This window comes from Pseudomonas sp. SBT1-2 (genome assembly GCF_028640875.1).
GTDB classification, from domain to species: Bacteria; Pseudomonadota; Gammaproteobacteria; order Pseudomonadales; family Pseudomonadaceae; genus Aquipseudomonas; species Aquipseudomonas chlororaphis_I.
In genome coordinates, this window is sequence record NZ_JAQZAA010000086.1 from 1 (window position 1) to 56,590 (window position 56,590).

Sequence of the window (56,590 nt, forward strand, 5' to 3'; positions counted from 1 at the left end):
AACCGGCAAAGCTACCTCAATGGCCGGGCAAGGTCCAGCCAGCCAGGGCTGGCACTTTGCCACAACTCAAGGCATGCTAGCCGCCCTTCGTGCCCATGTCTGGCATGCCGCCAGCTGCAGGCTTGTCTTCAGCGATTTCAGCAACAGCCGCTTCGGTGGTCAGGATCAGACCGCCGATGGAGGATGCCGCTTGCAGCGCCGAACGGGTCACCTTGGTTGGGTCCAGGATGCCCATTTCGATCATGTCGCCGTATTCGCTGGTAGCAGCGTTGTAACCGTAGTTACCCGAACCCTGCTTGACCTTGTCGACCACTACGCTTGGCTCGTCGCCGGAGTTGGCAACGATCTGGCGCAGAGGCGCTTCGACAGCGCGACGCAGAACAGCGATACCCACGTCCTGGTCAGCGTTGTCGCCTTTCAGGCCGCTGATCGATTGCAGAGCACGGATCAGGGCTACGCCACCGCCAGGCACCACGCCTTCTTCAACGGCTGCACGGGTAGCGTGCAGGGCGTCTTCAACGCGGGCTTTCTTCTCTTTCATTTCAACTTCGGAACCGGCGCCAACCTTGATCACCGCAACGCCGCCGGACAGCTTGGCCAGACGCTCTTGCAGTTTTTCACGGTCGTAGTCGGACGAAGTGTCGGCCACTTGTTGACGGATCTGGGTCACACGAGCCTGGATATCCGCTTCAACGCCAGCACCGTCGATGATGGTGGTGTTTTCTTTGGACAGGATCACGCGCTTGGCGTTACCCAGGTGCTCCAGGGTGGTGCTTTCCAGGCTCAGGCCGATCTCTTCGGAGATAACGGTACCGCCGGTCAGGACGGCGATGTCCTGCAGCATGGCCTTGCGACGGTCGCCGAAGCCTGGTGCCTTGACGGCAGCGACTTTGACGATGCCACGCATGTTGTTCACAACCAGAGTCGCCAGGGCTTCGCCTTCAACGTCTTCAGCCACGATCAGCAGTGGGCGGCCGGCTTTGGCAACGGCTTCCAGCACTGGCAGCATTTCGCGGATGTTGGAGATCTTCTTGTCCACCAGCAGGATCAGCGGGCCGTCCAGCTCGGCGACCATGGTGTCCGGCTTGTTGATGAAGTAAGGGGACAGGTAGCCACGGTCGAACTGCATGCCTTCAACGACAGACAGTTCGTTTTCCAGGCCCGAGCCTTCTTCAACGGTGATCACGCCTTCTTTACCGACTTTTTCCATGGCTTCGGCAATGATGTCGCCGATGGAGTTGTCGGAGTTGGCGGAGATGGTGCCGACCTGAGCGATCGCCTTGGAATCGGCGCATGGCTTGGACAGACCTTTGAGCTCTTTGACGATGGCGATGGTCGCCTTGTCGATGCCGCGCTTCAGGTCCATCGGGTTCATGCCGGCAGCGACGGCTTTCAGGCCTTCGTTGACGATCGACTGAGCCAGTACGGTAGCGGTGGTGGTACCGTCGCCGGCGTCATCGTTGGCACGGGAAGCAACGTCTTTTACCAGCTGTGCGCCCATGTTTTCGAAGCGATCTTTCAGCTCGATTTCTTTGGCGACGGAAACGCCGTCCTTGGTGATGGTCGGAGCGCCGAAGCTCTTCTCGATGATCACGTTACGGCCTTTCGGGCCCAGGGTCGCTTTTACCGCGTCAGCCAGGACGTTAACGCCAGTGAGCATTTTCTTGCGGGCGGAGTCGCCGAATTTAACTTCTTTAGCAGCCATGATCGATATTCCTTAAATACTTTGTAGTAACGGGAAAATGAGCGGGTAATCAGCCTTCGATAACGGCGAGAATTTCGTTCTCAGCCATTACCAGCAGGTCTTCGCCGTCTACTTTCACAGTGTTGCTGCCGGAGTAAGGGCCGAACACAACCTTGTCACCCACTTTCACGGCCAGCGCACGTACTTCACCGTTGTCGAGGATACGACCGGTACCTACAGCGACGATTTCGCCACGGTTAGGTTTTTCAGCGGCCGAACCTGGCAGAACGATACCGCCAGCGGTTTTCGATTCTTCTTCGCTGCGACGGATGACGACGCGGTCATGCAGAGGACGAAGCTTCATTGTCGATCTCTCCTAATTATGGTTTTCAGCGGCCGGTGTCGTTACCGGCGGGTTAACAAATCCGGCGTGGCCGGTTGCGGCTCGACGAGCGAGACGCGGAAGTCTGTCTGGTGTTGCCACCAGAAACCTTGCGGTGACCGATACATGTGGGCGCATATGCTTATTACAAGGGCTGCCCAGTGAATTTTTTTAGATTTTCAGTCGGGCAAAACGAACACGGCACCCGAAGGTGCCGTGTCGATCATTGAGAGACTCAGGAATCGCGGTGCTCGAACTCGCCTTCGATCACATTCGGCTCGCGGCCCAGAGGGCGCTGCGGCGCGGGTCCGCCACGGGCGGCCTGCATATCGTCGGCAAAGGCACGCTGACGAATGGCCTGTTCTTCGGCACGCTGGCGCATCTTGTTGGCCAGCAGGCGACGGGTGATCGGCAACAGCATGAACAGGCCGAATACGTCACTGATGAAGCCAGGCAGGATCAACAGGCCGCCCGCCAGGGCCAGCATCAGGCCTTCGAGCATGGTCTGGGCCGGCAGCTCGCCGCGGTTCAGGCTTTCACGGGCACGCAATGCCGTGGCCAGCCCCGCGACGCGCAGGACCAGCACACCCAGCATCGAGCCCAGGATGATCAGCAGCAACGCCGGGAAAAACCCGATCGCACCGCTGACTTTGACGAATACGAACAGCTCTAGCACCGGGAACAGCAGAAAGAGCAACAGAAAAGGGCGCATCAAATGGTTTCCTCTACGGAAGAATGCCTTCCAGTAGACCCTAGATGACGTCGGCAATTCGTGAATTCAAGCCTCGGCCCCGGCATTTTTCGGCCATTGCTCGGCGTGAGCCAGAAAAACCAAGGCCTCGCGCACTTGTGTCGGCGTATTACAAGGGCTGGGGAACGGCAGCCAGTACAACCCCTGGCCGATCCGCAGGTGCATGCCTTCGGTATCGATGCCGGCCAGTTGCGCCGCCGCGGTTTTCGGCAACCCGGCCAGGTCGACGTAATGGGCGATGGCCTTGGCGTGATCGCTGTTCATGTGTTCGACCATGCTCAGCTCGGCCTTGCCGGCAAACGGGTTGGCCAGCGTTACCTGGTCGATCCAGTGGATCGCGCCAAAGCCGCCGATGTAGCGATGACGCACCGGCTTGAGCAGCCAGAAATCGAAATCGTGGGCCTTGTGGTAATTCTGCGACTCAGGGAAATACCGGTAGTAGCGTTCGGCGGCCGCCTCGATCGCCGCGGCGTCCTCGAGCTTTTCGGCTTCGGCCAGATAAGTCAGGCGGCCCACCGCCTGGACGTCCTCGGCGTCGCGCTCGCCCACCAGCAGCGAACACTTGGGATCCTTCTGCAGGTTATGGGTGTGCTGGGCAATACGGCTGATCAGGATCAGTGGCCGCCCCTGCTCATCCAGGCAATAAGGAACCACCGAGCCAAAGGGAAAACCCGGCATCGCCTTGGAGTGCGTCGACAGCACGCCACGGTATTCCTTGAGCAGTAATTCTCGTGCATGCTTCGCAGCTTCAACGCTCAATTTATGACTCCTTATATAGAATCCGTCTAAAACGGACGGGCGTCTGGAGCAAAGTTCCAGCGACGCCATCGGGGCAATTCTCAATCTGCAGCCAGGCCATGCCCGACGCACAAGAGAGGCGCCTTAAAGGACACCACTCCAGTTCTGCTTTCGGAGCATGCGAATGCAACTCAATGACAAAGTAATCATTATCACCGGCGGTTGCCAGGGTCTGGGCCGCTCCATGGCGGAGTATTTCGCCAGCAAAGGCACCAGGCTGGCGCTGGTCGACCTGAACCAGGAAAAGCTCGACCAGGCCGTTGCCGCCTGCCAGGCCGCGGGAGTCGAGGCCCGCGCCTACCTGTGCAACGTCGCCAATGAAGAGCAGGTGGAACACATGGTCGCCCAGGTCGCCGCAGACTTCGGCGCCATTCACGGCCTGATCAATAACGCCGGCATCCTGCGCGACGGCCTGCTGCTCAAGGTCAAGGACGGCGAAATGACCAAGATGAGCCTGGCCCAATGGCAGTCGGTGATCGACGTCAACCTCACCGGCGTATTCCTCTGCACCCGCGAAGTCGCGGCGAAGATGATCGAGCTGAAAACCAGCGGCGCGATCATCAATATTTCCTCGATCTCCCGTGCCGGCAATATAGGCCAGACCAACTACTCCGCCGCCAAGGCCGGGGTCGCCGCAGCGACCGTGACCTGGGCCAAGGAGCTGGCGCGCTACGGCATTCGCGTGGCCGGCATCGCACCGGGCTTCATCGAAACCGAAATGACCCTGGGCATGAAACCCGAAGCCCTGGAGAAAATGACCTCCGGCATCCCGCTCAAGCGCATGGGCAAGCCGGAAGAAATCGCTCACTCGGCGGCCTATATCTTCGAGAACGACTATTACACCGGCCGGATCCTCGAGCTGGACGGCGGCCTGCGGATCTGAACCCCGCCCATAAACACCCATAAAAAAGCCCGGTGCACTGCACCGGGCTTTTTTGTTGGCCCAACCGGCTCAGTCGTCGCTGACGGTAATGTTCGGCATTGCCGGCGCCGCTGCTTCCTGCAGCACGATGCGCGCGCCGACATGGCGGGCCAGTTCCTGGTAGACCATGGCGATCTGGCTTTCCGGCTCGGCGATCACGGTCGGCTTGCCGCCATCGGCCTGCTCACGAATCAGCATCGACAGCGGCAGCGAGGCCAGCAGTTCGACGCCGTACTGGGTCGCCAGCTTCTCGCCACCGCCCTCGCCAAACAGGTGCTCGGCATGGCCGCAGTTGGAGCAGATGTGCACCGCCATGTTTTCCACCACGCCCAGCACCGGGATGTTGACCTTGCGGAACATCTCCACGCCCTTGCGCGCGTCCAGCAGCGCCAGGTCCTGCGGGGTGGTGACGATGACCGCGCCGGCCACCGGGACTTTCTGTGCCAGGGTCAGCTGGATATCGCCGGTGCCCGGCGGCATGTCGATCACCAGGTAGTCCAGGTCGCCCCAGGCGGTCTGGGTCACCAGTTGCAGCAGGGCGCCGGAGACCATCGGCCCGCGCCAGACCATCGGCGTGTTGTCATCGGTCAGGAAAGCCATGGACATGACCTCGACCCCGTGGGACTTGATCGGCACGAACCATTTCTGGTCCTTGACCTGCGGCCGGGTGCCCTCGGCGATGCCGAACATGATGCCCTGGCTCGGGCCATAGATGTCGGCATCGAGAATCCCTACCTTGGCGCCTTCGCGGGCCAACGCCAGGGCGAGGTTGGCCGCGGTGGTGGACTTGCCCACGCCACCCTTGCCGGACGCCACCGCCACCACGTTCTTGACGTTGGCCAGGCCCGGAATCTGTGCCTGGGCCTTGTGCGCGGCAATCACGCTGGTGACATTGACGCGAGCGACGACCACGCCGTCCATGTTCTCGATGGCCAGCTTCAGCAACTGGGCCCAGCCGCTCTTGAACAGACCGGCGGCATAACCGATCTCCAGTTCGACACGCACCTCGTCGCCCTGGATGTCGATGGAACGGACACAACCGGCGCTGACCGGGTCCTGGTTCAGGTAAGGGTCGGTGTATTGGCGAAGAACGGCTTCCACCGCTGCGCGATTGACGGCGCTCATGGGCAACTCCGATAACAAGACGGGAAAATCAGGCGGCTATCCTACCTGTTCCGTGGCGTGGGCGGGATGCCAAAGCATCATATAGCACGCTCGCCGATGGCTAGGACGGCCGTGGAAAACCGGGCTCACGGGGTGAAATATATTTCTCGGCGCTTTATAGTGGCCGACCTCCGTTTCATCAAGTAGCCGAGCCCCATGTCCGAGCCACGCAAGATCCTCGTCACCAGCGCCCTGCCCTATGCCAATGGTTCGATCCACCTCGGCCATATGCTGGAATATATCCAGACCGATATGTGGGTGCGCTTCCAGAAGCACCGCGGCAACCAATGCATCTATGTCTGCGCCGACGACGCTCACGGCTCGGCCATCATGCTGCGCGCGGAAAAGGAAGGCATCACCCCGGAACAACTGATCGCCAACGTCCAGGCTGAACACAGCGCCGACTTTGCCGACTTCCTGGTGGACTTCGACAACTTCCACTCGACCCACGCCGAAGAAAACCGTGAGTTGTCGAGCCAGATCTACCTGAAGCTGCGCGACGCCGGGCACATCGCCACGCGCTCGATCACTCAGTATTTCGACCCGGAAAAACAAATGTTCCTGGCCGACCGCTTCATCAAGGGCACCTGCCCGAAATGCGGCACCGAGGACCAGTACGGCGACAACTGCGAAAAATGCGGCGCCACCTACGCGCCGACCGACCTGAAGGATCCGAAGTCGGCGATTTCCGGCGCCACCCCGGTGCTCAAGGATTCCCAGCACTTCTTCTTCAAGCTGCCGGACTTCCAGCAGATGCTGCAGGAGTGGACCCGCAGCGGCACCCTGCAGGACGCCGTGGCGAACAAGATCGCCGAATGGCTGGATGTCGGCCTGCAGCAGTGGGACATCTCCCGCGATGCGCCGTATTTCGGCTTCGAGATTCCTGACGAGCCGGGCAAGTACTTCTACGTCTGGCTGGACGCGCCGATCGGCTACATGGCCAGCTTCAAGAACCTGTGCAATCGCACGCCGGAGCTGGACTTCGACGCGTTCTGGGGCAAGGACTCGACGGCCGAGCTGTACCACTTCATCGGCAAGGACATCGTCAACTTCCACGCGCTGTTCTGGCCAGCCATGCTCGAAGGCGCCGGCTACCGCAAGCCGACCGGCATCAACGTGCACGGCTACCTGACCGTCAACGGCCAGAAGATGTCCAAGTCCCGCGGCACCTTCATCAAGGCCCGGACCTACCTCGACCACCTGTCGCCGGAATACCTGCGCTACTACTACGCGGCCAAGCTGGGCCGTGGCGTCGACGACCTGGACCTGAACCTCGAAGACTTCGTGCAGAAGGTCAACTCCGACCTGGTGGGCAAGGTGGTGAACATCGCCAGCCGTTGCGCCGGCTTCATCCACAAAGGCAACGCCGGTGTGCTGGTGGACCAGAACGCCGCGCCGGAGCTGACCGACGCCTTCCTGGCAGCCGCGCCAAGCATCGCCGACGCCTACGAGGCCCGCGACTTCGCCCGCGCCATGCGTGAAACCATGGCCCTGGCCGACCGCGCCAACGCCTGGATCGCCGACAAGGCGCCATGGTCGTTGAACAAGCAGGAAGGCAAGCAGGACGAGGTCCAGGCCATCTGTGCCACCGGCGTCAATCTGTTCCGCCAGCTGGTGATCTTCCTCAAGCCGGTGCTGCCGCTGCTGGCCGCCGACGCCGAGGCGTTCCTCAACGTCGCCCCGCTGACCTGGAACGACCACCAGAGCCTGCTGAGCAACCATCAGTTGAACGAATTCAAGCCGCTGATGACGCGGATCGACCCAGTGAAAGTACAAGCCATGACCGACGCCTCGAAAGAAGACCTGACCGCCAGCCAGACCGATACCGGTGAAACCAAGCCTGCGGGCAACGGCGAGCTGGCCAAGGATCCGCTGTCGCCGGAAATCGACTTCGACACTTTCGCCGCCGTCGACCTGCGCGTGGCCCTGATCGTCAAGGCCGAGCACGTGGAAGGCGCCGACAAGCTGCTGCGCCTGACCCTGGATATCGGTGACGAGCAACGCAATGTGTTCTCCGGCATCAAGAGCGCCTACCCGGATCCGTCCAAGCTCGACGGGCGCCTGACCATGATGATCGCCAACCTCAAGCCACGGAAAATGAAATTCGGCATTTCCGAAGGCATGGTGATGGCGGCCGGCCCTGGCGGCGAAGAGATCTACCTGCTGAGCCCGGACAGCGGCGCCAAGCCGGGTCAGCGGATCAAGTAAATCCGCCCGCGGGATCGATCCCCCCGTCGCGCAGCTGCGTGGCGGGGGGATTTTCATATCTGGATGGGCCTGCGCCCTTGCCGGATAATTGCCTAGTCTTCAGGTATCCGCCCGCCCTCACCGGCCACGAACATGACCGAGATTGTCCTCACGCTCATCAGCGCTGCCCTGATCAACAACTTCGTGTTGCAGTGGCCGCTGGGCGTCGATCCGCTATTGCAGGCCAGTGCCGAGCCGCAGGTGGCACGGCGGCGGATCCATGCCCTGGGGATCGCCACCAGTTGCCTGATGCTGCTCTGCAGCCTGCTGGGCTATGGGCTCTATCAGGTGCTGCTGGTGCCGCTGGGCCTGACCGCGCTGCAACTGTTCGTGTTCCTGCCGCTAGGCGTGCTGCTGATCGCCCCGCTGCTCAAGCTGCTGACCCGGATGCTGCCCGGGCTGCCGTTCGACGGCCTCTGGCCGCTGCTGCTGGGCAATGCCGGCGTGCTCGGCGCGTTGCTGCTGGCGGTCCAGGCCAATCGGGGAATCGGTCATAGCCTCGCCCTGGGCCTGGGCGCGGGCCTCGGTTTCTGGCTGGTGCTGAGCCTGTTCAGCGACCTGCGCCAGCGCATTCTCAACAACGATGTGCCCCTGCCCTTTCGCGGTCTGCCGATCGACCTGATCAGCGCCGGCCTGATGGCCGTGGCATTTCTCGGTTTCAACGGACTGCTCAACCCATGAGTCTGATTCAACGCATCGACGCCCTGCTGCCGCAGACCCAATGCGGCAAGTGCGGCCATCCCGGATGCAAGCCCTACGCCGAAGGCATCGCCAACGGCGAGGCGATCAACAAGTGCCCGCCCGGTGGCGACGAAACCATCGCCGGCCTGGCCAGGTTGCTGAATGTCCCGGTCGTGGAACTGGACATCAGCCGCGGCCCGGCGCCGGCCCAGGTGGCCTTTATCCGCGAAGCCGAATGTATCGGCTGCACCAAGTGCATCCAGGCCTGCCCGGTGGATGCCATAGTCGGCGCGGCCAAGCAGATGCACACGGTGCTGATCGACGAATGCACCGGCTGCGATCTCTGTGTGGCACCGTGCCCGGTGGACTGCATCGAGATGCACCCGCTGCCGCTGAATGATGTATTGCCGATCGTCGGTGGCCTGGCCACCAGCCTCGAAGAACTGCGCGCCCGGACCGCCAAACGCGATCACGCGCGCCAGCGCTTCGAGCGCCGCAATGCCCGGCTGCAACGCGAAGAACAGCACAAGCAGGCCGAACGTGCCGCCCGCGCGCAACGTGCCGCGCAGCCCAGCGAAACCACCCTCAACCCGGTGCAGGCGGCTATCGAGCGGGTACGCGCGCAAAAGGCGGCCGCCGCCGATGCCGCAGTGAAAAAAGCCAAGATCGATCTGGCGATGAGCCGGGCCCAGCTGAACAAATCGCTGAAAGCCTTCGGCCATCCGCCGACCTTCGAGCAACAGTCGCAACTGATCGTCCTGCAGCGCCAGTTCGAGGCCGCCGAGCAAGCCCTCGCCCAACTCGAAAGCGCTGCCGAAAGCACTGTTGAAACCGTAGCGTCGTCGCCCCCCGCCAAAGACGCCGAACTCAAGCGCGCAAAAATCCAGCTGGCGATGCGCCGCGCCGAACTGAAAAAGGCCCAGGACAACCAGGCGCCTGCCGAACAGCTGGCCAGCCTGGAGCAGGCACTGAAAGACGCAGAACAGGCCTTGCACGCGGCCGAAGAAGCCAGCGGAAAACCGGCCCCCAATCTGGTACGGGTCGAGAAGCGCCCGATCGACGCCCGCCTGCGGCAACTGAAAACCGAACTGGCTTACGCTCGAGCAGAAGTCAGCAAACTGGAACGCCACGGCGACACCCCGCCGCCACTATTGGCCAAGGCCCGCGAGCGGCTGGCCGAAGCCGAGCGCCAGGTACAAGCCCATGACGCCCCTTGAGCAACCGGACGAACGCCTGCAACAAGCCATGAAGCGTGTGCTGGTGGCGACCCTGCCGGGGCTGCTGGCGCTGTTCTGGCTGTTTGGCTGGGGAATTCTGATCAACCTGCTGCTGGCCTGTGCCACCGCCCTTGCCGTCGAAGCCGCGGTACTCCGATTGCGCCAGTGGCCGTTGCGCCCCTTTCTTGGCGACGGTAGCGCCCTGGTCAGTGCCACCCTGCTGGCCCTGGCCTTGCCGCCGTACTGCCCGTGGTGGCTGACGGTCAGTGCGACGGCCTGCGCCCTGCTGTTCGGCAAGCACCTGTATGGCGGCGTCGGCAAGAATCCGTTCAACCCGGCGATGCTCGGTTATGCCCTGGTACTCGTCTCTTTCCCGCAGCAGATGACTCATTGGCCGGCCTCCCATGGCCTGGACCTGCTGGGCGGCCTGCAGCAGGTCTTCGGCATAGCCTCCGACAGCAGCGCACCCGATGCCTGGGCCCAGGCCACGGCACTCGACAGCCTGCGCATCAACAAGAGCCTGACCATCGACGAACTGTTCGCCGGCAACGCCGCCTTCGGCCATTTCGGCGGCAAGGGCGTGGAATGGGTCAACCTGGCCTTTCTCGCCGGTGGCGCCTTTTTACTGCAGCAACGGGTGTTCAGCTGGCACGCACCGGCCGGCATGCTCGGCAGCCTGTTCGTCATCAGCCTGCTGTGCTGGAACGGCTCCGGATCGGACTCCCACGGCTCGCCGTTCTTCCACCTGCTGACCGGCGCGACCATGCTGGGCGCCTTTTTCATCGTCACCGAGCCAGTCTCCGGGCCCAAGAGCGCAAAGGCACGCCTGTTGTTCGGGGTCGGGGTCGGGCTGCTGACCTACCTGATCCGGACCTGGGGCGGTTACCCGGACGGCGTTGCCTTCGCGGTACTGCTGATGAACCTCGCCGTCCCTGCCCTGGAGCGCCTGGCTGCTCCGCCTCCCGAGCCTTCCCTGCCATGAACCGCGCGATGAGTCTGGGGGTGCTGGCATTGCTGGCGGCTGTCGGTGCCGCCGGCACTTTCTTCGTCCATCAGGCCACGGCCCCCCGCATCGAACGCGAACAACGCGCCATCCAGGCACGCAACCTGCTGGATATCCTGCCCGCCGACAGCTACGACAATCAGCCGCTGGATCAGCCCCTGGCCGTCGATAACATCCCACTCAGCCACAGCACCCTGATCGGCGGTTATCGCGCCACTCGCAACAGCCAGCCCAGCGCCGTGCTGCTGCGCAGCCAGGTCAGCGGTTATGGCGGCCCGATCGAGTTGCTGATCGGTATCGCCGCCAACGGCAAACTGCTGGGCAGCAAGGCCCTCAGGCACTCGGAAACGCCCGGGCTGGGCGCGCGTATCGCCGAACGCCCGAATGCCTGGCTGCAGGGTTTTATCGGCAAATCCGTGGGCGACCCGGGCGATGCCGGCTGGGCGCTGAAAAAGGACAATGGCCAATTCGACCAGATGGCCGGAGCCACCATCACCTCACGGGCGGTGGTCGAGGGGATTCACGACAGCCTGCGTTACTTCGACGAGCATCGCGAACAACTGCTGGGAAGTCCCGCCCATGAATAAATCCTCGACCCTGCAGAACGCCCTGATGCTGGCGCCGCTGATCGGTGCCAGCGACTCCCTGGTCAAGGCCCTGGGCCTGGCCCTGGTGTTTCTCTGCGTGAGCGGCGTGTTCGGCCTGTGCATGAATGCCCTGCGCCCACGCCTGGCTGGTCAGGGCGGCCTGGGCGCCAGTATCCTGCTCAGCACCACCCTCACCAGTTGTGCCATGCTGGCCGCGCAGGCCTGGGCATTCGAACTGCAACAACAGTTGGCCCTTTACCTGGGCCTGATTGCCGTGCAATGCGTCGTGCTGGAGTACCAGGATTTTTTCCAGCGCCCCGTGCGCGTGCGCTTTGCCGGCCTGTTCTGCCTGCTGCTGGTTATCCTGGGCGCGCTGCGCGAAGCCTTCGGCAGTGGCACCCTCGGCAATCATCTGCAATGGCTGCTGGGGATGAACGACGTCGACTGGCCAGGCTGGGTTCTGTCCGCCCAGGGCGGCCTGCACCTGCTTACACTCGCACCTGGCGGTTTTATCCTGCTGGGGCTGCTGCTGGCCGCCCGGCAGGCCTGGGCTGCTGCGACCTCACACCGATCGCCTTCAAGGAAATGACTCACCCATGAATGCCGCAAAACGCCTGGAAATTTTCCGCAGGCTGCACGAAGACAATCCGGAACCGAAAACCGAACTGGCCTATTCGTCGCCCTTCGAGCTGCTGATTGCTGTGATCCTCTCGGCCCAGTCCACCGATGTCGGTGTCAACAAGGCGACGGCCAAGCTCTTCCCCGTGGCCAATACGCCGGCCGCCATCTATGCCCTTGGCGTCGAAGGCCTGTCCGAGTACATCAAGACCATCGGCCTGTACAACAGCAAGGCCAAAAACGTGATCGAGACCTGCCGCCTGCTGGTGGAACGGCACAACAGCGAAGTCCCGCAGACCCGGGAGGAGCTCGAAGCCCTGCCAGGCGTCGGCAGGAAGACCGCCAACGTGGTACTCAATACCGCCTTTCGCCAACTGACCATGGCCGTCGATACGCACATCTTCCGGGTCAGCAACCGCACAGGGCTGGCCCCCGGGAAGAATGTCGTGGAAGTCGAGAAAAAGCTGATGAAGTTCGTGCCCAAGGAGTATCTCCTCGACTCCCATCACTGGCTGATCCTCCATGGCCGCTACGTGTGCCTGGCCCGCAAGCCACGCTGTGGCAGCTGCCGGATCGAGGACCTGTGCGAATACAAGCACAAGACCTCTGACGATTGAGCAATCATTGATTTTGATGATAGGTCGATTGAAAAAATCTTTTTTACCAGTCCCGAGAATATCGATATAAGGAGCGCCAATGGCAGTCTTAGCCTGGAGTTAACCTTATGAGTACTGGTAAAGAACAACTGGACGTAGAAGACGATTTCACCCCTGTTGAAACAGAAGATGCGGAGCCTGTGGTAGAGGTGGCCAAGACCAACTTGAGCAAACGCCGGACCATCGACAACCTTCTGGAAGAGCGGCGCTTGCAAAAGCAACTGGCCGATTACGACTTTGATCTTTAGTAACAAAAAGCCTCCTTTTACGGAGGCTTTTTTGTTACACCGCCTAACACTCCAAATCGGTTTCTCAAACCAGGCCATGCGCGGCTGATGGATCCAACATCGTCGACAGACCGGCAAGCCCACAACGCAATGAAGGCTCACATGCCTTGTTGCAGCCCTCAACCTTCATACCAGCTGATGGCGCTTGGCAAACTCGATCAGGTCCACCAGCGAGCGGGCGTTGAGTTTCCCCAACAGCCGCCTCTTGTAGGTACTCACCGTTTTACTGCTCAGGCACAGGCCCTCGGCAATCTCCTTGTTGGTCTGCCCTCCGGCAAGCTGCTTCAGGACCATCAGTTCCCGCCCTGACAGGCTGGACAACATTCCCTCCTCACTGGCGATGCCCAGGCTCGAGCGCAGGGTATGCAAGGCTTCGTTGGGAAAATAACTGTAGCCAGCAAGGACTGCCCTGACGGCGCTGATCAATTCAGTGATGTCTTGCTGCTTGCACACATAACCTGCCGCGCCGGCCTGCATGCAACGCATGGAGAAAGGGCCAGGTACTTGCAGGCTCAATACCAGCACTTTGGTCGACATGGCTTTTGACGAAAGTCTGGCGATAACTTCCAGGCCATCGAGTTTGGGAATACCAATATCAAGAATAAGGATGTCTGGAACATGTTCATAAGACAGTTTCAGGGCATCCATGCCATTGTCCGCCTCGGCAACTACTTCAAAACCGTGCCGCTCCATCAGCATGCGCACAGCCAGCCGAGTAACGGGATGATCATCTACGATCAAAACTTTCTTCATGGGTAAGTCCAGAGTCCGCTATTGGTTTTTCAAGCAAACACCATAACCCAGTCATTTGGCCCGTGGCATGGCCACGCCCCGAGCCAGCATCGCCCCGAGAAGTTCCTTACAAACAATACGGATTTGCCCTACAAGGAAAAATTGAACGTCGCCCGCTATATATAACTACTCCTGACTTTCCTACATTTCGTATTGAAAAGAACAGACTGAAAGATAGTCGAGCCCCATTGAAACAATGGCCAGTGGAAACTTTAGTCATGGTCTTCGGACACCTGCCTGATCGATTAAATCATCAGGCATAAAAAAGCCCCGCTCATGGCGGGGCTCTTTTAAAACGGCTCAAAAAGTATCAGAACAGAGTCCGCCCCTTGTTGGCCGCAATACGCATGCGCAGGGCATTGAGCTTGATGAAGCCAGCCGCATCCGCCTGGTTGTAGGCGCCGCCGTCTTCTTCGAAGGTCGCGATGTTGGCATCGAAAAGCGACTCATCGGACTTGCGACCGGTGACGATCACGTTGCCCTTGTACAGCTTCAGGCGAACCACACCGTTCACATGAACCTGGGAAGCGTCGATCATCTGTTGCAGCATCAGACGCTCAGGGCTCCACCAGTAGCCGGTGTAGATCAAGCTGGCGTACTTGGGCATCAGCTCGTCTTTCAGGTGAGCCACTTCGCGATCCAGGGTGATCGATTCGATCGCCCGGTGAGCGCGCAACATGATGGTGCCGCCAGGGGTTTCGTAGCAGCCGCGGGACTTCATGCCGACATAGCGGTTTTCCACGATGTCCAGACGACCAATGCCGTTTTCGCCGCCGATGCGGTTCAGGGTCGCCAGCACGGTGGCCGGGGTCATCTCGACGCCGTCGATCGCCACGATGTCGCCGTTGCGGTAGGTCAGCTCGATGTAGGTCGGGGTGTTAGGAGCCTTCTCCGGGGAGACGGTCCAGCGCCACATGTCTTCTTCGTGCTCGGTCCAGGTGTCTTCCAGCACGCCGCCTTCATAGGAGATGTGCAGCAGGTTGGCATCCATCGAGTACGGGGACTTCTTCTTGCCGTGACGCTCGATCGGGATCGCGTGCTTCTCGGCATAGTCCATCAGCTTCTCGCGGGACAGCAGGTCCCACTCACGCCAAGGAGCGATCACTTTCACCCCTGGTTTCAAGGCGTAGGCGCCCAGTTCGAAACGAACCTGGTCGTTGCCCTTGCCGGTAGCGCCATGGGAAATGGCGTCGGCGCCGGTTTCATTGGCGATCTCGATCAGGCGCTTGGCGATCAACGGACGAGCGATGGAGGTACCCAGCAGGTACTCACCTTCGTAGACGGTGTTGGCGCGGAACATCGGGAAAACGAAATCGCGGACGAACTCTTCGCGCAGATCGTCGATGTAGATCTCTTTCACGCCCATGGCTTGCGCCTTGGCACGTGCAGGTTCGACCTCTTCGCCCTGACCCAGGTCAGCGGTGAACGTCACCACTTCACAGTTATAAGTATCCTGCAGCCACTTGAGGATCACCGAAGTGTCCAGGCCGCCGGAATACGCCAGAACGACCTTGTTTACGTCCGCCATGCCATCACTCCACGGGGTTCTACGGAAAGCCATCAAGTCTACCGATCAACGCGGATAATTTACAGAGGCGCGACAGCTTATGACGACGAAGCGACAGATTATGTCGAGTGCGCGACGACGACAGCCGTTTCAGGAAGTCGCCGCGGCGTTGGCGGGAGCAGCAGCCTGGGGTGCCGGTTTTTCCGCGACCGGGACGCGTTGCAGCTGTACGTTGACCCGACGGTTCTTCGCCCGGTTCGCCGCGTTGGTGTTGGGTGCCAATGGATAGCGTTCGCCGTGGAAACGCATCTCGATCTGCGATTCGGGAATGCCGTTGGCCTTGAAGAACTCCATCACCGCCAGCGCCCGGCGGCGCGACAGGTCACGGTTGGTCAAGCGGTTGCCGCTATTGTCCGAGTGGCCGTCGAGCTGGATGTGATTGACCGTCGGATCGGCCTTGAGGAATTCCAGCATCACCTGCAACTTGGCCTTGGCCTTGGCATCCAGATCGATGCCGCCCCCTGGGAAGCCGACCTCGGATTGCCTGACCTGGTCGAAGTTCTGCGGCAACAACTTGGCGACACAACGTTGGTAGTCGCCATACGCCTTGCTGAACTTGACCGGCAACAAGCGCACCTCGGACACCCCACCCTCGCGGGAGTAATGGCGAACCACCGGGCTGCGCCCATCCATCAATCCACCGATCAGTCGCCCGGCCTGCAGTTGCGAGCTGTTGAACAAGACATCGCCGCTGCCGAGCCGCACCGAACCCAGGTTGATGTCGCCGCGCCCCGGCTGCCACGGCGCGGCCGCCGCGAGCAGCGTGGCCGAACCGCCAGCGAGCATCGGGTTGTAGGCCTTGAGGCGGAAGGTCGCCTGCTCGCCGGCGCGACGCACGAACTCCCCGGAACCGAAATCGGTGATCGGCTGGCTCAGACGGCACTCGAATTTATCGCCTTCGACCGTCCACTCAATGCTCTCCAGACGGGTCTGGAAAGTCAGCGCCATCGCGGGAAGACTGGCGAACACACTGAGCAAGGCTAGATAACGCTGGCGCACGGGAGGCTCCACTGACTTGTACATCACAAAAATCGAAATGCCTGTTTACGGCATACCTTCGGGATATCGGAAGCTTCACGCAAAACTTGATAGCGAGTGCCTGGAAGAGTCTTTTCCGGTAGCATTCACTGGAGTTTGACCCGCCTGGAATCCCCAATGTCCGACCGCCTGACCCTGCTGCGTCCCGACGACTGGCATATTCATCTTCGCGATGGTGCCGTGTTGACCAATACTGTCGCGGATGTCGCGCGCACCTTTGGCCGCGCCATCATCATGCCTAACCTGGTACCTCCGGTGCGCAACGCCGCTGAAGCCGACGCCTATCGCCAGCGCATTCTCGCTGCGCGGCCGGCCGGCAGCCGCTTCGAGCCGCTGATGGTGCTCTACCTTACCGATCGCACCCAGCCCGAAGAAATTCGCGCGGCCAAGGCCAGTGGTTTCGTCCATGCCGCCAAGCTCTACCCGGCTGGCGCGACCACCAACTCGGACTCGGGCGTCACCAGCATCGACAAGATCTTCCCGGCGCTGGAGGCCATGGCCGAAGTCGGCCTGCCGCTGCTGATCCACGGTGAAGTCACCCGCAGTGAGGTCGACGTGTTCGACCGCGAGAAGCTGTTCATCGACGAGCACATGCGCCGCGTCGTCGAGCGCTTCCCGACGCTCAAGGTGGTGTTCGAACACATCACCACCCGTGACGCCGTGCAGTTCGTCAACGAGGCCTCGGCCAACGTCGGCGCGACCATCACCGCCCATCACCTGCTGTACAACCGCAACCACATGCTGGTTGGCGGGATTCGCCCGCACTTCTATTGCCTGCCGATTCTCAAGCGCAACGTGCACCAGGAAGCGCTGCTCGACGCCGCCACCAGCGGCAGCCAGAAGTTCTTCCTCGGCACCGATTCCGCGCCCCACGCCCAGCACGCCAAAGAAGCGGCCTGCGGCTGTGCCGGCTGCTACACCGCCTATGCCGCGATCGAGCTGTACGCCGAGGCCTTCGAACAGCGCAATGCGCTGGACAAGCTGGAAGCCTTCGCCAGCCTCAACGGCCCGCGCTTCTACGGCCTGCCGGCCAACACCGATCGCATCACCCTGGTTCGTGAAGAATGGACCGCCCCTGCCAGCCTGCCTTTCGGCGAGCTGACCGTCATCCCGCTGCGCGCCGGTGAAAAACTGCGCTGGCGCCTGCTGGAGGAACACGCGTGAGTGAAGACCATTTCGACGACGAGCAGGACGGTCACAACGGTGGTGGCTCGCGTCATCCAATGGCGGCACGCTTTCGCGGTTACCTGCCGGTAGTCGTCGACGTTGAAACCGGTGGTTTCAACTCGGCCACCGACGCCTTGCTGGAAATTGCCGCGACCATCATCGGCATGGACGAAAAAGGCTTCGTGTTCCCCGAGCACACCCTGTTTTTCCGCGTAGAGCCTTTCGAAGGCGCCAACATCGAAGCCGCGGCGCTGGAGTTCACCGGGATCAAGCTCGACCATCCGCTGCGTATGGCCGTCAGTGAAGAAACCGCGCTGAACGATATCTTCCGCAGCGTGCGCAAGGCGCTGAAGGCCAACGGTTGCAAACGCGCGATCCTGGTCGGGCACAACAGCAGCTTCGACCTGGGCTTCCTCAACGCGGCTGTCGCGCGCCTGGACATGAAGCGCAACCCGTTTCATCCGTTCTCCAGCTTCGACACCGCGACGCTTGCCGGCCTGGCTTATGGCCAAACCGTGCTGGCCAAGGCGTGCCAGGCAGCCGACATCGACTTCGACGGCCGCGAGGCGCATTCCGCCCGCTACGACACCGAGAAGACTGCCGACCTGTTCTGCGGCATCGTCAATCGCTGGAAGGAAATGGGCGGCTGGGAAGACTTCAACGACTGATACCGTCGCTGATCGACCGCGCATAAAAAACCGGCCCTGAGGCCGGTTTTTTTATGCGTGAAGCGCGGCTTACAGCTTGCCGGCGTTCTCGCTCAGGTAAGCGGCAACGCCTTCTGGCGAGGCAGTCATACCCTTGTCGCCCTTCTTCCAGTTGGCTGGGCAGACTTCGCCGTGCTCTTCGTGGAACTGCAGAGCGTCGACCAGACGGATCAGCTCTTCCATGTTACGGCCCAGCGGCAGATCGTTGACGATCTGCGAACGAACGACGCCTTTGTCGTCGATCAGGAACGCGCCACGGAAAGCCACGCCGCCTTCGGACTCAACGTCGTAGGCCTTGGCGATGTCGTGCTTCATGTCAGCAGCCATGATGTACTGAACCTGACCGATGCCGCCGGCATTGATCGGGGTGTTGCGCCAGGCGTTGTGGGTGAAGTGCGAGTCGATCGAAACAGCGATCACTTCAACGTTGCGTGCCTTGAAGTCAGCCATGCGGTGGTCCAGAGCGATCAGCTCGGACGGGCAGACGAAGGTGAAGTCCAGCGGGTAGAAGAACACCAGGCCGTATTTGCCTTTGATGGCCGAGGACAGGGTGAAGCTGTCGACGATTTCGCCATTGCCGAGAACGGCGGGAACGGTGAAGTCAGGGGCTTGTTTGCCTACGAGTACGCTCATTGGATATCTCCTGGTGTGATCGAATGAAGAATGGGACCCAGTCTAGTGTGCCGCCGTCAAGCGACAACCCTGTGACTCGATCCCGCTTCGTAAGGACCGCACATCATACACCGCGTTTTTGAGCTGTCCTTAGTGGTTTTTCCATCCCCCGGGTTCAGGCAGCAAAAAAGCCGCCCTGCTGGATAGCTCATCGGCCGTGGTAGAAAAAACCGTTCGTCTGCCAGTCACGCATCTGGCAAAAAGCCCCAGCAAACCACTTTGACAATCATTCTCGTTAACATTAAGATCCGTCGCATTGAGCCATAACCAGCGACGGTTCTCACCTTATGTATGTCTGCCTCTGCACTGGCGTCACCGACGGACAAATCCGCGATGCAATCTACGACGGTTGCTGCAGCTATCGTGAAGTACGCCAAGCAACAGGCGTTGCCGGTCAATGTGGCAAATGCGCCTGCCTCGCCAAGCAGGTAGTACGTGAAACCCTGACCGAACTGCAAAGCAGCCAGCCAGCGATTCCTTACCCAGTAGAATTTAATGTTGCGTAATTAACGCCATAAAAAAGAGCCGGACTTCATGTCCGGCTTTTTTATGCCTGTAATTCAATCGCTTAGCGTCATAACGCGGAACACAAACATTCTTATTCCGATTAATTTTCATATATTATTCAATAACTTAGGTTTGACACTAATCATCGTGCGGCTCAGACTCTGCCTTATATACCGCTAATTACAGGGCAGGCCCCCATCATGAAAGGCGACATCACAGTCATCCAGCATCTCAACAAGATCCTTGCCAATGAACTGGTCGCGATCAATCAGTACTTCCTGCATGCGCGCATGTATGAAGACTGGGGCCTGAACAAGCTGGGCAAGCACGAATACCACGAGTCCATCGACGAGATGAAGCATGCGGACAAGCTGATCAAGCGCATCCTCTTCCTCGAAGGCCTGCCGAACGTCCAGGACCTGGGCAAACTGCACATCGGCGAACACACCAAGGAAATGCTCGAATGCGACCTGCGCATCGAGCGCACCGGCCACGCCGACCTGAAAGCCGCCATCGCCCATTGCGAATCGGTTGGCGACTTCGGTAGCCGCGAACTGCTGGAAGACATCCTGGAATCGGAAGAAGAACATATCGACTGGCTGGAAACCCAACTGGGCCTGATCGATAAAGTCGGCCTGGAAAACTACCTGCAATCGCAGATGGGCGACGAGTAACTTCTCTCAAGGTTCAGCCCATAAAAAGCCCCGCCTCTCTCACGAGGGCGGGGCTTTTTATTGCGTGGACAAATCCACACAACTTGCAGGAGCGAAAGTGTCGCTCCTGCAAGGGGCAAATCAGGCTTCAGTCTTGGCAGCAGCTTTTTCGGCGGCAGCCTTGATCAGGGTCTGCAACTCACCATTGGCGAACATCTCGGCCATGATGTCGCTGCCGCCGACCAGTTCGCCGGCCACCCACAGTTGCGGGAAAGTAGGCCAGTTGGCGTATTTAGGCAGGTTGGCGCGGATTTCCGGGTTCTGCAGGATGTCCACGTAAGCGAACTTCTCACCACAACCCATCACGGCCTGAGCGGCTTTCGCGGAGAAGCCACACTGCGGGGCATTCGGCGAGCCTTTCATGTAAAGCAGAATGGTGTTGTTGGCAATCTGCTCTTTAATAGTTTCGATGATATCCATGGAGCACCTCGGCTGAACTTTCCGACTCTGTTGTCGACACGGTGGCGCATTGTAACGGAAAGCCGAGCGCCATGCTCGGCCTCTCCGACAGACTCCTCAGGCCGCCTCCACCGTCACCGGCACGCCATTGAGCGCCGCATTGCCCGATAGCTCGTCCAGCTGACGCTCATCGGTCAGGTCATTGGCACTCGACCCCGGTTGCGCCATCGCGATGCTCATCTGTACGCCCGGCCGACCGTGCCCCCAGCCATGGGGCAGGCTGACCACCCCGGGCATCATCTCGCTGCTGGCCAGGACTTCCACCTCGATCGCCCCGACCCGCGAACTGACCCGCACACGCTGCCCGTCAGCCAGCCCCCTCCGGGCCAGATCATCGGGATTCATCAGCAACTGGTGCCGAGGCTTGCCCTTCACCAACCGATGGTAGTTGTGCATCCACGAATTATTGCTGCGCACATGGCGCCGGCCGATCATCACCAACTCATCGGCCGCCGGCGCCTGCAACGCGGCAAAGCGCTTGAGGTCCGCCATGATCGCCGCGGGAGCGGCCTGCACCCGGCGGCTCTCGGTTTTCAGGCGCGCCGCCAGATTGGGCTTGAGCGGCCCCAGGTCGATTCCGTGGGGATAGTCGGCCAGCGTCGCCAGCGACAGATTGAACTCGGACGTCTCGCCGTACCGTCCCGCTCGCAGCCCTCTATCGATCATCTGCGCTGGCGGCACGGTCGGCTTGAGCTCCTTGCCTGTCCGCCCGGCGAAGGCCCTGGCCAGGCCAACGAAGATTTCCCAGTCATGCAATGCCCCTTCCGGCTTGGGCAGGATCGCCTGGTTGAAGCGGCTGACATTGCGCACCGCGAACATATTGAACGTGGTGTCGTAGTGATCGTTCTCCAGGGCCGAAGTCGATGGCAGGATCAAGTCCGCGTAACGGGTGGTTTCGTTGATATACAGATCGATGCTGACCATGAACTCCAGGCCATCCAGCGCTTGCTCCAGCTGCCGTCCGTTGGGGGTGGAGAGCACCGGATTGCCCGCCACCGTGATCAGCGCCCGCACCTGCCCCTCCCCTTTGGTCAGTATCTCCTCGGCCAGGGCCGAGACCGGCAACTCGCCGCCATATTCGGGGCGTCCGGAAACCCGGCTCTGCCAGGCATTGAAGTGCCCACCCGAAGTCGCCGCCACCAGATCCACCGCCGGCTCGGTGCACAGGGCGCCGCCGACCCGGTCCAGGTTGCCGGTCACCAGGTTGAGCAGTTGCACCAGCCAATGACAGAGGGTGCCGAACGACTGGGTGGACACGCCCATCCGGCCATAACACACCGCCCTGTCCGCTGCGGCGAAGTCGCGCGCCAACTGGCGGATCTGCTGCGCCGGCACCGAGCACAAAGGGCTCATGGCTTCGGCACTGAAACGGGAAATGGCCTCACGCACCTCGGCCAGGCCATCCACCGGCAGATGGCTGTCGCGCGCCAGTCCTTCCGCGAAGATCGTCTGCAGCATGCCGAACAGCAGCGCCACATCCCCTCCAGGACGGACAAACACATGCTGGTCGGCCATGGCTGCCGTCTCGCTACGCCGCGGGTCGACCACCACCACTTTGCCGCCACGCGCCTGGATCGCCTTCAGGCGCTTCTCCACATCCGGCACGGTCATGATGCTGCCGTTGGACGCCAGCGGATTGCCGCCCAGGATCAGCATGAAGTCGGTGTTATCGATATCCGGGATCGGCAGTAACAGCCCGTGGCCGTACATCAGGTAACTGCTCAAGTGTTGCGGTAATTGGTCCACCGAGGTGGCGGAAAAGCGGTTCTGGGTTTTCAGCAGGCCGAGGAAATAGTTGCTGTGGGTCATCAACCCATAGTTGTGCACGCTGGGATTGCCCTGATAGACCGCCACCGCATTATTGCCGTGCCGCTCCTGGATCGCCGCCAGGCGCTCGGCCACCAGGTTGAAGGCCTCCTTCCACTCGATCGCCTGCCAATCGCTGCCGACCCTGCGCATGGGCTGACGCAGTCGATCCGGGTCGTTCTGGATGTCCTGCAGCGCCACTGCCTTGGGGCAGATATGGCCGCGGCTGAAACTGTCCTGGGCATCGCCCTTGATCGAGGTGATCTGCGGACCGGTGCCGTCGACTTCGGTGGTTTCGATGGTCAAGCCACAGATGGCTTCACACAGGTGGCAGGCACGGTGATGGAGAGTCTTGGTCATGGCCAGTCTCTATTTTATTCGGGGCGGCCAGCGTCAGACCGCGGGAACAAAACTATGGTGCCAGACCGACATCAGCGCCAGGGACGTTCATCTTGTGAATCGGCAAGCATCAAGCCAGCCGATGGTTCAGTTGGAGGGCAGCCTCGGAGGGTCGTCCTGCCGGGCGATCGGCAGCATGCCGTCCAACGGTGCTTCGCTGCCCTGCCCGCTGAATTCGGCGAGCAATCGCCAGTGCTCATCGAGATGGCTGCTGATGGTCATCATGCGATCGATCATCTGTCGCGCGGCGTTGCGCGTCGTGCTGTCTTCGCTGCGCAGCAACTCGAAGGACATCGAGGTGATCGATGCCGTCAGGTCGGTCAGGGTTCGCGTCGTCAACCCCAACAGTGTCTTCAGTTGCTGTTCTTTCGAGTCCATTCCAAGCACTTCCCTGTTGCCGGTGCGCATTTATAACCCCAGCCCTTCACCTTAGGAAATATTTCTGGCCGATATCCCCTGCCGCGAGCCGTTCCATTTCCCGCCACGCTCAAAGTACCCAGGAGCCGAGCAGAGAAAAAACCAGCCCGCGCCAGCCAGATGCCTGATAGCGGCATGGGCCACGCGTCGCGTTGCAAAGCGGTCGAGACGCAGTGTACAAATGCTGCTGCGGACCTACGCAAAGTGGATCGACTCCACATCCGACTGGGCCCACCTGAACACGCTGGAAAACGTCACGAATGGCCCGTTTTTTTGACCCTGGCCACTCGCTGCACGTGGTGAAAGCCTTAGAAACCAAGCCTGCTATTGGTAAGACGCGACATTTAATTATAAGATCGCGCCTTCCCCTATTTCGTCGCCCCGTGCGGCTTTCGCCGCAGGTCTCGCCCGTTTCTCGATAAAACAAGGCTTTGAGTATCTGCGGTCTGTTGCAAAAAGGTAGTTAATGATGAGCGCAAGGCACTTTCTCTCCCTGATGGATTGCACGCCCGAAGAGCTGGTCAGCGTGATTCGTCGAGGCATCGAGCTGAAGGACCTGCGTAATCGCGGCGTACTCTTCGAGCCTCTGAAAAATCGCGTTCTCGGGATGATTTTCGAGAAGTCGTCTACCCGCACCCGCCTGTCCTTCGAAGCCGGCATGATCCAGCTCGGCGGCCAGGCAATCTTCCTGTCCCCGCGCGACACCCAGCTGGGTCGCGGCGAGCCGATCAGCGACTGCGCCATCGTCATGTCGCGCATGCTCGACGCGGTGATGATCCGTACCTTTGCCCACCGCACCCTGACCGAGTTTGCGGCCAACTCCCGCGTACCGGTGATCAACGGCCTGTCCGACGACCTGCACCCGTGCCAGTTGCTGGCCGACATGCAAACCTTCCTCGAACACCGCGGCTCGATCCAGGGCAAGACCGTGGCCTGGATCGGCGACGGCAACAACATGTGCAACAGCTATATAGAAGCGGCGATCCAGTTCGACTTCCAACTGCGCATCGCCTGCCCCGAAGGCTATGACCCCAACCCTGAATTCGTCGCCCGGGCCGGCGACCGGGTGAGCATCGTGCGCGATCCGAAAGACGCGGTGATCGGCGCCCATCTGGTAAGCACCGACGTCTGGACCTCCATGGGCCAGGAAGAAGAAACCGCCGAGCGCCTCAAGTTGTTCGCACCGTTCCAGGTCAATCGCGCGCTGCTCGACCTGGCCGCCGCAGACGTGCTGTTCATGCACTGCCTGCCTGCCCACCGTGGCGAAGAAATCAGCCTCGACCTGCTGGACGATCCACGCTCCGTGGCATGGGACCAGGCAGAAAACCGTCTCCACGCACAAAAGGCCCTGCTCGAGTTTCTGGTCGAGCCGGCGTACCACCACGCATGAGCCAGCCATTACTGCTTAACCTGCGCAATCTCGCCTGCGGCTACCAGGACCAACGGGTCGTGCAGAACCTCAACCTGCACCTCAACGCCGGCGATATCGGTTGCCTGCTCGGCTCCTCCGGCTGCGGCAAGACCACTACCCTGCGCGCGATTGCCGGTTTCGAGCCGGTGCACGAAGGTGAAATCCAGCTGGCCGGCGAAACCATCTCCAGCGCCGGCTTCACCCTGGCGCCGGAGCGCCGCCGGATAGGCATGGTGTTCCAGGACTACGCCCTGTTCCCGCACCTGAGCGTGGCGGACAACATTGCCTTCGGCATCCGCAAGCACCCGCAGAAGAACCGGGTGGTCGAGGAGCTGCTGGAACTGGTCAACCTGAAGAATCTTGGCAAGCGCTTCCCCCACGAGTTGTCCGGTGGCCAGCAGCAGCGCGTCGCACTGGCCCGGGCACTGGCGCCGGAACCGCAGTTGCTACTGCTCGACGAGCCCTTCTCCAACCTCGATGGCGAACTGCGGCGCAAGCTCAGCCACGAAGTGCGCGACATCCTCAAGGCGCGGGGCACCAGTGCGATCCTGGTGACCCACGACCAGGAAGAAGCCTTCGCCGTCAGCGATCACGTCGGGGTGTTCAAGGAAGGCCGCCTGGAGCAATGGGACACGCCGTACAACCTCTATCACGAACCGCTGACGCCGTTCGTGGCGAGCTTTATCGGCCAGGGCTATTTCATCCGTGGCCAGCTGGACAGCCCGGAATCGGTGCAGACCGAACTCGGCGTACTGCGCGGCAACCGTGCCTACACCTGGCCACCCGGCGGCGCGGTGGATGTGCTGCTACGCCCGGACGATATCGTTTATGCACCGGACAGCGCCCTCAAGGCGCGGATCGTCGGCAAGAGCTTCCAGGGCGCCTCGACCCTGTACCGCCTGCAACTGCCGACCGGCAGCCAGCTTGAGTCGATCTTCCCAAGCCACGCCGATCACCAGGTCGGTGCTGATGTGGGAATCCGCGTGGCCGCCGAACACCTGGTGCTGTTCCAGGCCTCCGGCAGCACCGCGGCGCAGCTGCCACAGTCTGAATCGGGCGTTCGTCGCTACAGCGGCGCCCACTGACAATCCCGCAGGAGCCGGTTCGCCGGCTCCTGTGTCGTTATGCCCCTCAACGCTTCCCTTCCCGACCAACACTGAAACCTCAGGCTGCACGCCGAGTCAGTCGCGACCGATATCGGCGAATGTCGCCTGGGTGTGCTCGGCCAGCACGGCGGCCGCGAGTTCGACCTCAAGCCCGCGCCGGCCGGCGCTGACGAAGATGCTGGCAAAGGGTTGTGCACTGTTGTCGATAAAGGTGCGCAGGCGCTTTTTCTGCCCCAGCGGGCTGATCCCGCCCAGCAGGTAACCGGTGGCGCGCTGCGCGGCAGCCGGGTCGGCCATCTCGGTTTTTTTCACCCCGGCGGCGTGTGCCAGGGCCTTGAGATCGAGGCTTCCGACGACCGGCACCACGGCCACCAGCAATTCGCCCTTTTCACTGCTGGCCAACAGCGTCTTGAACACCTGCGCCGGATCGAGGCCGAGCTTTTCCGCCGCCTCCAGACCATAGGAGGCCGCCTTCGGGTCGTGTTCATAACTGTGCACCCGATGTTCGGCGCGAACTTTTTTCAGCAGATCCAGTGCAGGGGTCATGGCAACTCCATAGGCAGGGAAAAGAACAGAAACAGTGCCGGCGATTCTAGGATATCCGCCAGCAAAAGGCTCTATTCCAAGGCCCATCCCCCAACCCAGGCAGCCGCCGGCACCAGGCTGGCCGCACCTTTTGCACAAAACCCGCGCGCTTCCCGCAAGATCATTCACACAACTGATAGTTATAAAATGACCAATGGTTCACTTTCGACCTTTGACAGTAATGTTTCTTGTCTATATTTTTTCGTTTGCGAATATCATGTTGTAGATCCAACAGCCGTAACCAGCAGTAAGCCGCGCCCAGGATGGGGATCCTGCCGACGGTGAAAATCGCGCTCAGCGCTTCACGCCAGCGCCAGACAACAACAAAAACCGAGGTTTTCCATGACAACTGCGTTACAACAACCGTCGCTCTCCGGCCAGTGCATGGCCGAATTCCTGGGTACAGCCTTGTTGATCTTCTTCGGCACCGGTTGCGTCGCCGCGCTCAAGGTCGCGGGTGCCAGCTTTGGCCTGTGGGAAATCAGCATCATCTGGGGGATCGGCGTGAGCATGGCGATCTACCTCACCGCCGGCGTTTCCGGCGCGCACCTCAACCCCGCAGTCAGCATCGCCCTGTGCATCTTTGCCGACTTCGAAAAGCGCAAACTGCCGTTCTACATCTTCTCCCAGATCGCCGGCGCCTTCTGCGCGGCGCTGCTGGTCTACACGCTGTACAGCAACCTGTTCTTCGATTACGAACAAGCCCACCAGATGGTCCGCGGCTCCCAGGCCAGCCTCGAGCTGGCGTCGGTATTCTCCACCTATCCCAACCCGGCGCTGTCCACCGCCCAGGCGTTCCTGGTCGAAGTGGTGATTACCGCGATCCTGATGGGCGTGATCATGTCCCTGACCGATGACAACAACGGCTTGCCACGCGGCCCGATGGCGCCGCTGCTGATCGGCCTGCTGATTGCCGTGATCGGCAGCGCCATGGGTCCGCTGACCGGTTTCGCGATGAACCCGGCGCGGGATTTTGGCCCTAAACTGATGACATTCTTCATGGGTTGGGGCGAGGTTTCCTTCACCGGCGGCCGCGATATTCCGTACTTCCTGGTACCGATCTTCGCGCCGATTATCGGTGCCTGCCTCGGCGCCGTGGCCTACCGCGGGTTGATTGCCCGTCACCTGCCAACCGTCGCCCCTGCTCCAACGGATGCCGAAAAAGCCATTGACGGCAAAGTAAGAACTTCTTGAAACCGGTGGCGCAAGGTCCTGCCCACCCCTGACCTGCGCCTCTTGCCCACTTCCTTATTTTTGTCCAAGGCAATCGACATGACCGACATTCAGAATAAGAACTACATCATTGCCCTCGATCAGGGTACGACCAGCTCCCGCGCGATCATTTTCGATCGCGACGCCAACGTCGTGTGCACCGCCCAACGCGAATTCGTCCAGCATTACCCGCAAGCCGGCTGGGTCGAACACGACCCGATGGAAATCTTCGCCACCCAGAGCGCAGTGATGGTCGAGGCCCTGGCGCAAGCCGGCCTGCACCATGACCAGGTAGCCGCCATCGGCATCACCAACCAGCGCGAAACCACCGTGGTCTGGGACAAGACCACCGGCCGGCCGATCTACAACGCCATCGTCTGGCAGTGCCGTCGCAGTACCGAGATCTGCCAGCAGCTCAAGCGTGACGGCCTGGAAGAGTACATCCGCGATACCACCGGCCTGGTCACCGACCCGTATTTCTCCGGCACCAAGCTGAAGTGGATCCTCGACAACGTCGAAGGCAGCCGCGAACGCGCGCGCAACGGTGAACTGCTGTTCGGCACCGTCGACAGTTGGCTGATCTGGAAATTCACCGGCGGCAAGACCCACGTCACCGACTACACCAACGCCTCGCGCACCATGCTCTTCAACATCCACACCCTGGAGTGGGATGCGAAGATGCTGGAAGTGCTGGATATCCCGCGGGAAATGCTGCCGGAAGTGAAGTCGTCCTCGGAAATCTACGGCCGTACCAAAAGCGGCATCGCCATCGGCGGGATCGCCGGCGACCAGCAGGCCGCGCTGTTCGGCCAGATGTGCGTCGAGCCGGGCCAGGCGAAGAACACCTATGGCACTGGCTGCTTCCTGCTGATGAACACCGGCGACAAGGCGGTCAAGTCCAAGCACGGCATGCTCACCACCATCGCCTGCGGCCCCCGCGGCGAAGTGGCTTACGCCCTGGAAGGCGCGGTGTTCAACGGCGGCTCCACCGTGCAGTGGCTGCGCGACGAGCTGAAGATCATCAACGATGCCCACGACACCGAATACTTCGCCAGCAAGGTCAAGGACAGCAACGGCGTGTACCTGGTCCCGGCCTTCACCGGCCTGGGTGCTCCGTACTGGGACCCCTACGCCCGTGGCGCGCTGTTCGGCCTGACCCGCGGCGTGCGTGTGGACCACATCATCCGCGCCGCGCTGGAGTCGATCGCCTACCAGACCCGCGACGTCCTCGACGCCATGCAGCAGGACTCCGGCGAACGCCTCAAGGCCCTGCGCGTGGATGGTGGCGCAGTGGCCAACAACTTCCTCATGCAGTTCCAGGCCGACATCCTCGGCACCCAGGTCGAGCGCCCGCAAATGCGCGAAACCACGGCCCTGGGCGCGGCCTACCTGGCTGGCCTGGCCTGCGGTTTCTGGGGCAGCCTGGAAGAGCTGCGCGGCAAGGCAGTGATCGAGCGCGAGTTCGAACCACAGCTGGCCGAAACCGAGAAGGAAAAGCTCTACGCCGGCTGGAAAAAAGCCGTCAGCCGTACCCGCGACTGGGAACCGCACGAAGGCGCTGAATAAGCCAAGTCGCGGATTCGTATCGGGTTGTAACTGGTCGGGAGCGGATTCCTGCGGCATCATGGGCAAATTTTGCACGGCAGCCCAAAGGAAGCCCCATGAATCTGCCTCCCCGTCAGCAGCAAATCCTCGAGCTGGTCCGCGAACGCGGCTATGTCAGCATCGAGGAAATGGCCCAGCTGTTCGTCGTTACACCGCAAACCATCCGCCGCGATATCAACCAGTTGGCGGAAGTGAACCTGTTGCGCCGCTACCATGGCGGCGCAGCCTACGACTCCAGTGTCGAAAACACCGCCTACGCCATGCGCGCCGATCAGATGCGCGATGAGAAACAACGCATCGGCGAAGCCATCGCCGCGCAGATCCCCGATCACGCCTCGCTGTTCATCAACATCGGTACCACCACCGAATCCATTGCCCGGGCGCTGCTCAATCACAACCATCTGAAGATCATCACCAACAACCTGCACGTGGCTTCCATGCTCAGCGCCAAGGACGATTTCGACGTGCTGCTGACCGGTGGCAATGTGCGTCGCGATGGCGGCGTGGTCGGCCAGGCCAGCGTCGATTTCATCAACCAGTTCAAGGTCGATTTCGCCCTGGTCGGCATCAGCGGTATCGACGAAGACGGCAGCCTGCTGGACTTCGACTACCAGGAAGTACGGGTGTCCCAGGCGATCATCGCCAATGCCCGCCAGGTGATCCTGGCCGCCGACTCCAGCAAGTTCGGGCGCAATGCCATGATCCGCCTCGGCCCCATCAGCCTGATCGATTGCCTGGTCACCGACCAGCAGCCGGTTCCGGCGCTGACCCAATTGCTGCAGCAACACAAGATTCGCCTGGAAGTCGTCTGACCCCTCTCCCGTAGCCGCTGCCGAGCCCTGGCGAGGCTGCGATCGGGGCGCAGCCCCGTAAAACCAGGCGACGCGATATGTCTGAGCGATGGTGTCGTCCGGTTTGGCGCCCGCTGCGTCGGAGTGCCGCCCAGATCGAGCGCAACCTCGTTGGTGCTCGACCGCGGCTACACCTGCCGGAACCTATTCCCTGTAGCCGCAGCCTCGTCGGGGCTCGGCAGCGACTACATATCGCGCTCCCCGGCCTCACCTGCCTTGCGTCCGACAATGTTCGTAAATTTTCCTTTGCCCGCCTTTCGATGAGTTTTTTCAATCGAAGTCCACTGGCTGTCGACGTGTTTCTGCGCTAGTATTTTCGCAAATGAACATTAATGTTCGATTTCAAATATCAGAAGAACACGAGGCCAGCCGATGCCCACTTCCACCTTGCCCGCGCCCCCTCTCGCCGAGATTTATGACATTGCCGTGATCGGCGGTGGGATCAATGGCGTCGGTATCGCCGCCGATGCCGCCGGGCGTGGCTTGTCCGTGTTCCTTTGCGAAAAAGACGACCTCGCCAGCCATACCTCCTCGGCCAGCAGCAAGCTGATCCACGGCGGCCTGCGCTACCTCGAACATTATGAATTCCGTCTGGTGCGCGAAGCCCTGGCCGAACGCGAAGTGCTGCTGGCCAAGGCCCCGCATATCGTCAAGCCGATGCGTTTCGTCCTGCCGCACCGCCCGCACCTGCGTCCGGCCTGGATGATCCGTGCCGGCCTGTTCCTTTATGACCACCTGGGCAAGCGGGAAAAACTCGCCGGTTCCAAGAGCCTCAAGTTCGGTCCCGACAGCCCGTTGAAAGCCGAGATCACCAAAGGCTTCGAATACTCCGACTGCTGGGTAGACGACGCGCGCCTGGTGGTATTGAACGCCATGGCCGCCCGCGAAAAAGGCGCCCACGTGCACACCCAGACCCGTTGCATCAGCGCCCGCCGCGGCAAGGGCATGTGGCACCTGCACCTGGAGCGCGCCGACGGCAGCCTGTTCTCGATTCAAGCCAAGGCCCTGGTGAACGCCGCCGGCCCATGGGTCGCCAAGTTCATCAAGGACGACCTGAAACTGGATTCGCCGTACGGCATCCGCCTGATCCAGGGCAGCCACCTGATCGTGCCGAAGCTGTACGAAGGCGAACATGCGCACATCCTGCAGAATGAAGACCAGCGCATCGTCTTCACCATTCCGTACCTGAACCACTTCACCCTGATCGGCACCACCGACCGCGAGTACACCGGCGATCCGGCGAAAGTGGCGATTACCGAAGGCGAAACCGACTACATCCTGAAAGTGGTCAATGCCCACTTCAAGAAGCAGCTGAGCCGCCAGGACATCGTGCACACCTACTCCGGCGTGCGCCCGCTGTGCAACGACGAGTCCGACAACCCGTCGGCCGTGACCCGCGACTACACCCTGGCGCTGTCCGGCAATGCCGACGAAGCGCCACTGCTGTCGGTGTTCGGCGGCAAGCTGACCACCTACCGCAAGCTGGCCGAATCGGCCATGGCCCAGCTGACGCCGTTCTTCAAGCACATCAAGCCGAGCTGGACCGCCCACTCGACCCTGCCCGGCGGCGAAGACATGACCACGCCGCAGGCGCTGGCCGAAGCAATTCGCCAGAAGTTCGACTGGGTGCCCAGCGAAATCGCCCGCCGCTGGGCCACCAGCTACGGCAGCCGCACCTGGCGCCTGCTGGAAGGCGTGCACAGCCTGAACGACCTGGGCGAACACCTGGGCGGCGGCCTGTACACCCGTGAAGTCGATTACCTGTGCAGCGAAGAATGGGCGGTCAATGCCCAGGACATCCTCTGGCGCCGCAGCAAGCTGGGCCTGTTCACCACACCGGCCGAGCAGGAAAAACTGCAGCACTACCTGCAGAAGGTCGAGCAGAACCGGGCAAAGATCGAAGCCGCCTGATCGCCCTTTCTATAAAGAAGCCCCCGCGTCGCACGGCCCGGGGGCTTTTTCATGCCCACCGCTTTATGTAGGAGCGAGCTTGCTCGCGATGACTGCGTGACATTCGACATAGGTGTCGACAGTCGGATCGCTATCGCGAGCAAGCTCGCTCCTACAGGGGGTAGGCCCGGCTTTCCTGGGCATTCGGTTTTCCGAACGCGACTTTCGGGTCGATTCGGATAACCGGATAAAGACCGCCGACAATATTCGCCATAAATATTTAATAGCCTTTCAAATCAAGGCCTTGATACGGATCAGCTGGCCTGGCACGACTCATGCTCTACACTCTCCGACGAATGCCTGATGCGCCAACACACATCAGGAGCCGTCAAGGCATTCGCTGTATAAGAGAGCCGTCGAACTGGCTTCATAAAAAAAACAAATGTCGAGGAAATATTGATGCGCATCGTTCCCCATCTGTTGGGCGCAGCCATTGCTGCTGCTCTGATTAGCACTCCAGTGGTCGCCGCCGAACTCACCGGCACGCTGAAGAAAATCAAAGACTCCGGCACCATCACCCTCGGACATCGCGACGCTTCCATTCCGTTCTCCTACATCGCGGATGCATCCGGCGTTCCAGTCGGCTACTCCCACGACATCCAGCTGAAAATCGTCGAAGCCCTGAAAAAAGACCTCGACATGCCGGATCTCAAGGTCAAATACAACCTGGTTACCTCGCAGACCCGTATCCCGCTGGTGCAGAACGGCACCGTGGACGTCGAGTGCGGTTCCACCACCAACAACGTCGAGCGCCAGCAGCAGGTAGACTTCTCCGTCGGCATCTTCGAGATCGGCACCCGTCTGCTGTCCAAGAAGGATTCGCCTTACAAGGACTTCGCCGACCTGAAGGGCAAGAACGTCGTGACCACCGCCGGCACCACGTCCGAGCGCATCCTCAAGGCGATGAACGCCGACAAACAGATGGGCATGAACGTGATTTCCGCCAAGGACCACGGCGAGTCCTTCAACATGCTCGAAGGCGGCCGCGCCGTCGCCTTCATGATGGACGACGCACTGCTGGCCGGTGAAATGGCCAAGGCCCGCAAACCGACCGACTGGGCCGTGACCGGTACCGCGCAATCCTACGAAATCTACGGCTGCATGGTCCGCAAGGGCGACGCACCGTTCAAGAAGGCCGTGGACGACGCCATCATCGCGACCTACAAGTCGGGCGAGATCAACAAGATCTACGACAAATGGTTCCAGTCGCCGATTCCACCAAAAGGCCTGAACCTGATGTTCCCGATGAGCGACGAGCTCAAGGCCCTGATCGCCAACCCGACCGACAAAGCGGCTGACGATAAAAAGTCCTGATTCCTGACTAACCTTGTCTCCTGAAAGGGCCCGGCCCTTTCAGGAGCCTGTCACTACCTGCTGGCTTTTTTTGGAAACACTCGAACCGGTGGTTGTCGAGCCGATCGCGTGTGCCTGGGCGTCATCCAGGCGGGAACGGATTTCCCCAAGCGGGTGCTTGTACATCGATCGATCAGAGGGGAGACCCTAATGAATTACAACTGGGACTGGGGCGTGTTCTTCAAGTCCACCGGCGTGGGCAGCGAGACCTATCTCGACTGGTTCATCGCGGGCCTGGGCTGGACCATCGCCATTGCCGTGGTGGCCTGGATCGTCGCGCTGCTGCTGGGCTCGATCCTGGGCGTCATGCGGACCGTGCCGAACCGCCTGGTGTCGGGCATCGCCACCGTCTACGTGGAGATCTTCCGTAACGTACCGCTGCTGGTTCAGCTGTTCATCTGGTACTTCCTGGTACCGGACCTGCTGCCGCAAAACCTGCAGGACTGGTACAAGCAGGACCTCAACCCGACCACCTCGGCCTACCTGAGCGTCGTCGTGTGCCTGGGCCTGTTCACCGCCGCCCGCGTCTGCGAACAGGTGCGCACCGGCATCCAGGCGCTGCCACGCGGCCAGGAATCCGCGGCCCGCGCCATGGGCTTTTCGCTGCCGCAGATCTACTGGAACGTGCTGCTGCCCCAGGCCTACCGGATCATCATTCCGCCGCTTACCTCGGAATTTCTCAACGTCTTCAAGAACTCCTCCGTGGCCTCGCTGATCGGCCTGATGGAGTTGCTGGCGCAGACCAAGCAGACCGCCGAGTTCTCGGCCAACCTGTTTGAAGCCTTCACCCTGGCCACGCTGATCTACTTCACCCTGAACATGAGCCTGATGCTGCTGATGCGCATGGTCGAGAAGAAAGTCGCAGTGCCCGGCCTGATCTCCGTGGGGGGCAAATAATGGAATTCGATTTCACTGGCGTCGTCCCGGCCATTCCCGGCCTGTGGAACGGCATGCTGATGACCCTCAAGCTGATGGCCCTGGGCGTCGTCGGCGGGATCATCCTCGGCACCATCCTGGCGTTGATGCGTCTGTCCCACAGCAAGCTGCTGTCGAACATCGCCGGCGTCTACGTCAACTACTTCCGCTCCATCCCACTGCTGCTGGTGATCACCTGGTTCTACCTGGCGGTGCCCTTCGTGCTGCGCTGGATCACCGGCGAAGACACCCCGATCGGTGCGTTCGGCTCGTGCATCGTGGCCTTCATGATGTTCGAAGCGGCGTACTTCTGCGAAATCGTCCGCGCCGGCGTGCAGTCGATTCCCAAGGGCCAGATGGGCGCTGCCCAGGCACTGGGCATGAGCTATGGCCAGATGATGCGCCTGATCATCCTGCCCCAGGCGTTCCGCAAGATGACCCCGCTGCTGCTGCAGCAGAGCATCATCCTGTTCCAGGACACCTCGCTGGTATACACCGTGGGCCTGGTGGACTTCCTCAATGCTTCGCGCTCCAGCGGCGACATCATCGGCCGCTCCAATGAGTTCCTGATCGTTGCCGGTCTGGTGTACTTCACAATCAGCTTTGCCGCCTCGGTGCTGGTCAAGCGTCTGCAAAAAAGGTTTGCCGTATGATCTCTATCAAGAACATCAACAAGTGGTATGGGGACTTCCAGGTGCTGACCGATTGCAGCACCGAGGTCAAGAAAGGCGAAGTGATCGTGGTGTGCGGACCGTCCGGCTCCGGCAAATCCACCCTGATCAAATGCGTCAACGCCCTGGAGCCGTTCCAGAAAGGTGACATCGTGGTCGACGGCACGTCCATCGCCGACCCGAAGACCAACCTGCCGAAACTGCGCTCTCGCGTGGGCATGGTGTTCCAGCACTTCGAGCTGTTCCCGCACCTGACCATCACCGAAAACCTGACCATCGCGCAGATCAAGGTGCTGGGCCGCAGCAAGGAAGAGGCCACCAAGAAAGGCCTGCAACTGCTCGACCGGGTCGGCCTGGCCGCCCACGCCCACAAGCACCCGGGCCAGTTGTCCGGCGGCCAGCAACAACGTGTGGCGATCGCCCGCGCGCTGGCGATGGACCCGATCGTCATGCTGTTCGACGAACCGACTTCCGCGCTCGACCCGGAAATGGTCAACGAAGTGCTGGACGTGATGGTGCAGCTGGCTCACGAAGGCATGACCATGATGTGCGTGACCCACGAAATGGGCTTCGCCCGCAAGGTCGCGGACCGGGTGATCTTCATGGACGCCGGCAAAATCATCGAAGACTGCCCGAAAGAGGAGTTCTTCGGCGACATCAACGCCCGCTCCGAGCGTGCGCAGCATTTCCTCGAGAAAATCCTGCAGCACTAAAAACCATGCAATCCCTGTAGCCGCTGCCGCAGGCTGCGACAAGGCCGAAGGCCTTCAGCGATCTCAAGATCAGGCGCCCACCTTGTGGGCGATCGCAGCCTTCGGCAGCGGCTACAGCTCGCAATACCACGGGGACGTCACCATGGACGGACAACTGGTACACCCGGGACCACTGTGATGAAATGCGACCCCACTCTCTATCGCGCCGCGCCGCCATCACTCGCCGTGAAACCCCGTCTGATCCGCCACCTGTTCCTGCCGCCCCTGGTCATCCTGCTGATGATCGGCCTGGGTTACGTCGGCTTCTGGGTCAGCGAACATTACGGCATCCGCAGCCTCAGCGAGAACGGCGAACGCCAGCTGGAACTGCACGCCCGCGCGGTCGAAAGCGAGATCAGCAAATACACCTACCTGCCCAGCCTGCTGGAACTCGAATCCAGCGTTTCGCTGCTGCTCAATGACCCGACGCCGGAGCACCGGCAGACTGTCAACAATTACCTCGAAGGCCTGAACCGGCGCAGCCGCAGTCGGGCCATTTACGTGATGGACACCACCGGCCGCGTGCTGGCCACCAGCAACTGGCGCGACGTCGACAGCTACCTGGGTGAAGACCTGTCGTTCCGGGCCTATTTCCAGAACGCCGTGCGCGGCCAGCCCGGGCGCTTCTACGGCATCGGCAGTACCAACGGCGAACCCGGCTACTACCTGGCCCACGGCCTGGAAGAACAGGGCAAGATCATCGGCGTGGCGGTGGTCAAGGTGCGCCTGGAAGCCCTGGAAGAACGCTGGCAACGCGCCCGCCTGGAAGGCTTCGTCAGCGACGAGAACGGCATCATCATCCTCTCCAGCGACCCGGCCCGGCGCCTGCGGTCGGTACGCCCGCTGAGCGACGACACCAAGGAGCGCCTGGCGCGCAGCCTGCAATATTACTGGTTCACCCTCAACGAACTGGAGCCCCTGGCCCGCGAACGCCTGGCCGAAGGCGTGGAGAAACTGACCTTCCCGGCCAACACCGAGCTGGTGTCCGACGACAAGGAAATCAGCTACCTGTCCCAGACCCGGCCCCTGAGCGATACGCCCTGGAACTTCACCCTGCTGACCCCGCTCAAGGACCTGCGCCGCGAAGCCATCAACCAGGGCATCCTGGTGGCCGTGGCCTTCGCCCTGGTGGCTTTCCTGCTGATCGCCTGGAACGAGCGGCGCAAGGTCATCGCCACCCGCCTCGCCGCCCGCGAAGCCCTGCAGGAAGCCAACAACCAGCTGGAACGGCGGATCGCCGAACGCACCAGCGACCTGCGTGCCAGCAACGAGCGGCTCAAGGGCCAGATCCGCGAGCGCCGCCAGGCCGAGGAAACCCTGCGCCGCGCCCAGGACGAACTGGTCCAGGCCGGCAAGCTCGCCGCCATCGGCCAGATGTCCACCAGCATCGCCCATGAACTGAACCAGCCGCTGGCCGCCCTGCGCACCCTGTCCGGCAACACCGTGCGTTTCCTCGAGCGCGGCGCCCTGGACACCGCCAGCACCAACCTCAAGACCATCAACGAACTGATCGACCGCATGGGCCGCATCACCGCCAGCCTGCGTTCCTTCGCCCGTCGTGGCGAGGACCAGGGCGAAGCCAGCCTCGGCAAGGCCGTGGACGCTGCCCTGCAACTGCTCAACGCACGCCTGGAAAACCTGCCGCTGCAATTGCACCGCGACTTCAGCGAGGTCCAGGTCAAGATCGACCAGACCCGCCTGGAGCAGATCCTGGTCAACCTGATCGGCAACGCCCTGGACGCCATGCAGGCGCAACCGCGGCCGGAGCTGTGGCTGGAAGGCGAAAGCGTCGAGGGCAAATACCGCCTGCGGGTGCGCGACAACGGCCACGGCATCGACGCCGAAGCGCGCAAGCATCTGTTCGAACCCTTCTTCACCACCAAACCCGGCGAACAGGGCCTGGGCCTCGGCCTGACCCTGTCCGCCAGCCTGGCCGCCGCCACGGGTGGCAACCTGGGCGTCGAGCACCCGGCCGACGGCGGCACCGCCTTCGTCCTCAGCCTGCCCCTGGTCAGCCCTACACAAGCCGAGCCGCTATGAACAACGACCTTACCGTCCTGATCGTCGAAGACGACCCCCATGTCCTGCTCGGCTGCCAGCAGGCCCTGGCCCTGGAAGACATTCCCTGCGTCGGCGTCGGCAGCGCCGAAGAAGCCCTGGAGCGGGTCGGCGACAACTTCGCCGGGATCGTCATCAGCGATATCCGCCTGCCGGGCATCGACGGCCTGGAACTGCTGACCCGCCTCAAGGCCCGCGACCGCAGCCTGCCGGTGGTGCTGATCACCGGTCACGGCGATATCTCCATGGCCGTCGGCGCCATGCAGAAAGGCGCCTATGACTTCATGGAAAAGCCCTTCTCCCCCGAACGCCTGGTGGAGGTCGCCCGGCGCGCCCTGGAGCAGCGCGGGCTGGCCCGGGAAGTGTCGTCGCTGCGCCGCCAGCTGGCCGAGCGCGACTCCCTCGAAGGACGGATCATCGGTCGCTCGCCGGCCATGCAGCACCTGCGGGAACTGATCGCCAACGTCGCCGACACTTCGGCCAACGTGCTGATCGAAGGCGAGACCGGCACCGGCAAGGAACTGGTCGCCCGTTGCCTGCATGATTTCAGCCGCCGCCATACCCACCAGTTCGTCGCCCTCAACTGCGGCGGCCTGCCGGAAAACCTGTTCGAAAGCGAGATTTTCGGCCACGAGGCCAACGCCTTCACCGGCGCCGGCAAGCGGCGCATCGGCAAGATCGAGCACGCCCACGAAGGCACGCTGTTCCTCGACGAAGTGGAAAGCATGCCAATGAACCTGCAGATCAAACTGCTGCGGGTGTTGCAGGAGCGCACCCTGGAGCGCCTGGGCTCGAACCAGAGCGTGGCGGTGGATTGCCGGGTGATCGCGGCGACCAAGTCCGACCTCGACGAGCTGGGGCGCGCGAATCAGTTCCGCAGCGACCTGTATTACCGCCTGAACGTGGTGACCCTGGAGCTGCCGCCGCTGCGCGAACGGCGCGAGGACATCCTGCAGTTGTTCGAGCACTTCCTGCAGCAGTCGTCCCTGCGTTTCGACCGCGCCGCGCCGGAGCTGGACAACCAGACCCTGTCGAACCTGATGAGCCACGACTGGCCGGGCAACGTGCGCGAGCTGCGCAACGTCGCCGAACGTTTTGCCCTGGGCCTGCCGGCGTTCAAGAAGTCCAGCGGCAACGCTGCGCAAGGCCTGGGCTTTGCCGAAGCGGTCGAGGCCTTCGAGCGCAACCTGCTCAACGACGCCCTGCAGCGCAGCGGCGGCAACCTGACCCAGGCCAGCCAGGAACTGGGCATGGCCAAGACCACGCTGTTCGACAAGGTCAAGAAATACGGCCTGAGCCACTAACCGACATCTGCGAGAAGTACCGTGGATTTATTGCTGAAAGCCTGCCTGGGCGCCGCCGTGGTGGTGATCCTCGCCGCCCTAGCCAAGACCAGGAACTACTACATCGCCGGCCTGGTGCCGCTGTTCCCGACCTTCGCCCTGATCGCCCACTACATCGTCGGCAAGGGCCGTTCCATCGACGACCTGAAGACCACCATCGTCTTCGGCATGTGGTCGATCATTCCCTACTTCGTGTACCTGGCGACCCTCTACGTAATGGTCGACCGCCTGCGCCTGGAAGCCTCCCTGGCGGTGGCCGCGGTGGCCTGGCTGATGGCCGCCACCGTGCTGGTCAGCGTCTGGGTCCGCGTCCACGCCTGAAGCCTGCGGTGCCCATGCGTTTTTTTCGCGAGCAAGCTCGCTCCTACAGGTGACGCTGGGTCCATGTAGGAGCGAGCTTGCTCGCGATGACGTCCGACCTGCCTCGCCGAGGTGCTGGCCCGTCCCTTGCATTTACCCTGTAAAGCCCGCTCTGCCTGCGTTTGCGACCTGTGACGCCGGCTTTTTCGAGGGGCGCTGCCATGGGTAAATCCTGCTTTGAACATTCTCGATCTCGACCACAGCCTGACCGCCCAGGAGCCTGTCCAGCGCCGGCTGCGCAGCGGCCAGGCACGACACCTGGACCTGCTGGACCTGGGCCCGAAACTGCGGCTCTGGTCCACCGAACGCACCTACCGCCACTTCACCGAGCGCCTGCGGCAAAGGCCCGCGCACAGTGGGCCGCAGCCGGAAATCTTCTTTGTCGGCTCCGGTGACTACCACCACCTGACCCCGGCCTTCCTGGCCGACCTGCAACAGCCGGTCAGCCTGATCCACTTCGACAACCACCCCGACTGGGTGCGCTTCGCGCCGCGCCGGCACTGCGGTTCCTGGGTCAACCGGGCCCTGCAGCTGCCGCATATCCAGCGCATCGTCACCCTCGGGCCGTGCAGCGACGACCTGCACAACCCGCAGCTGCGCGGCGGCAACCTCAAGGCGCTGCGGCGCGGCAAGTTGCAGCTGTTTCCCTGGCAGCACGCGCCCTCCAAGGTCTGGGGCCGGGTCGGCGACGGCGCCGGGCACCAGCAGCAGGAAAACCACCTGCACTGGCGCAACCTGGCCGGGCTCGACTGGCCTGCCTTCCTCGAGCAGATGATCGACAGCCTGCCGACCCAGGCGATCTGGATCACCATCGACAAGGACGTGCTGGCCAGCGCCGACGCCGCGACCAACTGGGACCAGGGCGGCATGCGCCTGAGCCACCTGCTGCAAGCCCTGCGCAGCCTGGCGGCGCGCAAGCGCATCCTCGGTATCGACGTCTGTGGCGAGTTCGCCGCGCCGGCCTTCAGCAACGCCTTCAAGCGCTGGGAAGCGCGCTCCGACCAGCCGCCGGCCGAACGCTGGAGCGAGGCCGACCTGCTGCGCAATGCGACCACCAACGAAGCCCTGATGGCGCTGTTCGAGGAGCTGTTCCCGTGACCCTGACCGTTATCTTGCTGGTGGCTTTTTCCATCGTCCTCGACGTGATCGGCCAGCTCTGTTTCAAGCTCGGCCTGGACCGCCTGCCGGAACTGGAAGGCGGTTTTCGCCTGAACGCCTTCTGGGGCCAGGTGTTCAACGCACCACTGTTGTGGTGCGGCATCGGCGCCTATGTGATCGAGTTTTTCGTCTGGCTCGAAGCCTTGTCCCGGGCGCCGCTGAGCCTGCTGTTCCCGGCCGCGGCCCTGGCCTATTGCGGCGTGGTCCTGGCCGGCAAGCTGATCCTCGGTGAGAACGTCAGCCGCCGGCGCTGGCTGGGCACCCTGGTCATCACCCTCGGCGTGATGCTGGTGTGCGTCGCCAGCACCTGAGCCCCCTTCAACGCTTCACAAGGAAAGACGGTATGACTGCACAGACTCACGGCTGGCTCCACGGGCGCCTCGGCACCCTGGTGCTCTGGGCCCTGCTGATCGGCTTCGAAAGCGCCGGCCAGATCGCTACCAAGGTCGGTGGCGACCAGCTGGGCCAGATGGATTTCAACCTGCAATGGCTGGCCGCGGTGGCGGTCAACCCGGGAGTGCTGCTGGCGATCGCCTGCTACATCGGCGCGTTCTTCGTGTGGATGCTGATCCTGCGGCGCAGCAGCCTGTCCCTGGCCTTCCCCCTGAGTTCGCTGGTGTTCGTGGTGGTGTTGCTCGGCTCCTGGCTGGGCCTGGGCGAGCAGATCAGCCTGCTGCACTGGGTCGGGGTGCTGGTGATCATCGGCGGGATCGCCCTGCTGGCCGAGGGCGAGGAAGCCTGAAGGGCTTTATGTAGCCGCTGCCGCAGGCTGCGATAAGGCCGAAGGCCTTCAGCGATCTCAAGATCCTGCGCCCGCTTCGCTGTCGATCGCAGCCTCGCAGGCTCGGCAGCGGCTACAGGTGCGCGGGTGTCAGGGCTTCGGGTGTTTCAGCAAGAAACCCAGGCCATGGGCCACGGGAATTACCTTCACCCCCGCCGCCCGCTGCTGTTCGCGGATCTCGCGGTGGAAGGCCTTGACCCGGGTCCAGTGCATCTTCGGCCGGTAGTGGTGTTCGGCGTGGTAGCCGTTGTTCATCCAGATCAGGTTGTAGAGCCGGCTGTAGGAACTCACGCCCCAGGCGATCGGCAGGTCCGGGTTGCCGCCCAGGTGCTCGTAGTAGCCGTTGAGCGAAGACAGCGACTGTCCCAGGTACCAGAACGGCAGCAGCACCAGCAGCGCATGCCAGTCGTATAGCGCCAGCGCCACATAGGCCAGCACTGTCACGCCGATTTCCACCTTGACCCAACGCGCGTCCGCCGGGCGCTTGCGCTGCATTTCCTGGTAGATGGCCTTGGGGTCGTCGCGGAAAAAACTCAGGAAGGTGTAAGCCCAGACATTGTCTGGCTGGCCATTGCGGCCATGCAGGTAGATCGACAGCGGGTCGACCGTGGTGCCGTCCGTCCCGGGCCGATCCGAGTTGCCACGGTGATGGCGGTTATGGATATCGCGGTACAGGGTCTGGGAAAAACCGATGGTCACCGACAGCAGCAGGTCGAAGGCGCGGTTCAGCCAGGGCAGGCTGAAATAGGCGTTGTGGATCTGGTTATGGGAGATGCTGTTGATGCTCCACGACAGGCTGACCGCATACAGCAGCGCCGCCGGCAGGATCACCCACCAGGACAGACTGTGAAAGGCCAGCACCAGCCAGAGCACGAAGGAAAAATGCGCCAGGGCCATCAGGATCGGGACGATGTCCCACAGCGAATGGGCGAGCAGGCGATAAGCGGGACGAGCCATGAAGAACTTCCTGAAAAGTGGGTTCATGGCTGCCAGTGCAAAGGGTGGACCAATTCCTCCGATGTAGGAGCGAAGCTTGCTCGCGATGAATGCTGACGCGGTGCTTCAGGCACTGCGCAGCGCCTGGATCGCGGGCAAGCCTCGCTCCTACAGAAACAGCGCATGCCGGCAGAGGTATTCCGCCGCGCTTTTGTAGGAGCGAAGCTTGCTCGCGATGAATGCTGACGCGGTGCTTCAGGCACTACGCGGCGCCTGGATCGCGGGCAAGCCTCGCTCCTACAGAAACAGCGCATGCCGGTAGAGGTATTCCGCCCCGTTTTTGTAGGAGCGAGGCTTGCCCGCGATGACGACCTGGAGCACGCCCCGCAAGCCCGGCGATAAGGCCTTGGCGGGCCTCAGAACTGGTAGCTGAGGGCGGTCTGGACCTGGCCCTGATTCACTTCGCCGCGCTCGCGCACCAGGGTGCTGTCGGCCGCCGAACCCGTCAGGTGAATCCAGCTGGCGCTGGTCATCCACGACCAGTTGCCGCCCAGGGGCACCTGCAGGTTCTGGGTCAGGGTCAGGTTCTGCAAACCGCCGCCGGCGCTGTAGCGGCCGATGCCCGTGGCCTGGGCCTCGGCGTCGCTGATGCCAAAGAAGGTCTGGGTCTGCCGGGCATCGGCGAAATGCGCGGTGAGGTTGTTGCTGCCAATGATCCCCAAGCCCAGGGGATAACCGATTTCACCGCCGACCTTGCCCAGCAGGCCACCCTGGCCCTCGCCCGCAGCCACCGCGCTGCCGAGGGAGGCGAACAGACGCCAGAAGTCGTCCGGCGCGTACTGGATGTAGCCGCCGACATCGGCCATGTTCGGCACGTCCCGCAGGCCGCGCAGCGAGCCGTTGGCGTTACGTCCCGGCAAATAGTTGATATAGGGCCCGGCGCTGAAACCATTGCCCTTGAAGGCATCCCAGGTCAGGCCGTCGTCGGTGTCGAGGCTGACATCGCCCCACTCCAGATCGACATAGGGCAAGGGCACGGTGTCATGCCGGCTGCCGCTGGGGTCATGGGGTTGGTAGCCGATGCCCAGGCCCAGCGAACCGCCCAATCCATCCTGGCCCCCGTCCTCGGCGAAAGCCCCGCAGGCAGCCCCTAGCGACAGCAGGACGGCAAGCAGGGCGGAGCGTGTGAAGCTGAACATGGCGCGGGTTTCCTGGAGTGAAGATGCGCGCATCAATCACCACCCCGCCCCCTCCCTGCAAGCACTGATGTTGTTTGTAGCGAGCTACAAAATTTGTAGCTCCAGCCACCCCACCAAACGCCTTTTCCCCGTGCAGAGCCCGGCCCGCCTGGGCCGAAGGCAGTTGGCACAGTCCCTGCTCCAGTGCCTGGCATGCGCAAAGTGCGCTCCTCTCCAACAGGTAACTGCAGATGATGCACTGGCATATCGTGTGTGACTTCGACGGGACCATCACCCGCACCGACGTGATCGACAACGTCCTCCAACGCTTCGCCGACCCGAGCTGGGAAGACATCGAGCAACAATGGCTGGACGGCCATATCGGCTCCCGGGAATGCCTCAGCCGCCAACTGGCGCTGGTCAAGGCCTCGCCCGCCGAACTGCTGGCCTGTTTCGACAGCGTCGAGATCGATCCCGACTTTCCCGACTTCGTCGATCACGTGATCGGCCTGGGCGCTTCCCTGGAAGTGGTCAGCGACGGCATCGAGCAAGGCATCGCGCGGATCCTCGCGCGCCACTACGTGAGCCTGCTGCCGATCCTCGCCAACCGCCTGCGCCAGGTCGACCAGAACAGCTGGCGCATCGACTTCCCGCACGCCAGCGACGCCTGCCGCGCCGCATCCGGCAACTGCAAATGCAAATCCACGCCCAAGGGCAAGCGGGTGCTGGTGATCGGCGACGGCCAGTCCGACATGTGCGTGGCCGCCAGCGCCGACTTCGTGTTCGCCAAGGGCCGCCTGGCCGAGTACTGCCAACGCAACGCCATCCCCCACGCGACCTTCGATTCCTTCGCCGAACTGCCGGCACTGCTGGCCCTGTTGCCCAACGAAGCGGCCAATGCCGGCGCCTTCGCCCTCGACAACACCACCGAACATTGCGTCCCCACTCAGGAACTCTTCCACCATGTCTGACATTCGTATCGCAACCGCAGAAGACCAGGTGCTTCTGGAAAAAGAAGCCAAGTACTGCTCCTACGGCGACACCGTCCACTACATCGAGCCGCCACGGATTTTCAGCCGCTGCGAAGGCTCCTACGTCTGGGACACCAGCGACCAGGCCTACCTCGACCTGCAGATGTGGTACTCGGCGGTGAACTTCGGTTATGCCAACCCGCGCCTGAACAATGCCCTCAAGCAACAGATCGACACCCTGCCGCAGATCGCCAGCCAGTACCTGCACAAGGGCAAGATCGAGCTCTCGGAAATGATCGCGGTGGATGCCAAGAAGAAATTCGGCCTCGACGGCCGCGTGCACTTCAACGTCGGCGGCTCGCAGTCCATCGAGGACTCGCTGAAAGTCGTGCGCAACGCCACCCATGGCAAGAGCCTGATGTTCGCCTTCGAAGGCGGCTACCACGGCCGTACCCTCGGCGCTTCGTCGATCACCTCCAGCTACCGCTACCGTCGCCGCTACGGCCACTTCGGCGAGCGCGCCAACTTCATTCCCTTCCCCTACCACTTCCGCGGCCCCAAGGGCATGACCAAGGAAGAGTACGGCAGCCACTGCGTGCAGCAGTTCGCCCGGCTGTTCGAGACTGAATACAACGGAGTGTGGGACCCGAAAGTCGGCCAGAGCGAATACGCCGCCTTCTACGTCGAGCCGATCCAGGGCACCGGCGGCTACGTGATCCCGCCGATGAACTTCTACAGCGAGCTCAAGCACGTGCTCGACCAGCACGGCATCCTGATGGTGGTCGACGAGATCCAGATGGGCTTCTACCGCACCGGCAAGCTGTGGTCGATCGAGCACTTCGACGTCAAGCCGGACGTGATCGTCTTCGGCAAGGCCCTGACCAACGGCCTCAACCCCCTGGGCGGCATCTGGGCCCGCGAAGAGCTGATCAACCCCAAGGTGTTCCCGCCGGGTTCGACCCACTCCACCTTCGCCTCCAACCCGCTGGGCACCGCGGTGGGCCTGGAAATGTTCAAGATGACCAGCGAGATCGACTACGGCGCGATGGTCATGGAGAAGGGCAAGTACTTCCTGGCCGGCCTGCAGGACCTGCAAAAGCGCTACCCGATCATCGGCGACGTCGACGGCCTGGGCCTGGCGCTGCGCTGCGAGATCTGCACCAGCGACGGCTTCACCCCGGACAAGGCGACCCTGGACTACATGGTCGAGGAAGGCATGAAGGGCGACATCGAGATCAATGGCCAGCGCCTGGGGCTGATTCTCGATGTCGGCGGCTACTACAAGAACGTCATCACCCTGGCCCCCTCGCTGGAAATCAGCTACGCGGAGATCGACCTCGGCATCGCCCTGCTCGACCGTCTGCTGGACCGGGCCATGAAACGATGACAGTGCAGATCGATCCGGGTGCCGGCATCGACCTGGGCCAGGGCGACGCCGGCTTCATCCTCGGCAATGGCGAGGTCGCGGTGTTGTTGATCCACGGCCTCACCGGCACCCCGACGGAACTGCGTCGGGTGGCCGTCGGCCTGGCCCAGGCCGGGTGCACGGTGTACGTGCCGACCCTGGCCGGGCATTGCGGCAACAACGCCGACCTGCAGGCCACCGGCTGGCAGGACTGGTACGAGGGCGTGCGCCGGACCTTCGTCGGCATCCGTCAGCGTCACCGGCAGGTGTTCGTCGGCGGCCTATCGATGGGCGCCGTCATGTCCATGTACCTGGCCTCGGAACACCCGGGGCAGGTCAGCGGCCTGCTGATGTATTCGACCACCCTCAAGTACGACGGCTGGAGCATCAACAAGCTGGCGTTCCTCACCCCGCTGCTGATGAAGATTCCGTTCGGCGTGCACATCTGCAGCTTCGAGGAGAAGCCGCCGTACGGCATCAAGAACAAGCGCCTGCGGGCGGTGGTCGAGCGACAGATGAAGGCCGGCGAAAGCAGCAGTGCCGGCCTGCTGACCATGGAAGGGGTGACCGTGCGCGAGTTGCACCGGATGAACGCTGTGGTGAAAAAACGCATGCCGTCGATCACCACCCCGGCCCTGGTGTTGCACTCCATCGAGGACGATATCACCAGCCGCTGGAACGCCGACTATGTCGAGCGCAAGCTCGGCGGCCCGGTGGTCAAGGTGCTGCTCGACAACTGCTACCACATGATCACCGTCGACCTGCAGTACCGCCGGGTGGTGGAGTTGAGCGCGGACTTCATCGAACGCCAGGCGGGCCCGCGGCCCGCGGTGTATGACGACCAGCGCCAGTTCGCCTGATTCAAGGACCGCACGTGATCACCAGCCAAGTCTTTTCGAGCATCCAGGCCATCGACCGCAGCGCCTGGAACGATTGTTTTCCCGGTGCCCTGGAGAATTGGGACTATTACCTGGCAGTACAGGACGCCGGCATCGAGGACTTCACCTGGCGCTACCTGGCGGTGTTCGAAGACGAGAAGCTGGTGGCCGCCGCCCCGGCCTTCATCACCCGTTATCGCCTGGACACCACCGTCTCGGGCCCGGCCAAGCGCCTGAGCGAACGCCTGCAACGCTGGTGGCCGGGGTTGCTGCAACTGCCGCTGTACGCCATCGGTTCGCCGGTGGCCGAACAGTGCCACGCCGGCACCGCCAGCCATATCCCCGCGGTGCGCCGCCAGGCCCTGCTCGGGCAACTGCTGCACCTGGCCCGGCGCGACGCCGACGCCCAGGGCATCGGCCTGCTGGCGGTCAAGGATGCCGCCAGCCAGGACCGGCAATGGGCCGCCAGCTGCCAGGCATTCGGCCTGCAAGCCATGCCCAGCCTGCCCAGCGCCCTGCTGCCGGTGCCCTTCGGCTCGCAGGATGCCTACCTCGGCACCCTGGGCAAATCCACGCGCAAGGACCTGCGCCGCAAGTTGCGTGCGCCCGGGCCGCGGATCGAATGGCGACGCAACATCGACGACGTCCTGCCCCAGGTCATGCGCCTGTATGAAGCCACCCTGCGGCGCAGCGACCTGCAATTCGAACGCTTACCCGCGCCCTACTTCACCGGTATCCTCCAGCACTTGGGAGAGCGTGCCGCCTGCGTGCTGTACTGGGTCGACCAACAACTGGTGGCCTTCAACCTGGTGCTGCTGGACGAGCACCGGTTGATCGACAAATTCTTCGCCCACGACCTGGAGATCAGCCGTGAGCACAACCTGTATTTGCGCAGTTGGATGGCCAATGTCGACTACTGTATCCAGCACCGGATCGCGCTCTACGAATGCGGCCAGGCCGGTTATGCCAGCAAGCTGCGCCTGGGTTGCAGCTTCAGCGGCAACAGCCTGTTCTTCCAGCATCGCAACCCGCTGCTCGACACCCTGCTCAAAGGGCTGAAATATGTTCTCCGGCCGGATCGCACCGACCCCGCCATGGCCGCTGCACTAAGCGAAAGTTCATGACCAGAAAAGACCGCCGCACCCCTCGCCCTTTCGCCATCTCCCGCTGGAGCCTGCAGCGCAAGCTGGTGCTGGCGTTCTGGATGGTCAGCGTGATCCCCACGATGATCGCCGCCGAGCTGGCGGCCACCACCCTGTCGCAGATCTTCGACAGCAACGTGCGCATCTGGCTGCAGGAATCGACCAAGATCGTCGAGGACGAAATCACCGAGACCCTGCGCGACAACGCGCGCATCGCCCAGCTGTTCCTGCGTTATGCCAGGCCGCCCACCGACCGCAACGCGGCCAGGCACGACAAGCTCACCGCCGACATCGCCGACTCCATGGGCATCGATGTGGTGGCGCTGATCCGCAAGCGCGACCACCAGGTGGTGTTCAGCACCGCCGCCGACGATATCGTCGGGCAGATCAGCCTGGCCCATAACGCCGTGCTGCAGACCCTGCAGGTCGGCGGCGTGGCCACCGGCGCGGTGGTCTCGACCTTCCAGACCACCCTCGACGACATCGACTACCAGTTGCTGATCGCCACCTACCTGGACGCCAGCTTCCTCACCAGCGTGGCCGACGTGCACTCCCTCGACCTGCGCCTGTACCTGGCCAAGGCCAACGACTTCGCCGAGATCTTCGCCACCCAGCGTTTCGAGGACCACCCGACCCAGGTGCCGGAAAAGATCGAGAACATCCTGCGCGATACCCGCCAGCCCACGGAGCAGTTCACCAGCCGCTACAGTGGGCTGTACCGGCCGATCTTCAACGACAGCGGCGAACTGGTGGGGGTGATTTTCAGCGGCCTGCTGCGCCACAGCAGCCTGGTGGGGCTGGTCAACCAGAGCAACCTGTTCATCCTGATCTTCCTGCTCAGCTCGGCGGCGTCGCTGGCCGTCGGCTGGCTGGTGTCGAAACGACTGACCATGCCCCTGCGCGGTTTGTCCAAGGGGGTCCAGGCGGTGATCGCCGGTGACTACCGGCAACGGGTGCCGGTGATTGGCGGCGACGAGCTGGCGGAGTTGAGCAGCACCTTCAACCACATGAGCGAACGCCTGGGCGAACTGCAGCACCTGGAAGCCCAGTTGCGCCGTCGCGACCGCCTGCACGCCCTGGGCGAAGTGGCCATGGGCCTGGCCCACGAGATCCGCAACCCCCTGGGCATCATCAAGACCGCCACCCAACTGCTGCACCGCCGTGCGGATCTGCCCGAAGGCGACAAGCGTCACCTGGAATACGTGATCAGCGAAGTCAGCCGGATCAACGACCTGATCACCGACTTCCTCGACTTCGCCAAGCCCAGCGCGCCGATCCGCTCGACCCTGCTGGCGCGGCCGCTGGTGGAGGAGCTGATCGGCTTCTGCGAGCCGGAACTGGCCAGCCACAAGATCGACGCGCAGATCGACGACCAGGCGCCGGGCGCGACCCTCTACGCCGACGCGCGCCAGCTCAAGCAGGCCTGCCTGAACCTGATCCTCAACGCCATCGACGCCATGCCCGCGGGCGGGCGCCTGACCCTGGGCATCGCCCAGGACGCCGAGCACACCATCCTGCGGGTCACCGACACCGGCCAGGGCATCGAGCCGGACATGCTCGAACGCATCTTCACCCCCTTCGTCACCACCAAGGCCTCGGGCACCGGGCTGGGCCTGGCCAAGGTGTTCTCGATCATGGAAAACCATGACGGGCACATCGAATGCAGCAGCGAAATAGATGCCGGCGCCACCTTCAGCCTGTACATTCCGGCCAAGGGTGAGGATGACGAAGAGGATGATGAAAATGAGCAAAAGGCCCAGCCATGACGCATAACCTGCTGGTGGTCGACGACGAGCCCAAACTCTGCGACCTGCTGTCCTCGGCGCTGAGCCAGGACGGTATCCAGGTGTTCACCGCCGGCAATGGCCTGCACGCGCTCAAGGTGCTGGAACAGGAAGAGATCGACCTGGTGATCAGCGACTGGCGCATGCCCGGCATGGACGGCCCGCAGCTGCTGGCCGAGGTCAAGCAGCGCTACCCGCAGATCCCGGTGATCGTCATGACCGCCTACAGCACGGTGAAAAACGCCGTGCAGTCGATGCGCAACGGCGCCTACGACTACATCGCCAAGCCCTTCGACATCGACGAGCTGGACATCACCGTCAGCAAGGCCCTGCAGTTTCGCGACATCCTCAAGGACAACCAGCGCATGCGCGCCGAGCTCGACGAGCACCGGCAGATCGACAGCCTGGTGGGCGACAGCCCGACCTTCCGCCGGGTCCTGCAAGCGGTGGACTCGGTGCGCGAAAGCAACGCCACCATCCTGCTGACCGGCGAAAGCGGCACCGGCAAGGAGATGGTCGCCCGGGCCATCCACCAGCACGGCAACCGCGCCAACAAACCCTTTGTCGCGGTCAACTGCGCGGCGATCCCCGAAGGCCTGCTGGAAAGCGAAATGTTCGGCCATCGCAAGGGCGCCTTCACCGGCGCCGTGGCGGACCGGGTTGGGCGCTTTCAGCAGGCGGACAAGGGCACGCTGTTTCTCGATGAGGTCGGCGACATGCCGCTGGCCCTGCAGGCGAAGATCCTGCGCGCCTTGCAGGAGCGGGTGATCGAACCGGTGGGCGACCCGCGCGAGCGCAAGGTCGACGTGCGGGTGATCGCCGCCACCAACAAGAACCTGCTGGAGGCGGTGGCCAACAAGGAGTTTCGCGAAGACCTGTATTACCGCCTCAATGTCTTTCCGATCCCGCTGCCCGCCCTGCGCGAGCGGGTCGAGGATATCGCGCCCCTGGCCCGGCACTTCGCCCACACCCTGGGCGCCACCGCCGGCAAACGCATCACCGGCTTCAGCCCCCAGGCCTTGCAGGCCATGGCCAATTACGCCTGGCCGGGGAATATCCGCGAACTGCAGAACTGCGTCGAACGCGCGACCATCGTCGCCGCGGGCGCGGTGATCGAGGAAAGCGACCTGCCGGGTTATCTGTTCAGCTCACCGCCGCTGAACGCCGGGGCCAGCGCCCTGCCCGGCGACAGCCTCAGCGTGCCCAGCGACCTGGACGCGGCCCTGGCCGAAGTGGAGAAAGCCTACATCCTCGCCGCCCTGCAACAGAGCAACGGCGTGCAGGCCGCCGCCGCGCAGTTGATCGGCATTTCCGAACGCAGCTTCTGGTACCGCCTGAAAAAACTCGGGATCCAGGTCGACAAGATCGTCCGCTGATACACGCCCATCCCCTAGAGCCAAGGCCACCACGGACCTGTAGGAGCGAGGCTTGCCCGCGATAGCGGTACCTCAGACACACCACATTGCCCCAATCGCCGGCAAGCCTGGCTCCTACAGAAGCCAAGGCCACCACGGACCTGTAGGAGCGAGGCTTGCCCGCGATAGCGGTACCTCAGACACACCGCATAGCCCCAATCGCCGGCAAGCCGGGCTCCTACAGAAGAAGGCCGCCACGGACTTGTAGGAGCGAGGCTTGCCCGCGATAGCGGTGCATCAGACACACCGCGTTGCCCCAATCGCCGGCAAGCCTGGCTCCTACGCAAGCCTAGGTCAGAGCAGGTTCGGCGCGGGCAGCGGATCGATCTGCGCCCAGTGCGAGGTGTCTTCGCGATGGCTTTGCAGGTAGGGCAGCACCGCCGCCAGCAACGGCGCCTTGAAGGCTTCCTGGAAACGATGGGCCAGGCCCGGGATCAGCTTCAATTGGCTGCCCTGGATATGCGCGGCCAAGTGTACGCCGTGCATCACCGGCAGCAGCGGATCGGCGGTGCCATGCACCACCAGGGTCGGCACGCGCAGCTGGTTGAGCAGGGCCACCCGGCTCGGTTCGGCGAGGATCGCCATGATCTGGCGCTTCACCCCTTCCGGGTTGAAGGCACGGTCATAGGCTTCCGCCGCCTGGTGCAGCAGCGCTTGCCGATCGTCGGTGACCTGCGGGCTGCCAAGGGCGGCCAGCAGGTCGGCCTGCTGCTCCAGCGCCACCTCACGGTTCGGCGCGCCGCGCCGCGACAACAGTTGCACCAGCGCCGCGTTGGGCGCCGGCAGGCCTTCGGCGCCGGAGCTGGTCATGATCAGGGTCAGGCTCTCGACCCGTTGCGGCGCCATGGCCGCCAGGTGCTGGGCGATCATCCCGCCCATGCTCGCGCCCAGGACATGGAACTGCTCGACCTGCAGGGCATTCATCAGGCCCAGGGCGTCGTCGGCCATGTCGGTCAGGCTATAGGGCGCGGCCACCGGCAGGCCGAGCTTGTAGCGCAGCACCTCGAACGTCAGGTTGGCGTTGGCCGGCGCCTGGCGCCAGGTGGACAGGCCGACGTCGCGGTTGTCGTAACGGATCACCCGGAACCCCTGCTGGCACAGGGCAACGACCACTTCGTCCGGCCAGTGGATCAACTGCCCGCCCAGGCCCATCACCAGCAGCAGCGCCGGATCGGAGGCACGGCCGATGCTCTGGTAGGCCAGGCTCACCTGCTCCAGTTCGACCCTTTGGGTCGGTACGTTGACATCACAGCGAGACGCCGCCTGAGACGGCAGGCCGAGCAGCAGCGCGGCCAGGAAAACAGTCGTTGAAAAAAATCTTGCCCACATGAAGAAACACCGAAACGCAGAAGCCCAGTAGAGCGCGAGTCTGATGAACTTTGATCGAGCGCGCTGCCACAGTTACGTGACAGTTTGATGAAGATTGCCCAGCGGTCATAAAACCCTGTAGCCGCTGCCGAAGGCTGCGATCGGCCCGAAGGGACGCAGCGATCTTGAACCCGCTGAAGGCCTTCGGCCTTATCGCAGCCTGCGGCAGCGGCTACAAAAGCCCTCAGCATCGTGCCCCGGCCCACTGTAGGAGCGAAGCTTGCTCGCGATGGTCGTGAACGATGACGCGGTGTTCCTGAAGCAGCGCGGCGCCTGTCGGCTCATCGCGCGCAAGCTGCGCTCCTACAGGGATTGGCGTTGGCCGGGATCAGGCCTGCTGGTTACGCAACTGACGGGCGGCGGCGACCATGTTGACCAGGGCGGCTTCGGTTTCCGGCCAGGCGCGGGTCTTCAGGCCGCAGTCGGGGTTGACCCACAAACGTTCGGCGGGGATGCGCCGGGCCGCCTTGCTCATCAGTTTGACCATCTCGGCGGTGTCCGGCACCCGCGGCGAGTGGATGTCGTACACCCCCGGGCCGATGTCGTTCGGGTAGTCGAAGGCCTCGAACGCCTCCAGCAGCTCCATGTCCGAACGCGACGTCTCGATGGTGATCACGTCGGCATCCATGGCCGCGATGGCCTGGATCACGTCGTTGAACTCGCTGTAGCACATGTGGGTGTGGATCTGGGTGTCGTCGCGCACCCCAGAGGCGGTCAGGCGGAAGGCTTCCACCGCCCAGTCCAGGTACGGCTGCCAGTCCGCCCGGCGCAGCGGCAGGCCCTCGCGGAATGCCGCTTCGTCGATCTGCACGATCTTGATCCCGGCCTTCTCCAGGTCCACCACCTCATCGCGCAGCGCCAGCGCCAGTTGCCGGGCCTGCACCTCGCGGGACACGTCCTCGCGGGGGAAGGACCACATCAGCATGGTCACCGGTCCGGTGAGCATGCCCTTCATCACCTTGTCGGTCAGGCTCTGGGCGTAGCTGATCCAGTCCACCGTCATGGCCTGCGGGCGGCTCAGGTCGCCGTAGATCACCGCCGGTTTCACGCAGCGCGAACCGTAGCTCTGGACCCAGCCGAAGCGGGTGAACAGGTAGCCGTCCAGTTGCTCGGCGAAGTACTCGACCATGTCGTTGCGCTCGGCCTCGCCATGCACCAGCACGTCCAGCCCCAGGCGTTCCTGGACCTGCACCGCGTGGCGGATTTCGCAGCGCATGGCGTCGGTGTAATCGTTGTTCGACAGCTTGCCCTGCTTGAATGCCTGGCGCGCCAGGCGGATCGACGCGGTCTGCGGGAACGAACCGATGGTGGTGGTCGGGAACACCGGCAGCTTCAAGCGGGCGTGCTGCTGGGCAATGCGTTGGGCAAAGGGCGAGTGACGCTGGCTGTCGGCGGCGCTGACCGCCTTGAGCCGCGCCTGGACCTCGGCCTTGTGAATGCGCGGCGATTGCGCGCGGCTGGCCTGCACCTGGCGGCTTGCGGCCAGGGCCGCCTGCACCGCCGGGGCCTGGGGATCGTTCAGGGCGTCACGCAGCACCGAGATTTCGCCGCATTTCTGCACGGCGAAGGCCAGCCAGCTTTTCAACTCGGCATCCAGCTGGTCTTCCCGGGCCAGGTCCACCGGGCTGTGCAGCAGCGAGCAGGAACTGCTGACCCACAGGTTGTCGCCAAAACGCTCCTGCGCCGCTTGCAGCTGCTGCAGCGCCTGCTCCAGCTCGCAACGCCAGACGTTACGGCCGTTGACCAGGCCCACGGAAAGAATCTTGTAGGTCGGCAGGCGATCGAGCACCTGGGTCAGTTGTTCCGGTGCCCGCACGGCGTCGATGTGCAGGCCGTCCACCGGCAGGCCGACGGCCAGCCCGAGGTTGTCCTGCAGGCCGCTGAAATAGGTGGCCACCAGCTTTTTCAGCGGCGAGTACTGGAGGATGTGGTAGGCCCGCTCGAAGGCGCCCTTCCATGCCTGCGGCAGGTCGAGGGTCAGGATCGGTTCGTCGATCTGCACCCACTCCACGCCCTGGGCCTTGAGGCGGTTGAGGATTTCACCGTAGACCGGCAGCAGGCGCTCCAGCAGCTCGAGCTTGTCGAAGTCATTGCCCTTGGCCTTGCCCAGCCACAGGTAGGTCAGCGGACCGATGATCACCGGCTTGGCCCGATGACCCAGGGCGTGGGCTTCGTCGACCTCGTCGAACAGCTGCTCCCAGCTCAGCTTGAACGACTGGTCGGCGCTGAATTCCGGGACCAGGTAGTGGTAGTTGGTGTCGAACCACTTGGTCAGTTCCTGGGCGTACTGGGTCTTGGCCTGATCGCCGCCACAGCAGCCAGCCGAGGCACCGCGGGCCATGGCGAACAGGGTGTCGAGGGTCGGCCGGCCCTGGGCGTCCTTGCTGCTGTCGAAGCGCTCGGGAACCACGCCGAAGGCCAGCGAGTGAGTCAGCACCTGGTCGTACCAGGCGAAGTCGCCCACCGGCAGCAGGTCGATGCCGGCGTCCTTTTGCAGCTGCCAGTGCCTGGCCCGCAGCTGGCGTCCGACGTCTTGCAGCGCCTGCCGGTCGAGGTCGCCCTTCCAGTAGGCTTCGAGGGCTTTTTTCAGTTCGCGGTCGGCGCCGATGCGCGGAAAACCAAGGGTGTGGGCCAAGGCCATGGGTGGGTTCCTCCCGGTAAAAGATGGCGCTATTGTCGACAGCCAAGCCAACATGAGACAAACTCAACCTTTTCGTGTTGATCACAAAATTTACTCATGGAGACCCTGGTGCTCGAAATCCGTCACCTGAAGACCCTGCACGCCCTGCGCGAAGCCGACAGCCTGGTCGAAGCCGCCGAACGCCTGCACCTGACCCAGTCCGCCCTGTCCCACCAGTTCAAGGAACTGGAAGAGCGCATGGGCATGCCGCTGTTCGTGCGCAAGACCAAGCCGGTGCGCTTCACCAGCGCCGGCCTGCGCCTGCTGCAACTGGCGGACGCCACCCTGCCGTTGCTGCGCGCCGCCGAGCGGGACATTTCCCGCCTGGCCGGCGGCACCGCGGGCCGCCTGCACATGGCCATCGAATGCCACAGCTGCTTCCAGTGGCTGATGCCGACCATCGACCAGTTCCGCGATGCCTGGCCGGAAGTCGAGCTGGACCTGGCCTCGGGTTTCTCCTTCGCCCCGCTGCCGGCCCTGGCCCGCGGCGACCTGGACCTGGTGGTGACCTCCGACCCGGTGGAACTGGCGGGCATCACCTACGTGCCGCTGTTCACCTACGAAGCCATGCTGGCGGTGGCCAACCAGCACCGCCTGGCCAGCAAGCCCTACATCGTTCCGGAAGACCTGCTCAGCGAAACCCTGATCACCTACCCGGTGGAGCGCGACCGCCTGGATATCTTCACCCGCTTCCTGGAACCGGCCGACATCGAGCCTGCCCAGGTCCGTACCTCGGAACTGACGGTGATGATGATGCAGCTGGTGGCCAGCGGCCGTGGTGTGTGCGGCATGCCTCACTGGGCGCTGCATGAATACAGCTCACGGGGTTATGTGAAGGCCAAGCGCCTGGGGGAAAAAGGCCTGTTCGCCACGCTGTACGCGGCGATCCGTGCCGACATGCTGGATGCGCCCTATATGCGCGACTTCCTGCTGACCGCCAAGGACACTTCGTTCTCGACCCTGGACGGGGTCAGCGCGGTACGTTGAAAAGCCGCATCAGCCTGGAGGAGTGGGGGAAATTCAGAGAGGGGAGACGACTTCACGCCACAGGTGAAGCTTGTCGAAGTACTCGACGCCCACCCGCACCGCCAGTGGCTCCAGGCCGAACTGGACGAAACCGCAGCGCTGGTACAGCGCCAGGGCTGCGTCGTTGCCAGCGGTGACGGTCAGTTGCACCAGCCGCACCCCGGGGCGTTGGCGTGCCTCCCGCAGCAGCGCCTGGACCAGCCGGTAGCCCAGGCCGCCGTGGCGATAAGGCTGCGCCACATACAGGCCGAACAGCGTGGCCTTGTGCCGGGCTTTTTCCCGGACCTCGAACGCCAGCCCGACAATGCCCACCAGCTCGCCCCCCTCAAAGGCCCCCAGCAGCAGGTCCAGTGGGCTGCTCAGCCGCGACTCCCACCAACTCAGGGGCATCGCCGCGCGTTCGGCGACGCTGGAGGTAAAAGCCTGCGGGTGCCGTTCATAGGCTTCGAGCATCA

Annotated in this window: 54 protein-coding genes (1 of these 54 cut by a window edge); 36 read left to right on the forward strand and 18 right to left on the reverse strand. The window is 62.7% G+C overall.

The window, feature by feature from the left end:
• Window positions 1-76: 76 nt before the first annotated feature.
• From groL to PVZ78_RS17810, 4 genes are all read right to left on the reverse strand, one after another.
• Window positions 77-1,705 (reverse strand): chaperonin GroEL, encoded by a 1,629-nt coding sequence (groL, locus tag PVZ78_RS17795; protein ID WP_273829014.1) that lies wholly within the window; start codon window positions 1,703-1,705, stop codon window positions 77-79.
• Between the two features lie 49 nt (window positions 1,706-1,754).
• Window positions 1,755-2,048, reverse strand: a complete 294-nt coding sequence (locus PVZ78_RS17800) for a co-chaperone GroES (RefSeq protein WP_009050540.1) — start codon at window positions 2,046-2,048, stop codon at window positions 1,755-1,757.
• A 253-nt stretch (window positions 2,049-2,301) separates the two neighbouring features.
• On the reverse strand, window positions 2,302-2,778 hold the full coding sequence (locus PVZ78_RS17805) for an FxsA family protein (RefSeq protein WP_007932702.1): 477 nt from the start codon (window positions 2,776-2,778) through the stop codon (window positions 2,302-2,304).
• 66 nt (window positions 2,779-2,844) lie between these two features.
• Window positions 2,845-3,576 carry a HugZ family pyridoxamine 5'-phosphate oxidase gene (locus tag PVZ78_RS17810; protein ID WP_016703426.1) on the reverse strand — a complete coding sequence of 244 codons (732 nt, stop codon included), beginning with the start codon at window positions 3,574-3,576 and terminating at the stop codon, window positions 2,845-2,847.
• Window positions 3,577-3,739: 163 nt separating this feature from the next.
• On the opposite strand from PVZ78_RS17810, the gene PVZ78_RS17815 reads away from it, so the two are divergent.
• Window positions 3,740-4,498 carry an SDR family oxidoreductase gene (locus PVZ78_RS17815; RefSeq protein WP_016703427.1) on the forward strand — a complete coding sequence of 253 codons (759 nt, stop codon included), beginning with the start codon at window positions 3,740-3,742 and terminating at the stop codon, window positions 4,496-4,498.
• Between the two features lie 69 nt (window positions 4,499-4,567).
• Here the strand turns inward: PVZ78_RS17815 and apbC are convergent, their stop codons facing one another.
• Window positions 4,568-5,662: an iron-sulfur cluster carrier protein ApbC gene (apbC, locus tag PVZ78_RS17820; RefSeq protein WP_009050543.1), complete on the reverse strand. Its 1,095-nt coding sequence runs from the start codon at window positions 5,660-5,662 to the stop codon at window positions 4,568-4,570.
• Window positions 5,663-5,857: 195 nt separating this feature from the next.
• Between apbC and metG the strand changes: the two genes are divergently transcribed.
• From metG to PVZ78_RS17860, 8 genes are all read left to right on the forward strand, one after another.
• On the forward strand, window positions 5,858-7,909 hold the full coding sequence (metG, locus tag PVZ78_RS17825) for a methionine--tRNA ligase (protein ID WP_009050544.1): 2,052 nt from the start codon (window positions 5,858-5,860) through the stop codon (window positions 7,907-7,909).
• Window positions 7,910-8,041: 132 nt separating this feature from the next.
• Window positions 8,042-8,629 carry an Rnf-Nqr domain containing protein gene (locus tag PVZ78_RS17830; protein WP_053269804.1) on the forward strand — a complete coding sequence of 196 codons (588 nt, stop codon included), beginning with the start codon at window positions 8,042-8,044 and terminating at the stop codon, window positions 8,627-8,629.
• Complete coding sequence (rsxB, locus tag PVZ78_RS17835) at window positions 8,626-9,846, forward strand: electron transport complex subunit RsxB (protein WP_028683274.1); 1,221 nt, start codon at window positions 8,626-8,628, stop codon at window positions 9,844-9,846. Before PVZ78_RS17830 ends, rsxB begins: the two co-directional genes overlap by 4 nt.
• The gene (locus PVZ78_RS17840; RefSeq protein WP_028683275.1) at window positions 9,833-10,828 is read left to right on the forward strand and encodes an RnfABCDGE type electron transport complex subunit D; all 996 of its coding nucleotides are present in this window, start codon (window positions 9,833-9,835) and stop codon (window positions 10,826-10,828) included. Before rsxB ends, PVZ78_RS17840 begins: the two co-directional genes overlap by 14 nt.
• Window positions 10,825-11,436, forward strand: coding sequence for an RnfABCDGE type electron transport complex subunit G (locus PVZ78_RS17845; protein ID WP_009050548.1), 612 nt, complete (start codon window positions 10,825-10,827; stop codon window positions 11,434-11,436). The genes PVZ78_RS17840 and PVZ78_RS17845 overlap by 4 nt, the downstream gene beginning before the upstream one ends.
• Entirely contained in the window at window positions 11,429-12,025 is a 597-nt protein-coding gene (locus PVZ78_RS17850) for an Rnf-Nqr domain containing protein (protein ID WP_110175354.1), read from the forward strand. The genes PVZ78_RS17845 and PVZ78_RS17850 overlap by 8 nt, the downstream gene beginning before the upstream one ends.
• A gap of 7 nt (window positions 12,026-12,032) precedes the next feature.
• A complete protein-coding gene (gene nth / locus PVZ78_RS17855) occupies window positions 12,033-12,671 on the forward strand; it encodes an endonuclease III (protein WP_007922445.1) in 639 nt (212 codons plus the stop codon).
• Between the two features lie 107 nt (window positions 12,672-12,778).
• A complete protein-coding gene (locus PVZ78_RS17860) occupies window positions 12,779-12,958 on the forward strand; it encodes a PA3496 family putative envelope integrity protein (RefSeq protein ID WP_007922443.1) in 180 nt (59 codons plus the stop codon).
• Between the two features lie 165 nt (window positions 12,959-13,123).
• On the opposite strand, the gene PVZ78_RS17865 is transcribed toward PVZ78_RS17860, so the two are convergent.
• From PVZ78_RS17865 to PVZ78_RS17875, 3 genes are all read right to left on the reverse strand, one after another.
• On the reverse strand, window positions 13,124-13,750 hold the full coding sequence (locus PVZ78_RS17865; RefSeq protein ID WP_007922442.1) for a response regulator transcription factor: 627 nt from the start codon (window positions 13,748-13,750) through the stop codon (window positions 13,124-13,126).
• A gap of 349 nt (window positions 13,751-14,099) precedes the next feature.
• Window positions 14,100-15,317: an argininosuccinate synthase gene (locus PVZ78_RS17870; protein WP_009050550.1), complete on the reverse strand. Its 1,218-nt coding sequence runs from the start codon at window positions 15,315-15,317 to the stop codon at window positions 14,100-14,102.
• A gap of 129 nt (window positions 15,318-15,446) precedes the next feature.
• On the reverse strand, window positions 15,447-16,355 hold the full coding sequence (locus PVZ78_RS17875) for a flagellar protein MotY (protein ID WP_009050551.1): 909 nt from the start codon (window positions 16,353-16,355) through the stop codon (window positions 15,447-15,449).
• A gap of 156 nt (window positions 16,356-16,511) precedes the next feature.
• Between PVZ78_RS17875 and pyrC the strand changes: the two genes are divergently transcribed.
• A complete protein-coding gene (gene pyrC, locus PVZ78_RS17880) occupies window positions 16,512-17,558 on the forward strand; it encodes a dihydroorotase (protein WP_038576260.1) in 1,047 nt (348 codons plus the stop codon).
• The gene (rnt, locus tag PVZ78_RS17885) at window positions 17,555-18,229 is read left to right on the forward strand and encodes a ribonuclease T (RefSeq protein ID WP_009050553.1); all 675 of its coding nucleotides are present in this window, start codon (window positions 17,555-17,557) and stop codon (window positions 18,227-18,229) included. Before pyrC ends, rnt begins: the two co-directional genes overlap by 4 nt.
• 69 nt (window positions 18,230-18,298) lie before the next feature.
• On the opposite strand, the gene PVZ78_RS17890 is transcribed toward rnt, so the two are convergent.
• Window positions 18,299-18,901: a peroxiredoxin gene (locus tag PVZ78_RS17890; protein WP_007922432.1), complete on the reverse strand. Its 603-nt coding sequence runs from the start codon at window positions 18,899-18,901 to the stop codon at window positions 18,299-18,301.
• Between the two features lie 326 nt (window positions 18,902-19,227).
• Here PVZ78_RS17890 and PVZ78_RS17895 point away from each other — a divergent pair, with 326 nt between their 5' ends.
• The gene (locus PVZ78_RS17895) at window positions 19,228-19,446 is read left to right on the forward strand and encodes a bacterioferritin-associated ferredoxin (RefSeq protein ID WP_016703434.1); all 219 of its coding nucleotides are present in this window, start codon (window positions 19,228-19,230) and stop codon (window positions 19,444-19,446) included.
• A gap of 201 nt (window positions 19,447-19,647) precedes the next feature.
• Window positions 19,648-20,121, forward strand: a complete 474-nt coding sequence (bfr, locus tag PVZ78_RS17900) for a bacterioferritin (RefSeq protein ID WP_009050554.1) — start codon at window positions 19,648-19,650, stop codon at window positions 20,119-20,121.
• 120 nt (window positions 20,122-20,241) lie between these two features.
• Here bfr and grxD read toward each other — a convergent pair whose 3' ends face one another.
• The 3 genes from grxD to PVZ78_RS17915 form a co-directional block, all read right to left on the reverse strand.
• Entirely contained in the window at window positions 20,242-20,580 is a 339-nt protein-coding gene (gene grxD / locus PVZ78_RS17905; RefSeq protein ID WP_007922425.1) for a Grx4 family monothiol glutaredoxin, read from the reverse strand.
• Window positions 20,581-20,676: 96 nt separating this feature from the next.
• Complete coding sequence (locus PVZ78_RS17910) at window positions 20,677-22,785, reverse strand: molybdopterin oxidoreductase family protein (protein WP_273829015.1); 2,109 nt, start codon at window positions 22,783-22,785, stop codon at window positions 20,677-20,679.
• A gap of 126 nt (window positions 22,786-22,911) precedes the next feature.
• Window positions 22,912-23,202 (reverse strand): hypothetical protein, encoded by a 291-nt coding sequence (locus PVZ78_RS17915; protein WP_016703436.1) that lies wholly within the window; start codon window positions 23,200-23,202, stop codon window positions 22,912-22,914.
• A 508-nt stretch (window positions 23,203-23,710) separates the two neighbouring features.
• Here PVZ78_RS17915 and argF point away from each other — a divergent pair.
• Window positions 23,711-24,631 carry an ornithine carbamoyltransferase gene (gene argF / locus PVZ78_RS17920; protein ID WP_009050558.1) on the forward strand — a complete coding sequence of 307 codons (921 nt, stop codon included), beginning with the start codon at window positions 23,711-23,713 and terminating at the stop codon, window positions 24,629-24,631.
• Entirely contained in the window at window positions 24,628-25,737 is a 1,110-nt protein-coding gene (locus PVZ78_RS17925) for an ABC transporter ATP-binding protein (protein WP_009050559.1), read from the forward strand. Before argF ends, PVZ78_RS17925 begins: the two co-directional genes overlap by 4 nt.
• Before the next feature lie 96 nt (window positions 25,738-25,833).
• Here PVZ78_RS17925 and ybaK read toward each other — a convergent pair whose 3' ends face one another.
• Entirely contained in the window at window positions 25,834-26,304 is a 471-nt protein-coding gene (gene ybaK, locus PVZ78_RS17930) for a Cys-tRNA(Pro) deacylase (RefSeq protein ID WP_028683278.1), read from the reverse strand.
• Between the two features lie 381 nt (window positions 26,305-26,685).
• Here ybaK and PVZ78_RS17935 point away from each other — a divergent pair, with 381 nt between their 5' ends.
• The 14 genes from PVZ78_RS17935 (at window position 26,686) to PVZ78_RS18000 (ending at window position 41,313) form a co-directional block, all read left to right on the forward strand.
• Window positions 26,686-27,537, forward strand: a complete 852-nt coding sequence (locus PVZ78_RS17935; protein WP_009050561.1) for an MIP/aquaporin family protein — start codon at window positions 26,686-26,688, stop codon at window positions 27,535-27,537.
• 78 nt (window positions 27,538-27,615) lie between these two features.
• Entirely contained in the window at window positions 27,616-29,121 is a 1,506-nt protein-coding gene (gene glpK / locus PVZ78_RS17940; RefSeq protein WP_009050562.1) for a glycerol kinase GlpK, read from the forward strand.
• A gap of 95 nt (window positions 29,122-29,216) precedes the next feature.
• On the forward strand, window positions 29,217-29,972 hold the full coding sequence (locus PVZ78_RS17945; protein WP_009050563.1) for a DeoR/GlpR family transcriptional regulator: 756 nt from the start codon (window positions 29,217-29,219) through the stop codon (window positions 29,970-29,972).
• A gap of 411 nt (window positions 29,973-30,383) precedes the next feature.
• Window positions 30,384-31,922 carry a glycerol-3-phosphate dehydrogenase gene (gene glpD, locus PVZ78_RS17950; RefSeq protein ID WP_016703438.1) on the forward strand — a complete coding sequence of 513 codons (1,539 nt, stop codon included), beginning with the start codon at window positions 30,384-30,386 and terminating at the stop codon, window positions 31,920-31,922.
• A gap of 438 nt (window positions 31,923-32,360) precedes the next feature.
• Window positions 32,361-33,275 carry a glutamate/aspartate ABC transporter substrate-binding protein gene (locus PVZ78_RS17955; RefSeq protein ID WP_025806014.1) on the forward strand — a complete coding sequence of 305 codons (915 nt, stop codon included), beginning with the start codon at window positions 32,361-32,363 and terminating at the stop codon, window positions 33,273-33,275.
• 189 nt (window positions 33,276-33,464) lie between these two features.
• Window positions 33,465-34,211, forward strand: a complete 747-nt coding sequence (locus PVZ78_RS17960) for an amino acid ABC transporter permease (protein WP_009050566.1) — start codon at window positions 33,465-33,467, stop codon at window positions 34,209-34,211.
• On the forward strand, window positions 34,211-34,882 hold the full coding sequence (locus PVZ78_RS17965; RefSeq protein ID WP_009050567.1) for an amino acid ABC transporter permease: 672 nt from the start codon (window positions 34,211-34,213) through the stop codon (window positions 34,880-34,882). The genes PVZ78_RS17960 and PVZ78_RS17965 overlap by 1 nt, the downstream gene beginning before the upstream one ends.
• Window positions 34,879-35,613, forward strand: a complete 735-nt coding sequence (locus tag PVZ78_RS17970) for an amino acid ABC transporter ATP-binding protein (RefSeq protein WP_009050568.1) — start codon at window positions 34,879-34,881, stop codon at window positions 35,611-35,613. The genes PVZ78_RS17965 and PVZ78_RS17970 overlap by 4 nt, the downstream gene beginning before the upstream one ends.
• Window positions 35,614-35,790: 177 nt before the next feature.
• Window positions 35,791-37,692, forward strand: a complete 1,902-nt coding sequence (locus tag PVZ78_RS17975) for a sensor histidine kinase (RefSeq protein ID WP_025806016.1) — start codon at window positions 35,791-35,793, stop codon at window positions 37,690-37,692.
• On the forward strand, window positions 37,689-39,014 hold the full coding sequence (locus tag PVZ78_RS17980) for a sigma-54-dependent transcriptional regulator (RefSeq protein WP_009050570.1): 1,326 nt from the start codon (window positions 37,689-37,691) through the stop codon (window positions 39,012-39,014). The genes PVZ78_RS17975 and PVZ78_RS17980 overlap by 4 nt, the downstream gene beginning before the upstream one ends.
• Before the next feature lie 30 nt (window positions 39,015-39,044).
• Window positions 39,045-39,374, forward strand: a complete 330-nt coding sequence (locus PVZ78_RS17985) for a GlpM family protein (protein ID WP_162096444.1) — start codon at window positions 39,045-39,047, stop codon at window positions 39,372-39,374.
• Between the two features lie 216 nt (window positions 39,375-39,590).
• Window positions 39,591-40,511, forward strand: a complete 921-nt coding sequence (locus PVZ78_RS17990; protein WP_273829016.1) for an arginase — start codon at window positions 39,591-39,593, stop codon at window positions 40,509-40,511.
• Window positions 40,508-40,882, forward strand: a complete 375-nt coding sequence (locus PVZ78_RS17995) for an EamA family transporter (protein WP_009050572.1) — start codon at window positions 40,508-40,510, stop codon at window positions 40,880-40,882. Before PVZ78_RS17990 ends, PVZ78_RS17995 begins: the two co-directional genes overlap by 4 nt.
• 32 nt (window positions 40,883-40,914) lie before the next feature.
• Complete coding sequence (locus tag PVZ78_RS18000) at window positions 40,915-41,313, forward strand: EamA family transporter (RefSeq protein ID WP_009050573.1); 399 nt, start codon at window positions 40,915-40,917, stop codon at window positions 41,311-41,313.
• Between the two features lie 129 nt (window positions 41,314-41,442).
• Here the strand turns inward: PVZ78_RS18000 and PVZ78_RS18005 are convergent, their stop codons facing one another.
• Together PVZ78_RS18005 and PVZ78_RS18010 are read right to left on the reverse strand one after the other, a co-directional pair.
• Entirely contained in the window at window positions 41,443-42,309 is an 867-nt protein-coding gene (locus PVZ78_RS18005; protein ID WP_273829017.1) for a fatty acid desaturase family protein, read from the reverse strand.
• Between the two features lie 395 nt (window positions 42,310-42,704).
• Entirely contained in the window at window positions 42,705-43,487 is a 783-nt protein-coding gene (locus tag PVZ78_RS18010) for a MipA/OmpV family protein (protein WP_016703443.1), read from the reverse strand.
• Window positions 43,488-43,717: 230 nt separating this feature from the next.
• Here PVZ78_RS18010 and PVZ78_RS18015 point away from each other — a divergent pair, with 230 nt between their 5' ends.
• From PVZ78_RS18015 to PVZ78_RS18040, 6 genes are read left to right on the forward strand one after another with little or no spacing between them, the layout of a single operon-like run.
• On the forward strand, window positions 43,718-44,437 hold the full coding sequence (locus PVZ78_RS18015; RefSeq protein WP_009050576.1) for an MtnX-like HAD-IB family phosphatase: 720 nt from the start codon (window positions 43,718-43,720) through the stop codon (window positions 44,435-44,437).
• Window positions 44,430-45,824: an aspartate aminotransferase family protein gene (locus PVZ78_RS18020; RefSeq protein ID WP_038634819.1), complete on the forward strand. Its 1,395-nt coding sequence runs from the start codon at window positions 44,430-44,432 to the stop codon at window positions 45,822-45,824. The genes PVZ78_RS18015 and PVZ78_RS18020 overlap by 8 nt, the downstream gene beginning before the upstream one ends.
• Entirely contained in the window at window positions 45,821-46,702 is an 882-nt protein-coding gene (locus PVZ78_RS18025) for an alpha/beta hydrolase (protein ID WP_038634822.1), read from the forward strand. The genes PVZ78_RS18020 and PVZ78_RS18025 overlap by 4 nt, the downstream gene beginning before the upstream one ends.
• A gap of 14 nt (window positions 46,703-46,716) precedes the next feature.
• Window positions 46,717-47,844, forward strand: a complete 1,128-nt coding sequence (locus tag PVZ78_RS18030; protein ID WP_103331147.1) for a GNAT family N-acetyltransferase — start codon at window positions 46,717-46,719, stop codon at window positions 47,842-47,844.
• Window positions 47,841-49,628, forward strand: coding sequence for a sensor histidine kinase (locus PVZ78_RS18035; RefSeq protein ID WP_273829018.1), 1,788 nt, complete (start codon window positions 47,841-47,843; stop codon window positions 49,626-49,628). Before PVZ78_RS18030 ends, PVZ78_RS18035 begins: the two co-directional genes overlap by 4 nt.
• Window positions 49,625-51,022, forward strand: coding sequence for a sigma-54-dependent transcriptional regulator (locus PVZ78_RS18040; protein ID WP_009050581.1), 1,398 nt, complete (start codon window positions 49,625-49,627; stop codon window positions 51,020-51,022). Before PVZ78_RS18035 ends, PVZ78_RS18040 begins: the two co-directional genes overlap by 4 nt.
• 333 nt (window positions 51,023-51,355) lie before the next feature.
• On the opposite strand, the gene PVZ78_RS18045 is transcribed toward PVZ78_RS18040, so the two are convergent.
• Together PVZ78_RS18045 and metE are read right to left on the reverse strand one after the other, a co-directional pair.
• A complete protein-coding gene (locus PVZ78_RS18045) occupies window positions 51,356-52,390 on the reverse strand; it encodes an alpha/beta fold hydrolase (RefSeq protein ID WP_009050582.1) in 1,035 nt (344 codons plus the stop codon).
• 367 nt (window positions 52,391-52,757) lie between these two features.
• Window positions 52,758-55,070: a 5-methyltetrahydropteroyltriglutamate--homocysteine S-methyltransferase gene (gene metE / locus PVZ78_RS18050; RefSeq protein WP_273829019.1), complete on the reverse strand. Its 2,313-nt coding sequence runs from the start codon at window positions 55,068-55,070 to the stop codon at window positions 52,758-52,760.
• Between the two features lie 108 nt (window positions 55,071-55,178).
• Between metE and metR the strand changes: the two genes are divergently transcribed.
• Complete coding sequence (metR, locus tag PVZ78_RS18055; protein ID WP_009050584.1) at window positions 55,179-56,096, forward strand: transcriptional regulator MetR; 918 nt, start codon at window positions 55,179-55,181, stop codon at window positions 56,094-56,096.
• A gap of 33 nt (window positions 56,097-56,129) precedes the next feature.
• On the opposite strand, the gene PVZ78_RS18060 is transcribed toward metR, so the two are convergent.
• Window positions 56,130-56,590 carry the 3' portion of a GNAT family N-acetyltransferase gene (locus PVZ78_RS18060; RefSeq protein WP_016703451.1) on the reverse strand. 49 nt of this gene lie beyond the right edge of the window, so the window shows 461 of its 510 coding nt (coding positions 50-510); its start codon lies beyond the right edge, outside the window; the stop codon is at window positions 56,130-56,132.

Coding starts and splice junctions, on each gene's coding strand:
- bfr (WP_009050554.1), top strand. CDS start 19,648: ATGAAAGGCGACATCACAGTCATCCAGCATCTCAACAAGATCCTTGCC.
- PVZ78_RS17925 (WP_009050559.1), top strand. CDS start 24,628: ATGAGCCAGCCATTACTGCTTAACCTGCGCAATCTCGCCTGCGGCTAC.
- PVZ78_RS17805 (WP_007932702.1), bottom strand. CDS start 2,778: ATGCGCCCTTTTCTGTTGCTCTTTCTGCTGTTCCCGGTGCTAGAGCTG.
- metE (WP_273829019.1), bottom strand. CDS start 55,070: ATGGCCTTGGCCCACACCCTTGGTTTTCCGCGCATCGGCGCCGACCGC.
- PVZ78_RS17910 (WP_273829015.1), bottom strand. CDS start 22,785: ATGACCAAGACTCTCCATCACCGTGCCTGCCACCTGTGTGAAGCCATC.
- PVZ78_RS17960 (WP_009050566.1), top strand. CDS start 33,465: ATGAATTACAACTGGGACTGGGGCGTGTTCTTCAAGTCCACCGGCGTG.
- PVZ78_RS18040 (WP_009050581.1), top strand. CDS start 49,625: ATGACGCATAACCTGCTGGTGGTCGACGACGAGCCCAAACTCTGCGAC.
- PVZ78_RS17830 (WP_053269804.1), top strand. CDS start 8,042: ATGACCGAGATTGTCCTCACGCTCATCAGCGCTGCCCTGATCAACAAC.
- nth (WP_007922445.1), top strand. CDS start 12,033: ATGAATGCCGCAAAACGCCTGGAAATTTTCCGCAGGCTGCACGAAGAC.
- PVZ78_RS17800 (WP_009050540.1), bottom strand. CDS start 2,048: ATGAAGCTTCGTCCTCTGCATGACCGCGTCGTCATCCGTCGCAGCGAA.
- PVZ78_RS17975 (WP_025806016.1), top strand. CDS start 35,791: ATGAAATGCGACCCCACTCTCTATCGCGCCGCGCCGCCATCACTCGCC.
- rsxB (WP_028683274.1), top strand. CDS start 8,626: ATGAGTCTGATTCAACGCATCGACGCCCTGCTGCCGCAGACCCAATGC.
- PVZ78_RS17935 (WP_009050561.1), top strand. CDS start 26,686: ATGACAACTGCGTTACAACAACCGTCGCTCTCCGGCCAGTGCATGGCC.
- PVZ78_RS17915 (WP_016703436.1), bottom strand. CDS start 23,202: ATGGACTCGAAAGAACAGCAACTGAAGACACTGTTGGGGTTGACGACG.
- apbC (WP_009050543.1), bottom strand. CDS start 5,662: ATGAGCGCCGTCAATCGCGCAGCGGTGGAAGCCGTTCTTCGCCAATAC.
- groL (WP_273829014.1), bottom strand. CDS start 1,705: ATGGCTGCTAAAGAAGTTAAATTCGGCGACTCCGCCCGCAAGAAAATG.
- PVZ78_RS17860 (WP_007922443.1), top strand. CDS start 12,779: ATGAGTACTGGTAAAGAACAACTGGACGTAGAAGACGATTTCACCCCT.
- PVZ78_RS17970 (WP_009050568.1), top strand. CDS start 34,879: ATGATCTCTATCAAGAACATCAACAAGTGGTATGGGGACTTCCAGGTG.
- pyrC (WP_038576260.1), top strand. CDS start 16,512: ATGTCCGACCGCCTGACCCTGCTGCGTCCCGACGACTGGCATATTCAT.
- PVZ78_RS18035 (WP_273829018.1), top strand. CDS start 47,841: ATGACCAGAAAAGACCGCCGCACCCCTCGCCCTTTCGCCATCTCCCGC.
- glpK (WP_009050562.1), top strand. CDS start 27,616: ATGACCGACATTCAGAATAAGAACTACATCATTGCCCTCGATCAGGGT.
- PVZ78_RS17895 (WP_016703434.1), top strand. CDS start 19,228: ATGTATGTCTGCCTCTGCACTGGCGTCACCGACGGACAAATCCGCGAT.
- glpD (WP_016703438.1), top strand. CDS start 30,384: ATGCCCACTTCCACCTTGCCCGCGCCCCCTCTCGCCGAGATTTATGAC.
- PVZ78_RS18015 (WP_009050576.1), top strand. CDS start 43,718: ATGATGCACTGGCATATCGTGTGTGACTTCGACGGGACCATCACCCGC.
- PVZ78_RS18005 (WP_273829017.1), bottom strand. CDS start 42,309: ATGGCTCGTCCCGCTTATCGCCTGCTCGCCCATTCGCTGTGGGACATC.
- PVZ78_RS17890 (WP_007922432.1), bottom strand. CDS start 18,901: ATGAGCGTACTCGTAGGCAAACAAGCCCCTGACTTCACCGTTCCCGCC.
- argF (WP_009050558.1), top strand. CDS start 23,711: ATGAGCGCAAGGCACTTTCTCTCCCTGATGGATTGCACGCCCGAAGAG.
- PVZ78_RS17870 (WP_009050550.1), bottom strand. CDS start 15,317: ATGGCGGACGTAAACAAGGTCGTTCTGGCGTATTCCGGCGGCCTGGAC.
- grxD (WP_007922425.1), bottom strand. CDS start 20,580: ATGGATATCATCGAAACTATTAAAGAGCAGATTGCCAACAACACCATT.
- PVZ78_RS17815 (WP_016703427.1), top strand. CDS start 3,740: ATGCAACTCAATGACAAAGTAATCATTATCACCGGCGGTTGCCAGGGT.
- PVZ78_RS17965 (WP_009050567.1), top strand. CDS start 34,211: ATGGAATTCGATTTCACTGGCGTCGTCCCGGCCATTCCCGGCCTGTGG.
- PVZ78_RS18045 (WP_009050582.1), bottom strand. CDS start 52,390: ATGTGGGCAAGATTTTTTTCAACGACTGTTTTCCTGGCCGCGCTGCTG.
- PVZ78_RS18025 (WP_038634822.1), top strand. CDS start 45,821: ATGACAGTGCAGATCGATCCGGGTGCCGGCATCGACCTGGGCCAGGGC.
- PVZ78_RS18010 (WP_016703443.1), bottom strand. CDS start 43,487: ATGTTCAGCTTCACACGCTCCGCCCTGCTTGCCGTCCTGCTGTCGCTA.
- PVZ78_RS17865 (WP_007922442.1), bottom strand. CDS start 13,750: ATGAAGAAAGTTTTGATCGTAGATGATCATCCCGTTACTCGGCTGGCT.
- PVZ78_RS17850 (WP_110175354.1), top strand. CDS start 11,429: ATGAATAAATCCTCGACCCTGCAGAACGCCCTGATGCTGGCGCCGCTG.
- PVZ78_RS17980 (WP_009050570.1), top strand. CDS start 37,689: ATGAACAACGACCTTACCGTCCTGATCGTCGAAGACGACCCCCATGTC.
- metG (WP_009050544.1), top strand. CDS start 5,858: ATGTCCGAGCCACGCAAGATCCTCGTCACCAGCGCCCTGCCCTATGCC.
- PVZ78_RS17845 (WP_009050548.1), top strand. CDS start 10,825: ATGAACCGCGCGATGAGTCTGGGGGTGCTGGCATTGCTGGCGGCTGTC.
- PVZ78_RS17955 (WP_025806014.1), top strand. CDS start 32,361: ATGCGCATCGTTCCCCATCTGTTGGGCGCAGCCATTGCTGCTGCTCTG.
- PVZ78_RS17840 (WP_028683275.1), top strand. CDS start 9,833: ATGACGCCCCTTGAGCAACCGGACGAACGCCTGCAACAAGCCATGAAG.
- ybaK (WP_028683278.1), bottom strand. CDS start 26,304: ATGACCCCTGCACTGGATCTGCTGAAAAAAGTTCGCGCCGAACATCGG.
- PVZ78_RS17945 (WP_009050563.1), top strand. CDS start 29,217: ATGAATCTGCCTCCCCGTCAGCAGCAAATCCTCGAGCTGGTCCGCGAA.
- PVZ78_RS18000 (WP_009050573.1), top strand. CDS start 40,915: ATGACTGCACAGACTCACGGCTGGCTCCACGGGCGCCTCGGCACCCTG.
- PVZ78_RS18020 (WP_038634819.1), top strand. CDS start 44,430: ATGTCTGACATTCGTATCGCAACCGCAGAAGACCAGGTGCTTCTGGAA.